At 43.2% G+C, this 52,777-nt stretch carries 57 protein-coding genes, 1 tRNA gene and 10 pseudogenes (1 of these 68 running past the window's edge); 39 read left to right on the top strand and 29 right to left on the bottom strand.

The genetic code is table 11. The features are described from left to right. From REG_RS05400 to REG_RS13270, 5 genes are all read left to right on the top strand, one after another. Positions 1-374: the end of a hypothetical protein gene (locus tag REG_RS05400; RefSeq protein ID WP_006704771.1), read on the top strand. Its footprint begins 2,047 nt before the window's first position; the window shows 374 of its 2,421 coding nt (coding positions 2,048-2,421); the start codon falls outside the window, past its left edge; it ends in the stop codon at positions 372-374. Positions 375-387: 13 nt separating this feature from the next. Then, the gene (locus REG_RS05405) at positions 388-2,751 is read left to right on the top strand and encodes a contractile injection system tape measure protein (RefSeq protein ID WP_006704772.1); all 2,364 of its coding nucleotides are present in this window, start codon (positions 388-390) and stop codon (positions 2,749-2,751) included. A gap of 2 nt (positions 2,752-2,753) precedes the next feature. Then, the gene (locus REG_RS05410) at positions 2,754-4,907 is read left to right on the top strand and encodes an AAA family ATPase (RefSeq protein WP_039907453.1); all 2,154 of its coding nucleotides are present in this window, start codon (positions 2,754-2,756) and stop codon (positions 4,905-4,907) included. Next, positions 4,904-5,491: a DUF4255 domain-containing protein gene (locus REG_RS05415; protein ID WP_039907455.1), complete on the top strand. Its 588-nt coding sequence runs from the start codon at positions 4,904-4,906 to the stop codon at positions 5,489-5,491. Before REG_RS05410 ends, REG_RS05415 begins: the two co-directional genes overlap by 4 nt. A 72-nt stretch (positions 5,492-5,563) precedes the next feature. Beyond that, positions 5,564-7,543, top strand: coding sequence for an eCIS core domain-containing protein (locus REG_RS13270; protein WP_006704775.1), 1,980 nt, complete (start codon positions 5,564-5,566; stop codon positions 7,541-7,543). A 161-nt stretch (positions 7,544-7,704) separates the two neighbouring features. Here the strand turns inward: REG_RS13270 and REG_RS12075 are convergent. Continuing rightward, positions 7,705-8,528 (bottom strand): IS5-like element ISRein1 family transposase gene (locus tag REG_RS12075; RefSeq protein WP_260200023.1). Its coding sequence is split into 2 segments (ribosomal slippage): positions 7,705-8,141 and positions 8,141-8,528, totalling 825 coding nucleotides; the frame shifts between segments, so codons are not numbered across the junction. Between the two features lie 189 nt (positions 8,529-8,717). Here REG_RS12075 and REG_RS13275 point away from each other — a divergent pair. The 3 genes from REG_RS13275 (at position 8,718) to REG_RS05445 (ending at position 9,757) form a co-directional block, all read left to right on the top strand. Continuing rightward, positions 8,718-8,915: a hypothetical protein gene (locus tag REG_RS13275; protein ID WP_039907456.1), complete on the top strand. Its 198-nt coding sequence runs from the start codon at positions 8,718-8,720 to the stop codon at positions 8,913-8,915. A gap of 117 nt (positions 8,916-9,032) precedes the next feature. Next, positions 9,033-9,335 (top strand): type II toxin-antitoxin system HigB family toxin, encoded by a 303-nt coding sequence (locus tag REG_RS14610; RefSeq protein ID WP_407078949.1) that lies wholly within the window; start codon positions 9,033-9,035, stop codon positions 9,333-9,335. Beyond that, positions 9,332-9,757, top strand: a complete 426-nt coding sequence (locus tag REG_RS05445) for a helix-turn-helix domain-containing protein (protein WP_006704777.1) — start codon at positions 9,332-9,334, stop codon at positions 9,755-9,757. The genes REG_RS14610 and REG_RS05445 overlap by 4 nt, the downstream gene beginning before the upstream one ends. 1,326 nt (positions 9,758-11,083) lie before the next feature. Here REG_RS05445 and REG_RS05450 read toward each other — a convergent pair. Next, positions 11,084-11,362, bottom strand: coding sequence for a helix-turn-helix transcriptional regulator (locus REG_RS05450; RefSeq protein WP_006704778.1), 279 nt, complete (start codon positions 11,360-11,362; stop codon positions 11,084-11,086). Positions 11,363-12,067: 705 nt separating this feature from the next. On the opposite strand from REG_RS05450, the pseudogene REG_RS12080 reads away from it, so the two are divergent. Further along, positions 12,068-12,511 (top strand): annotated as a pseudogene (locus REG_RS12080) (DDE-type integrase/transposase/recombinase); the annotation flags it as partial. A 656-nt stretch (positions 12,512-13,167) separates the two neighbouring features. Then, positions 13,168-14,652 (top strand): group II intron reverse transcriptase/maturase, encoded by a 1,485-nt coding sequence (gene ltrA, locus REG_RS05465; protein WP_050749345.1) that lies wholly within the window; start codon positions 13,168-13,170, stop codon positions 14,650-14,652. A 486-nt stretch (positions 14,653-15,138) separates the two neighbouring features. On the opposite strand, the gene REG_RS05470 is transcribed toward ltrA, so the two are convergent. Next, positions 15,139-15,573, bottom strand: a complete 435-nt coding sequence (locus REG_RS05470; protein WP_006704780.1) for a thioesterase domain-containing protein — start codon at positions 15,571-15,573, stop codon at positions 15,139-15,141. Beyond that, positions 15,548-15,685, bottom strand: coding sequence for a hypothetical protein (locus REG_RS14615; protein ID WP_407078950.1), 138 nt, complete (start codon positions 15,683-15,685; stop codon positions 15,548-15,550). The genes REG_RS05470 and REG_RS14615 overlap by 26 nt, the downstream gene beginning before the upstream one ends. Positions 15,686-15,914: 229 nt before the next feature. Here REG_RS14615 and REG_RS05475 point away from each other — a divergent pair, with 229 nt between their 5' ends. The 4 genes and pseudogenes from REG_RS05475 to REG_RS12700 form a co-directional block, all read left to right on the top strand. Beyond that, positions 15,915-17,387 carry an ISL3 family transposase gene (locus REG_RS05475; RefSeq protein ID WP_006704781.1) on the top strand — a complete coding sequence of 491 codons (1,473 nt, stop codon included), beginning with the start codon at positions 15,915-15,917 and terminating at the stop codon, positions 17,385-17,387. A 443-nt stretch (positions 17,388-17,830) separates the two neighbouring features. Then, positions 17,831-18,654, top strand: a protein-coding gene (locus REG_RS12090; protein ID WP_260200023.1) for an IS5-like element ISRein1 family transposase whose coding sequence is annotated in 2 segments (ribosomal slippage) — positions 17,831-18,218 and positions 18,218-18,654 — 825 coding nt in all. Because the reading frame shifts where the segments join, the coding sequence is not laid out codon by codon here. A 319-nt stretch (positions 18,655-18,973) separates the two neighbouring features. Beyond that, on the top strand, positions 18,974-19,618 hold the full coding sequence (locus REG_RS13725; RefSeq protein ID WP_006704782.1) for a lysozyme: 645 nt from the start codon (positions 18,974-18,976) through the stop codon (positions 19,616-19,618). Positions 19,619-19,817: 199 nt separating this feature from the next. Then, positions 19,818-20,078, top strand: a pseudogene (locus tag REG_RS12700) (transposase); the annotation flags it as partial. An 18-nt stretch (positions 20,079-20,096) separates the two neighbouring features. On the opposite strand, the pseudogene REG_RS05495 reads toward REG_RS12700, so the two are convergent. Beyond that, positions 20,097-20,330: pseudogene (locus tag REG_RS05495) on the bottom strand (transposase); the annotation flags it as partial. A gap of 73 nt (positions 20,331-20,403) precedes the next feature. Here REG_RS05495 and REG_RS05500 point away from each other — a divergent pair. Genes REG_RS05500 through REG_RS14195 form a run of 3 tightly spaced genes read left to right on the top strand, consistent with a single transcriptional unit; the run spans position 20,404 to position 21,204 of the window. Then, entirely contained in the window at positions 20,404-20,757 is a 354-nt protein-coding gene (locus tag REG_RS05500; RefSeq protein ID WP_006704235.1) for an IS630 transposase-related protein, read from the top strand. 14 nt (positions 20,758-20,771) lie between these two features. Next, a complete protein-coding gene (locus tag REG_RS14190; RefSeq protein ID WP_260200036.1) occupies positions 20,772-21,020 on the top strand; it encodes a transposase in 249 nt (82 codons plus the stop codon). Then, positions 21,013-21,204, top strand: coding sequence for a transposase (locus REG_RS14195; RefSeq protein ID WP_260200071.1), 192 nt, complete (start codon positions 21,013-21,015; stop codon positions 21,202-21,204). The genes REG_RS14190 and REG_RS14195 overlap by 8 nt, the downstream gene beginning before the upstream one ends. Here the strand turns inward: REG_RS14195 and REG_RS05510 are convergent. From REG_RS05510 to REG_RS12095, 5 genes and pseudogenes are all read right to left on the bottom strand, one after another. Continuing rightward, positions 21,201-21,644 carry a transposase gene (locus REG_RS05510; RefSeq protein ID WP_260200211.1) on the bottom strand — a complete coding sequence of 148 codons (444 nt, stop codon included), beginning with the start codon at positions 21,642-21,644 and terminating at the stop codon, positions 21,201-21,203. The two genes, REG_RS14195 and REG_RS05510, sit on opposite strands and share 4 nt — an antisense overlap. After that, positions 21,644-22,462 (bottom strand): annotated as a pseudogene (locus REG_RS05515) (IS110 family RNA-guided transposase); the annotation flags it as partial. The gene REG_RS05510 and the pseudogene REG_RS05515, both read right to left, overlap by 1 nt. 217 nt (positions 22,463-22,679) lie before the next feature. After that, entirely contained in the window at positions 22,680-23,471 is a 792-nt protein-coding gene (locus REG_RS14200) for a cation:proton antiporter domain-containing protein (protein WP_260200212.1), read from the bottom strand. Continuing rightward, positions 23,413-23,952, bottom strand: coding sequence for a cation:proton antiporter domain-containing protein (locus REG_RS14205; RefSeq protein ID WP_260200213.1), 540 nt, complete (start codon positions 23,950-23,952; stop codon positions 23,413-23,415). The genes REG_RS14200 and REG_RS14205 overlap by 59 nt, the downstream gene beginning before the upstream one ends. Before the next feature lie 100 nt (positions 23,953-24,052). Then, positions 24,053-24,880 (bottom strand): annotated as a pseudogene (locus REG_RS12095) (integrase core domain-containing protein). 205 nt (positions 24,881-25,085) lie between these two features. Between REG_RS12095 and REG_RS12100 the strand changes: the two are divergent. After that, a protein-coding gene (locus tag REG_RS12100; protein WP_260200023.1) for an IS5-like element ISRein1 family transposase occupies positions 25,086-25,909 on the top strand; the annotation gives its coding sequence in 2 pieces (ribosomal slippage) (positions 25,086-25,473 and positions 25,473-25,909; 825 coding nt in all). 120 nt (positions 25,910-26,029) lie between these two features. Here REG_RS12100 and REG_RS05545 read toward each other — a convergent pair. The 4 genes and pseudogenes from REG_RS05545 to REG_RS14620 all read right to left on the bottom strand — a co-directional run bounded on the left by REG_RS05545 (position 26,030) and on the right by REG_RS14620 (position 29,378). Then, on the bottom strand, positions 26,030-26,935 hold the full coding sequence (locus tag REG_RS05545; protein WP_039907466.1) for an Rpn family recombination-promoting nuclease/putative transposase: 906 nt from the start codon (positions 26,933-26,935) through the stop codon (positions 26,030-26,032). Positions 26,936-27,138: 203 nt separating this feature from the next. Then, positions 27,139-27,459, bottom strand: a pseudogene (locus REG_RS05550) (H-NS histone family protein); the annotation flags it as partial. Positions 27,460-27,977: 518 nt separating this feature from the next. Further along, a protein-coding gene (locus REG_RS12105) for an IS5-like element ISRein1 family transposase (RefSeq protein ID WP_260200023.1) occupies positions 27,978-28,801 on the bottom strand; the annotation gives its coding sequence in 2 pieces (ribosomal slippage) (positions 27,978-28,414 and positions 28,414-28,801; 825 coding nt in all). Positions 28,802-28,847: 46 nt separating this feature from the next. Further along, positions 28,848-29,378 (bottom strand): esterase/lipase family protein, encoded by a 531-nt coding sequence (locus REG_RS14620; RefSeq protein ID WP_050749335.1) that lies wholly within the window; start codon positions 29,376-29,378, stop codon positions 28,848-28,850. A 156-nt stretch (positions 29,379-29,534) separates the two neighbouring features. Between REG_RS14620 and REG_RS13285 the strand changes: the two genes are divergently transcribed. Further along, positions 29,535-29,690, top strand: coding sequence for a hypothetical protein (locus tag REG_RS13285; RefSeq protein WP_176603449.1), 156 nt, complete (start codon positions 29,535-29,537; stop codon positions 29,688-29,690). Here the strand turns inward: REG_RS13285 and REG_RS05575 are convergent. Together REG_RS05575 and REG_RS14625 are read right to left on the bottom strand one after the other, a co-directional pair. After that, positions 29,683-29,961 (bottom strand): annotated as a pseudogene (locus tag REG_RS05575) (integrase core domain-containing protein); the annotation flags it as partial. The gene REG_RS13285 and the pseudogene REG_RS05575 overlap by 8 nt on opposite strands. Before the next feature lie 127 nt (positions 29,962-30,088). Further along, positions 30,089-30,463 carry a group II intron maturase-specific domain-containing protein gene (locus REG_RS14625; protein WP_087943389.1) on the bottom strand — a complete coding sequence of 125 codons (375 nt, stop codon included), beginning with the start codon at positions 30,461-30,463 and terminating at the stop codon, positions 30,089-30,091. Positions 30,464-31,181: 718 nt separating this feature from the next. On the opposite strand from REG_RS14625, the gene REG_RS05585 reads away from it, so the two are divergent. Then, positions 31,182-31,580, top strand: a complete 399-nt coding sequence (locus tag REG_RS05585; RefSeq protein ID WP_006704785.1) for a hypothetical protein — start codon at positions 31,182-31,184, stop codon at positions 31,578-31,580. Then, a complete protein-coding gene (gene lysC / locus REG_RS11230) occupies positions 31,552-31,734 on the top strand; it encodes an Rz1-like lysis system protein LysC (protein WP_043913686.1) in 183 nt (60 codons plus the stop codon). Before REG_RS05585 ends, lysC begins: the two co-directional genes overlap by 29 nt. Positions 31,735-32,013: 279 nt before the next feature. Here lysC and REG_RS10750 read toward each other — a convergent pair whose 3' ends face one another. The 3 genes from REG_RS10750 to REG_RS14210 form a co-directional block, all read right to left on the bottom strand. Then, a complete protein-coding gene (locus REG_RS10750) occupies positions 32,014-32,337 on the bottom strand; it encodes an IS200/IS605 family accessory protein TnpB-related protein (RefSeq protein ID WP_050749336.1) in 324 nt (107 codons plus the stop codon). 569 nt (positions 32,338-32,906) lie between these two features. Then, positions 32,907-33,683 carry an IS110 family RNA-guided transposase gene (locus tag REG_RS05595; RefSeq protein WP_006704786.1) on the bottom strand — a complete coding sequence of 259 codons (777 nt, stop codon included), beginning with the start codon at positions 33,681-33,683 and terminating at the stop codon, positions 32,907-32,909. After that, complete coding sequence (locus REG_RS14210; RefSeq protein WP_260200214.1) at positions 33,674-33,799, bottom strand: hypothetical protein; 126 nt, start codon at positions 33,797-33,799, stop codon at positions 33,674-33,676. The genes REG_RS05595 and REG_RS14210 overlap by 10 nt, the downstream gene beginning before the upstream one ends. Positions 33,800-33,996: 197 nt before the next feature. Between REG_RS14210 and tnpA the strand changes: the two are divergent. Both tnpA and REG_RS14635 read left to right on the top strand, forming a co-directional pair. Beyond that, a pseudogene (tnpA, locus tag REG_RS14630) lies at positions 33,997-34,221 on the top strand (IS200/IS605 family transposase). Next, a complete protein-coding gene (locus REG_RS14635) occupies positions 34,214-34,357 on the top strand; it encodes a transposase (protein ID WP_407078951.1) in 144 nt (47 codons plus the stop codon). The pseudogene tnpA and the gene REG_RS14635 overlap by 8 nt, the downstream one beginning before the upstream one ends. Before the next feature lie 397 nt (positions 34,358-34,754). Here the strand turns inward: REG_RS14635 and REG_RS11240 are convergent. The 4 genes and pseudogenes from REG_RS11240 to REG_RS10755 all read right to left on the bottom strand — a co-directional run bounded on the left by REG_RS11240 (position 34,755) and on the right by REG_RS10755 (position 38,403). Beyond that, positions 34,755-35,633 (bottom strand): annotated as a pseudogene (locus tag REG_RS11240) (IS5 family transposase). 89 nt (positions 35,634-35,722) lie between these two features. After that, the gene (locus tag REG_RS05610) at positions 35,723-35,974 is read right to left on the bottom strand and encodes a hypothetical protein (protein ID WP_039907470.1); all 252 of its coding nucleotides are present in this window, start codon (positions 35,972-35,974) and stop codon (positions 35,723-35,725) included. A gap of 768 nt (positions 35,975-36,742) precedes the next feature. After that, on the bottom strand, positions 36,743-37,591 hold the full coding sequence (locus REG_RS05615; protein ID WP_039907472.1) for an ATP-binding protein: 849 nt from the start codon (positions 37,589-37,591) through the stop codon (positions 36,743-36,745). Positions 37,592-37,596: 5 nt separating this feature from the next. Next, complete coding sequence (locus REG_RS10755; protein WP_006704788.1) at positions 37,597-38,403, bottom strand: replication protein; 807 nt, start codon at positions 38,401-38,403, stop codon at positions 37,597-37,599. A 163-nt stretch (positions 38,404-38,566) separates the two neighbouring features. Here REG_RS10755 and REG_RS13880 point away from each other — a divergent pair, with 163 nt between their 5' ends. Further along, positions 38,567-38,905 (top strand): hypothetical protein, encoded by a 339-nt coding sequence (locus REG_RS13880; RefSeq protein WP_006704789.1) that lies wholly within the window; start codon positions 38,567-38,569, stop codon positions 38,903-38,905. 44 nt (positions 38,906-38,949) lie between these two features. On the opposite strand, the gene REG_RS11250 is transcribed toward REG_RS13880, so the two are convergent. Both REG_RS11250 and REG_RS05625 read right to left on the bottom strand, forming a co-directional pair. After that, positions 38,950-39,327 (bottom strand): transposase, encoded by a 378-nt coding sequence (locus REG_RS11250; RefSeq protein ID WP_071985180.1) that lies wholly within the window; start codon positions 39,325-39,327, stop codon positions 38,950-38,952. Positions 39,328-39,619: 292 nt separating this feature from the next. Then, positions 39,620-39,865: a helix-turn-helix domain-containing protein gene (locus REG_RS05625; RefSeq protein WP_006706107.1), complete on the bottom strand. Its 246-nt coding sequence runs from the start codon at positions 39,863-39,865 to the stop codon at positions 39,620-39,622. Positions 39,866-39,982: 117 nt separating this feature from the next. Between REG_RS05625 and REG_RS05630 the strand changes: the two genes are divergently transcribed. After that, positions 39,983-40,630, top strand: coding sequence for a LexA family protein (locus REG_RS05630; RefSeq protein ID WP_006704790.1), 648 nt, complete (start codon positions 39,983-39,985; stop codon positions 40,628-40,630). A gap of 365 nt (positions 40,631-40,995) precedes the next feature. Continuing rightward, entirely contained in the window at positions 40,996-41,235 is a 240-nt protein-coding gene (locus REG_RS05635; RefSeq protein ID WP_039907475.1) for an IS200/IS605 family accessory protein TnpB-related protein, read from the top strand. Positions 41,236-41,518: 283 nt separating this feature from the next. Here the strand turns inward: REG_RS05635 and REG_RS12115 are convergent. Continuing rightward, a protein-coding gene (locus REG_RS12115; RefSeq protein ID WP_407078952.1) for an IS5 family transposase occupies positions 41,519-42,282 on the bottom strand; the annotation gives its coding sequence in 2 pieces (ribosomal slippage) (positions 41,519-41,922 and positions 41,922-42,282; 765 coding nt in all). A gap of 449 nt (positions 42,283-42,731) precedes the next feature. On the opposite strand from REG_RS12115, the gene REG_RS05650 reads away from it, so the two are divergent. From REG_RS05650 to REG_RS14640, 5 genes and pseudogenes are all read left to right on the top strand, one after another. Continuing rightward, positions 42,732-42,923, top strand: coding sequence for a hypothetical protein (locus tag REG_RS05650; protein WP_039907477.1), 192 nt, complete (start codon positions 42,732-42,734; stop codon positions 42,921-42,923). Positions 42,924-43,394: 471 nt separating this feature from the next. Then, positions 43,395-43,541, top strand: a complete 147-nt coding sequence (locus REG_RS13290; RefSeq protein WP_176603451.1) for a hypothetical protein — start codon at positions 43,395-43,397, stop codon at positions 43,539-43,541. Positions 43,542-43,837: 296 nt separating this feature from the next. After that, entirely contained in the window at positions 43,838-44,560 is a 723-nt protein-coding gene (locus REG_RS05655; protein ID WP_006704792.1) for a helix-turn-helix transcriptional regulator, read from the top strand. Positions 44,561-44,929: 369 nt separating this feature from the next. Further along, a complete protein-coding gene (locus REG_RS05660) occupies positions 44,930-45,184 on the top strand; it encodes a helix-turn-helix transcriptional regulator (protein WP_006704793.1) in 255 nt (84 codons plus the stop codon). A 715-nt stretch (positions 45,185-45,899) separates the two neighbouring features. After that, positions 45,900-46,217: pseudogene (locus REG_RS14640) on the top strand (reverse transcriptase domain-containing protein); the annotation flags it as partial. A gap of 118 nt (positions 46,218-46,335) precedes the next feature. Here REG_RS14640 and REG_RS14215 read toward each other — a convergent pair. Both REG_RS14215 and REG_RS14220 read right to left on the bottom strand, forming a co-directional pair. Continuing rightward, entirely contained in the window at positions 46,336-46,461 is a 126-nt protein-coding gene (locus tag REG_RS14215) for a hypothetical protein (protein WP_260200215.1), read from the bottom strand. Beyond that, positions 46,454-46,822: a hypothetical protein gene (locus REG_RS14220; protein ID WP_050749341.1), complete on the bottom strand. Its 369-nt coding sequence runs from the start codon at positions 46,820-46,822 to the stop codon at positions 46,454-46,456. The genes REG_RS14215 and REG_RS14220 overlap by 8 nt, the downstream gene beginning before the upstream one ends. Before the next feature lie 609 nt (positions 46,823-47,431). Between REG_RS14220 and REG_RS14225 the strand changes: the two genes are divergently transcribed. From REG_RS14225 to REG_RS05685, 5 genes are all read left to right on the top strand, one after another. Next, positions 47,432-47,554 (top strand): hypothetical protein, encoded by a 123-nt coding sequence (locus REG_RS14225; RefSeq protein WP_006706507.1) that lies wholly within the window; start codon positions 47,432-47,434, stop codon positions 47,552-47,554. A gap of 36 nt (positions 47,555-47,590) precedes the next feature. Further along, positions 47,591-47,785 carry a KilA-N domain-containing protein gene (locus REG_RS14230; protein WP_050749342.1) on the top strand — a complete coding sequence of 65 codons (195 nt, stop codon included), beginning with the start codon at positions 47,591-47,593 and terminating at the stop codon, positions 47,783-47,785. 282 nt (positions 47,786-48,067) lie between these two features. Beyond that, the gene (locus REG_RS10775) at positions 48,068-48,262 is read left to right on the top strand and encodes a hypothetical protein (RefSeq protein ID WP_141553625.1); all 195 of its coding nucleotides are present in this window, start codon (positions 48,068-48,070) and stop codon (positions 48,260-48,262) included. Between the two features lie 41 nt (positions 48,263-48,303). Further along, positions 48,304-48,435: a hypothetical protein gene (locus REG_RS14235; RefSeq protein ID WP_260200216.1), complete on the top strand. Its 132-nt coding sequence runs from the start codon at positions 48,304-48,306 to the stop codon at positions 48,433-48,435. Positions 48,436-48,887: 452 nt separating this feature from the next. After that, positions 48,888-50,030, top strand: a complete 1,143-nt coding sequence (locus REG_RS05685; RefSeq protein ID WP_006704794.1) for a tyrosine-type recombinase/integrase — start codon at positions 48,888-48,890, stop codon at positions 50,028-50,030. A 35-nt stretch (positions 50,031-50,065) separates the two neighbouring features. Here the strand turns inward: REG_RS05685 and REG_RS05690 are convergent. Further along, positions 50,066-50,142, bottom strand: a tRNA-Arg gene (locus REG_RS05690). A gap of 178 nt (positions 50,143-50,320) precedes the next feature. Between REG_RS05690 and folD the strand changes: the two genes are divergently transcribed. The 3 genes from folD (at position 50,321) to REG_RS12125 (ending at position 52,624) form a co-directional block, all read left to right on the top strand. Continuing rightward, the gene (gene folD, locus REG_RS05695) at positions 50,321-51,196 is read left to right on the top strand and encodes a bifunctional methylenetetrahydrofolate dehydrogenase/methenyltetrahydrofolate cyclohydrolase FolD (RefSeq protein ID WP_006704795.1); all 876 of its coding nucleotides are present in this window, start codon (positions 50,321-50,323) and stop codon (positions 51,194-51,196) included. Between the two features lie 48 nt (positions 51,197-51,244). Next, positions 51,245-51,376, top strand: a complete 132-nt coding sequence (locus REG_RS14240) for a hypothetical protein (protein WP_260200217.1) — start codon at positions 51,245-51,247, stop codon at positions 51,374-51,376. A 391-nt stretch (positions 51,377-51,767) separates the two neighbouring features. Beyond that, positions 51,768-52,624 (top strand): IS5-like element ISRein1 family transposase gene (locus tag REG_RS12125; protein ID WP_087943391.1). Its coding sequence is split into 2 segments (ribosomal slippage): positions 51,768-52,155 and positions 52,155-52,624, totalling 858 coding nucleotides; the frame shifts between segments, so codons are not numbered across the junction. Positions 52,625-52,777 lie beyond the last annotated feature (153 nt).

Here is a 52,777-nt window from a genome sequence, read left to right on the forward strand (position 1 = left end):
AAGAAGTCGCATGGGCGGATAAAAATGACTTTTACATCAAAAAAACCTTTGTGAAGGAAAAAGAGAATAAAGGGCAATGGTCCATGAACATTCATGGGAAAGATCCTTATTCACTCCAACTGAGTTTTGTTTTTCCTGATTGGCCTGCGCGTTTCCAAGAAAAGAATTTTAAAAAACTCCTCTACGACACCTTAATCAGCGAGGTGCCTGCACATCTGGTGATTAAGGTGCATTGGTTTAATCAGAGCGCTATGCGGGATTTTGAAAAAATTTATCAGCTGTGGTTAGCGAAAACGGCAACAGATCCTAGCTCTACTTGGCAAGAATCGTTGCAATTACTGGCATTGCTCCGCATGGGCAAAGCGTTAACGTAGCAGTCTACAGACGATGCCAACGCACCTTATACAATGCCAAACCTGGATAGTGCACTTGTCCTCACAGCAGCCAAGCTGGGCGATAAAAAATACCCTCAGTCAATGGGCGCGCATACAGCTGCCGCCGATCTTGGCAAAGATTTGTGATGAGCAGATTGAAGCTAATCAATGGTATTCACTGGATAAAGTGGAACTGGATTTAGGGGTCATTACATTACCTGCTGAGCCACAACAGGTTATTGAGCAGATCGCTACGGCCTTTTCCCAGGCATTAGCTGAGCAATTACAGAACCTTAGGCCAGCGGCGATCATGAAGCGCGATGAAAATGCACAAGCGCTCCGTACGTTAGATTATTTTATTAAAACGGGCACGCGACCTTGGTGGGTTTCCAAAGACACCGTGGCACTGACTCAATGCCTGCTTTGGTTAATTGACCGTACCCCCGCACGGCTTAGAGAAAAATTATGTCACTACCTCGCGCAAGCCGCCACTTTACAGCGCCTCATTGCACAGTGTTCTGATGATCAGCTATTAGCTCTCAGTCGACTATTAGCCCAAAACGATCATGTGGGGCTGTGGTGTCAACAAATCAGTGCCCCTTTACACCGTGCTTTTACCCGAGAACAGTTTGCTGCCATGGCATTAAGAAGCGCTTATTGGCAAGCCATATTAATCACCAGTGAGATGATGAACCGTGTAAAAATCGATAAGACAGCTTTTTATAAGCATGTCCTGCTACACCTGGCCACCCATTGTCAGCTCAATTATCATTACCTTTTGGTGAGGCTGTTCACCACACTCAAGGCGCAAGAAAAAATTGCCGCCCCCTGGCCGACACTGTTACCTGAGCAGCATGGCAGTCCATCAACACGGGAAAAAAATGATGTAAACGCTTTTATAAATGAGGCTATTTATGAACAACTGCTCACCCAATTACAAATACTGAGAGCTTTTTGTACAGCCAAAAACAAGCAACCATTTCTCTCTTATACTCACACGCCAGTGCTTGATATTGCTCGCCAAACAGGGCTGATAAGCAAGGTGGATCGCCTTGTCGACATCATCATGGCGAATAAAAAAAGATTTTCTGAACATCCTCAGACGCGAGAAGTGGAACTCAATCGCTTTAGGGCGTATTTAAACAAAATAATCCCTCAATTAGGGATCCCTTCATCTGAAACGTTGGCGCATCTGCCTTATCACCGCCTGGTGACGTTGCAACAAACGCTGAAGGAACTTGACACTTTTTCACTCATGCGAAAACATCACGTTTTTATTCGTAGCATCATGGAACAGATAAAGCCAAATGTGTCAAATCAAATCACACTCAGGCATCAAGAGGGTAAAATCGCGGCGCTTATCCCGCTGTTAAGGCAATTATTAAGCCGATTACAGCAAGAAATCACGAAAGCCGAACACCAATCCACGTCGAGTAAACGCGTTGACAAGGTTCAGCATGAACGCCTGTTACAGGGAACACGGCCAACCCCGTCGATAACAGTCGCCGATTGTGGAATCGGTCAATCTGAGCAATGCCAAAAGAGTCAGATAGCCTCATTGATCCCTCACAGCGAGAAAGCGTCGTTAAATGATTTAAAAGAGAAAGTGACAAAGTTGCGTAAACACTATGGACGCTTATATCGGCAATACCAAGCACTATTAACATTGACGGGGCAAACCGCTACAGTGAAAGCGGCTAAGCACGACGTTGCCAACCTTATTTTGAGTACGCCGTCCTTGCAACCTGTCACGGCAATGATCAATACGCTCTCTGTGGTGCTAAAAAAACAGCAGCAAGCACATCAAGCGGCGTTAATGCTCACGAAAACAAGGCACCCGCCACCTTTATTGGCAAGAGAAGCGGATACTGATCAACAGGAAGCTATTTACGTTGATAATGCAGGGCTAGCGCTTTTAGCGATTTATTTAAAACCCTTTTTCACCACGGCGTATTTACTGCAAGGCGATCATTTTATTGATCACCTTGCGGCGCGGCGAGCCGCGTTGCTATTACAATACCTGATGACCTCACAGTCGATATGCTTTGAAGAAACCTTGACGTTTAATAAACTCCTGTGTGGTCTGGATTTACAAGTGCCGATTGAGCGCACCATTGAAGTCAATGTCGCGGAACAGGCGGCATGTGATCAGCTCTTTGCGCAGGTTAAAGCTCAATGGCCGGTGATGACACGCCTATCAAACTCCTATTTGATTCAGCATTTTCTTATGCGCCAGGGGGTGATACGAAATCACCCCTATCACTGGCAATTACAAATAGCGCGTACGTCCCACGATGTGTTGATGAAAGGGATCACCTGGCCTATCAACCTCATTCAATTACCCTGGCTTGACAAACCGATACAAGTGGATTGGTAAAAATGCCCCTCTCATTCTTTTCAAGCTCGTTTGAGCATTTGCTCGCCGAGCTTAAGCGCATGGACGCTTTGATAAAAGCGTATGTAAAACAAGCAATCACAACACAAACGCATGATAATCCCTACCCCGGTTTGCAAGTGACGGCCCAAGAAGCGCAGGCGTTACTTAATGACACTGTGGGGCTGCCTTTTTGGCATACAGCGTATGCCGACATCGATTCTCCTTTGAGTCAATTCGCTCATGAGCGCCAGGCGATTGACCAGGCGGTTGAGCAGAGTATTAAAAAGCAGATCTCGCTACAGTTAATCGCTTTGCAGCAACGCTTTCAGTTAACGCCTCAGGAGATTGACATTTTACTTATCTGTTTAACGGTAGAATGGGATGCCCGCTACGCGGTATTTTTCGCTTATCTGCACGATAATGTTAATCAAAAACGACCCACGATGGATCTGATTTTAAACCTATTAAGCCAAAGTTGGAGCGAAAAAGGGGCTATGAGACGGTGGCTTTCCCCTACTGCAACGCTGAGGCGTTACGCACTGATTGAAATCAACGAGCAAAACGGGGCGTCTTCTCTCAGCCGACCGGTCAATATCAGTGAGCGGATCACTCACTTTCTGCTAGGGCAAGAAGATTTAACGGCGGCACTCAGCACAATAGTGTCGATTATGACACCCGATAAATCCTTATCGGCGTTAATATTGCCCGCTGCCTTGCGTGATCGCCTCGATAACCTGCTCACACAGCACCGTGCTGAGCTTGCGCAGGCAGTGATTTATTTGCAAGGGGGCACTGGCGCGGGTAAACGAACGCTGGCGCAAGCCCTGTGCCATGCGTTAAAGATAACGCTATTGGTGGTTGATTTACCGGCATTGATAAAAAGTCAATCGCAGGAGCGAGTAGCATTGATCTTACGTGAAGCCTATTTGCACAATGCCGCGATTTACTGGCGTGGCATGCCATCAGTCTTGCAGGCTGATCAACAAGACTGGCGCCAGCCAATCATGGCGGCTTCTAAGGCGTATCGTGGGCTTGTCTTTATGGACGGTGAGGCCAACTGGCCCTGGGCACAAACGAGGGTCCCCGAGAAGAGAATACTGACGATAAGCCTGCCGCCCTTAACCACACTGCAAAGGCAGGACTTATGGCAACGCGCGTTACCCCACCTTGATCAAAACACGGTCATAGACGTAGCGACGCGCTTTCGCTTTTCGCCTCGCCAAATTTTTTCAGCCGCACAGCTGGCTAAACAAGTTAGCCACGGGGATAATCCCCGCGATCTGAGCGCTGATGACGTCTTTTATGCCTGCAAGTTACAAACCACGCAGACACTTTCAACGTTGGCGCGCTCCTGTCAACCCAGCGCTCAGTATCCCGAGATCATCTTGCCTCTGTCTTGCCAGCAACAACTTGATGAATTGCTCCATCATGTTCAGTACGCCACCACCGTGTATGAACATTGGGGATTTGCTCGTCAGCTCACACGTGGGAAAGGATTAAGTGCGTTATTTTCCGGCTCCCCGGGAACAGGCAAAACCCTGGCGGCCGAAGTTGTCGCCGCTCGCTTGAAATTAACACTGTATAAAATAGATCTCTCCTCGATAGTCAGCAAGTACATTGGTGAAACCGAAAAAAATTTAGAGCAACTCTTTTTAGAAGCCGAAACTCATCAGGGGATCCTCTTTTTTGATGAAGCAGACGCATTATTTGGCAAGCGTAGTGAAGTGCAAAACGCGCATGACCGCTATGCGAATATGGAAACCAGTTATCTCTTGCAGAAAATCGAAGCGTATCCGGGGATCATTATTTTAGCGAGCAACTTTCGACACAATATCGATGACGCCTTTGTGCGCCGGTTGCAATTTTGTATCGATTTTCCTTTTCCGACTGCCGAGGAACGCTTGCGGATTTGGCAAGGGATTTGGCCCAAAGAAACCCCGCTTAGCACCGACATTAATTTCTCTACCTTGGCGACCCTTGAGATTGCGGGCGGTCATATTAAAAATATCGCCTTGGCGGCCGCATTTAAAGCCGCGAGTACTCCCTCCACGCCAAAAGGCGCTCAGGTGACCCTGGCGCATATTAAAGCGGCCGCGCAAAGTGAGTTTAAAAAAATGGGCAAAATCATCCATCCAGAACAATGGGCTTTCTTATGATAAATGACCTCAATGACACACTCGCTGCCTTACTCGAACAAGAACTCGCGTTGAAAGAGGCAGGGATTAACGTTGTCTTTGCCGCGCCTGATACACGCTTTTTTCAAAAAATCACCCCACCACTGATTGCTATCTTTCTTTATGATATTCGAGAAAATCTGACGTTAAGGGTGAGTGAGCCTTTTGCCCAGCAAAAAACGGCGGGGGCTGATACCACCTCTCTCACCCGTTCACCGGCTCCTATCGATTATTCGTATCTGATTACGGCCTGGGGCAGCAGCGGCAGTGAGATCGCGCCGGATAAAGACCAGCATGACATGCTGAGCCGGGTACTTCATGCCTTATTACGTCACCCCATCTGGCCGGCCGCACTATTAAAAGGGCAGTTAGCAGCGCATCCTCTGCCGCGTGCCTTTGTCGCCCAACCTGGCCATTTACATAATATGGCGGAATTTTGGAGTGCCATGGGGGGACATCCACGGGCAGTACTGCACTACACGGTAACCGCTCCTTTACGCGCATACGACCCGATAGAAAACATCCCCGTGGTGAAGTCCGTTGCTCATCAAGCAGGCAATAAATGATGAGGCAGCTCGGTTGATGACACAAACAGAACATCTGCTTAACAATGACATTTTTATCTGAAGGAACACATTATGGCTACAAGTGGTCACAACACTTTTCAACCTGCTACATCTCATAAACAGCAGCACTTCCCGCGAGCAGCCAATCGGACGCGGCATGCCTCCTCCCCTGCGTTCCATCCCGTTATTCCCTTACAATTTCAACGGAACCCACAGCACGTATTAGCGGCACAAAGCCTGATAGGTAATCGTGCTGTTGTACAATTATTGAATCAAACGCATAACCGGGAAACCCAATCTGTCAATAAAACCGGTTTGCCGACCCCACTCAAAACGGGCATAGAATCCCTGTCGGGGATAGACTTAAGTGACGTGCGTGTCCATTACTATTCAGAAAAACCCGCACAACTCCAGGCGTTAGCTTATGCGCAAGGCGAGCACATCTATTTAGGCGCTGGCCAAGAACGGCATTTGCCGCATGAAGCCTGGCATGTGGTGCAGCAAAAGCAAGGGAGAGTGAAACCGACACTACAGATGAAAACAGGGATTGGCATTAACGATGATGCTACTTTGGAACAAGAAGCAACGCAGTGGGGAGAGAAAGCAGAGCACTATACACCGAATGAGGATTTATCGTTACTTCGCAGAGAAGCGGTAGATGATCCCCAGGTGGTGCAACGTAAGGTAGAAAATCTGACACTGGAAAGTGGTGATAATCTGAATACTATTGTAGGTGTATTGAAGCAAGGCACTATCATCGTAAACGGTACTCCCTGGTATCTAAATGAAATATACCAGGCTAATGTGGACGGACTAAAGAAAAAAGAGGGTTTAATTAACCTACACCGTGCCAAGTTCGCTAAAGCAACAATTGTTCCTGAGATAGATGGTAAACGAGGAGAAAACACTTCAGAATACCGTCATGTAAAAGCGTTAGGAGAGTGGGAACATTTAGCGTCTACTCATACTAAAGAGAGAGATTTAGATACGGGTCACCTTATTGCTGATGTCTTTTTCGCTCCAGAACAGAAGCAAGAATCCTATGTAGCAAAAAATTTAGCACCTCAAGATACTCATATAAATGTTTCGGATTACAAACGAAAAGAGAATGATATAAAAAAAATCGTCAAGGACGATATATCAGTTGAAATGCACGTGAAATTAAACTACGGCGACTCGCCAAAGTATTCATTAAAAACACTAGTTGAAAGAGGTGCGTTAAAAAATGTGTACAAACCGAAAAAGGACAAAACGGATCCCAATTTCTTAAAAGAATTAGAGGATCAGGAAAAGAAAACCAGCATAGAAGTACCAAGACGTATCCCTTCGCAATGGACTCTTGATATACAGAAGCTAAAAGGAGAAAAGGAGGGTGATACCATAAAATATAAAAATGAGGGCGATCCAGAACGTAATAGTGGTTTTACTAAAGAACTTGCATTTTACGACCCTAAGGGTCTGTTAAATCCTACGGAAGTTTTTAAACATAAAGATAATAGTTATCGGTATACAGAAACTCAGTTAGAAGAGGGAGGAAAAACTATTAAGTATGCCGAAAAAGCTAAAAAATATGAGGAATTGTTAAAAACGATAGAAACAGAATATGTAAACATTGAAAAGCCAAAAGGATTGAATGAAAATGACTATTGGATCCTATTTCAGCAAACTTTAATTAATACTTTAAAGTATGCCGAAAAAGCTAAAAAATATGAGGAAGTGTTAAAAACGATAGAAACAGAATATGTAAACATTGAAAAGCCAAAAGGATTGAATGAAAATCACTATTGGATCCTATTTCAGCAAGCTTTAATTAATACTTTAAAGAAAAATAAAGAAGCATTCCAAAATGAATTGAATTTATTAATTAAGAAAATAATAGACGAGATGGTTAAGATGGACGAGTCCGTTAAGATGGACGAGTCCGTTAAGATGGACGAGTCCGTTGAGATGGACGAGTCCTTTAAGATGGACGAGTCCGTTGAGATGGACGAGTCCTTTAAGATGGACGAGTCCGTTGAGATGGACGAGTCCGTTAAGATGGACGAGTCCTAAATGAAAATGAATTGGATTTATTAATTGAGAAAATGGACGAGTCCGTTAAGATGGACGAGTCCTAAATGAAAATGAATTGGATTTATTAATTGAGAAAATGGACGAGTCCTTATAAGATGGACGAGTCCTTTAAAACAATAGACCTCTTCGGAAACTATCATTTATCTAATTTCCATGTTATAAATTGCAGCAATCAGATTAAATCTTAATCCAAAACGTTTTCGCCTGTTTCGATAACGGTCTGATACAATTTTAAATCTTTTAATCATACCAATGACATGTTCGTTTAATACACGCTGGCTTGATAACGCACGATTGTTGCGTTTATCTTCTTTTGTTAAGGGATTTTTCTTTGTCTTTTTCTTAGGCAACGCCGAGTTTGAATGAATCTTGCCAAGCCCTTGGTAACCTGTATCGGTAACTGTTTTGATGTCAGGATGTATTCGCACACCAGACTCCTTAAACAACCTAAAATCATGGCGCCTCCCATTCGTAAAGCTTGTACAGATGACTGCTTTACTTTTTTTATCAACGAGCACTTGTGTTTTTAAGGTGTGTCGTTTCTTTTTTCCTGAGTAAAACGGCTTTTGTTTTTTTGGGGACGTTCAATCGGCGTTTCTGTGGCATCAATAAGAACCAGCTCATACTCCCTATCCCTTTTTAATACAGCTTTGCGTCCAGGTAGGGCAAAATCAGGATGCTTTATTAGCGTATTCTCTATCCATTTAATCGTTTCATAGCATGTGCTCTCACTCACGCCATAGCTTTGGCTGACATGAAAATAAGTGCGATATTCTCGTATATACTCCAGTGCCATTAATAAGCGCTCTTCTAAACCCCGCTTGGGTTTCCGACCTCCCTTCCCTTGCTTACTCTTATCTGCTTCATTCAATATCTTTATCATCTTTTCAAATGTACTGCGTTTAACACCCGTTAAGCGACGAAATTTTTCCTCTTCCAGTACTTTTATTACTTCATATTTCATGGCGGCTCCTTGTTCAGGAGTGTTTTACCAAAATTCTTATATGAATGCTAGTTTCCGAAGAGGTCTAATGAAAGATGATTCGGGAATGAATTTAGCCCATCGCCGCCACGATATATCCGAGTGCGCTGGTGAAGCGAATAGAAATTTATCGTGATGAAATTGTGGTGGTTTTTCGGGTAAATCCCGGGAATGATACCAGCCTGGAAACAGGATCAGACAAAACATCTGGCAGAAGTTTGCCAGATTGTTTGCGGAGTACTAATGGCCCCCCTAGGGATGGAAGAAGTAGGTGATTTCCGCATTTCATTGGCAGGGACTCAGGAGAAAACGGCACTGTTCAGGTATCAAGACCGTTGGCAAAGGCCACAAAGCAGTACCCACGACTAGCCACACCTCGACTCTACCCCTTTCGTCAAACGACCCCTACTGGCTTTCTTGTATTCCCGCGTTTTTTAGGGTGGTGTTGTTATTGCGCAATATAGCAATATGCTATATTATCTTCCTATGCATATTCTTTCTAAGAAAGCGCTTGAAACCTTCTGGTTAAAGCATTCTGTCGCTAAATCGCCTTTAGAAGTTTGGTACCGGCTGGTTAGTACGTCCAGATTTGATACGTTTACTGATGTAAAAAAAACTTTTAATTCAGCTGATTACTTTTGTCCCTATACAATATTTGATGTAGGTGGAAATAATTTTCGGGTCATTACTATTATTCATTACAATCGGCAAAAACTTTATATTCGTGAAGTCTTTACTCATGCTGAATATAACCGTTGGAATAAGACACACAGGAGGAATAAATTATGAGCGCAGCCACGATTAATCCCACTGTTATTGGGTCTGCTTGGAAAGCTTTTCAAGATTTGTTACCTGTGAAACTAGGTACGATCCAGAGTAATACACAATATAAACAGGTTATCAGCTTAATGAACAGTCTGCTTGATGTTGTTGGCAACAATGAAAACCATGCACTGGCAGATTTTCTCGATCTTGTCAGTCAGCTTGTGGAGGACTATGAGAGTACTTTGCATTTGATCCCTGATGCATCCTCACATGAAGTGCTACGTTTTGTTATGGAACAAAATGGTCTGAATCAGACTGATTTAGCGGAAGAAATAGGGGGGCAGTCTGTGGTTAGCGACATCCTTAACGAGAAGAGGCGTATCAATGTGCGGCAGGCTAAATTGCTTGCGGTTCGGTTCGGTGTATCGCCTGCCGCTTTTCTGTAATTTGGTGAGCTAATCACTAGCGATTTCTATTTCTCCGTTATTGCGTACCCAATCAACATTGAATTCAGAATAAAATTCAACCATTTGATATAACGTTTTTCATTCGTTAGCGTTGATAATGGGTATTATCCAAATAGCATTTGGTTTCAATAGCAATTTAACAAAAATTGTTAATCTAAACGAAAATAGAGTGAAATTTACTCTTTATTCATGTACAGTACATCTTCTTTTTCTGCTTAAAGTTATCGCAGGGCTGCAAAGAAGACCACTTGACACTTAAGTATGTCTTAAGCAGACAGCAAGTATTGAATATAGCGACTCGGGTAATGTGAATGACGTTTCCTACAGGAGCTAATGTACTTGTCTTATTGACGAAAGAAATCATTGTGGACTATATTCATCGTGCTAGAAAATTAGTCGTATATTAATATGATGGCTCAGGTAGGATAGCCGTAAGGCTCACCGGTTTATCAACTCGGTCTTTCAAATCTGCTTGGGCTATCACCCAGGGCGGGATCCAACTCATTAATTAATCAATTTTAGATTATAAAACACACAATTTGTGTATATTAATTAAACATATGAGAAAATTTCGCCTGCGAAATGCTTAAATATTGATCTTATTGATGACAAAAAATACAAAGTGGAATCCCGCCCTGGGCTATCACCCAAGATTGATTGTAACGATAGGGATTAAAAGAGTATTTTGCATACATCGGCTATTTTTATGGTTATAAAAATGCAGCCAGCAGTCAATATAGACCCAAGATAATTATTATTTTGGGCACGCAGATAACCGGGATGGTGAGTTTCTATCTCACCCTGCACTTTCTATTGTGGGTTTGCCCTACCACTTTTCAGTTTTAGATACCATTTTCTTTTGTGTAAACCGTTTCAGCAAATTAATTGTTGCCGAATAAAGGGGTTAATGGGTTTCTCCGGTTAGTCAATTTGGGGGATGGAGTGAGCGCATCGCTTCCCTGGTGTTGCTTTATTGTTGATAGCACATCACCCCATCTCCCAAATTGACTGTGTTGGAGATATCTTTGCACTTGACGTTGGTGATTCAAGAACGACTATCGTGGATAACCCATGCCATCAACATTAAATAAAAGAGTAAGCCGGCAGCCCATAGCAGTACGTCAACAACAATGGATTCATTCATCACAATGACCTCCCATTTCAGAAATGTTAAATCTGCAATATGATTTCTTGAATAATGAATATTAAGGATTGATGTTATTTTTACACTCTCCATTATGGAGATAGATATTGTTGTTGAAATGTGTTAGGGCTCAAATGATATTGAGCCCATTATTTGATTGCTTACTTTGTTCTGTGTTCGATAGTGCATCTTGTGAGAACGAAAATAAACAAACGAATTTTGAAATACTGCCAGTAAGTTATTGATTGAATAAAATCTAACTTAACTTTGATGTCTTCTAGTGTTTGTTTTATCGTTGAATAGCTAACAGAACGTAAATGAGCAATTTCACCTTGAGATAAACCAAGACAAAACAACATTGCTGTTTCAAATTGTGCTTGTGTTAATTCAGGGAACACCTGATGAAATTCAGAGACGTTAGTTAAGTCAAAAATTCTCATATTGCGCTCTCCATTACAGGCTTACGTCCTGCCCAAACAAGGCGTTTGTCCTTGAATATCACGTTGAAGGTTTTTCGTTTGTTGAACGTAAATGAAATTTTGCAGGAAGGCGTATCGGAGTTTCTGGAGATAATCCAGTAGGTATCGATGAATTTAGAGCGAGGTTTAATGGTAGCCATAGTTTCGGCCTCTTTCGTTAGTTTTAAAACCGCACCAAACCGCTACTAAACGGGGTGGTGCGACGTAACAAGGTTGGTAGACCGGCACGAAAGAAACCGGCGAACCTTTCGGTTCCCCCGCTACGCCACACCATGATGCAGACGTAACTATGGTTTGCAACGGACATAAAAAAACCGCATTAAGCGGTAGTCCGCTTTCGTATTCAGGCTACTAAACCTTATTGCCCTTTGGGGCAACGGATGAAGTATAATGTTTTTTATTAGATTGATTTCAATGAAGATGACATGATGAGGATAGAGGGGTAAGGTAATGCAAAAAAGTAAAGTCCCAAATATCATGCATATCTTGGCAAAAAATCATGATTATTTAGAGTTGACTCGTAAAATATAAATTCTTCTTGGAAAAAGATTACCAGATGTTCATTTCAACACAATGAATCTGTTAAATACCCGTGCGCATCTTGCCTAACTTTTTTCCACGCTTGCCGTCGTTATTGATTTTTTCACCGCCTAACGTTGTTCATTTGATAGCACAGGTAAGACCGTTGATTTCTTGCTGACAGCCAAGCGTGATAAAGCAGCGGCCCTGCGTTTTTTCAAAAAAGTCATGAGTCAGCACGGTGAACCCAAAGTTGTCACCATTGATAAAAGTGGTGCTAACACAGCAGCAATGTCGGAAGTTAATTAAGCAAAATGCAAAGAAGAAGCTATTGTTGTTCGTCAGAATAATTATTTGAATAACTTGATAGAGCAAGACCATCGCGTGATTAAACGTCGAGTGCGACCGATGCTGGGGTTTAAATCATTTTGGCGAGCGCGCGTGATATTGGCAGGAATTGAACTGATGCACATGTTGAAAAAAGGGCAATACGGAGAGCATAAAAAAGTGTGGGGCAATCCTATGCAGCTAATCCAGTGCCTTTCATCGGTCTTTTCTCCGATATGCCCATTGATTTTTAGATCCGAATAACTCTCTTAGCTCACCATGAAACTGTGTTTGGAGTAGAGCAAGAGCATCTTGAGATGCATTAAAATAGTGTGTGCGACATGAAGCTGCATAACTCGTTGTTATCAAATATTTTTTTAGATAACCACCTGTATCACCAAGTGACCCTAGGATCCTGAATAAAGAAGCGGATCTGACAATGTAACAAAGCGCAATTAAAGCGTGGGATACAAATCGTGAGAGGCGTATCTTCCTGATAACCACAAATCGGGTAAGTGCTAGGGAGTCGGTAAGGTGAAAATAAGTGAATCTACGTAGGATGCGTGATCTAATAAACAGCGGAAGTGGTTTACACGCTGTAGCCAAAAGGCTCCGAGAGTAGGCAGAGGAGCGCACTATATCTTCTCGTGATCGAAAACCTCTCCGCATTAAAGTAGGCACCTAACCCGACAGTCGAGTTATACGGAACATGGTAAGCCCGTAGGGTTCCTCTGAAAGGGAAAGCAAGCCGTAAGGCGAGCCGACAACCCTGCGGGTAAAGGAGGTTGGAAAAAGCGAAAGCTGGACTGTAACGGTTCAGATAGGGATTTCAACGTTATCCCACGCGAAAGCGTCGCCCACTTCCAACTGGTCTCTCCTTGCAAGAGAGTTTTCAGAACCTTATCAATGGGGCAAAGCAAATGACAGGCACGGTTAAACGCGCTGGTGCAGCCTCAACCCCTGTGAAATGGCAAGCTATCAACTGGCCTGCTGTGAAACATCAGGTATTAAGGCTGCAAATGCGTATTGCAAAGGCGATGCGGGAAGGCCGTCACGGCAAGGTGAAAGCCCTGCAATGGCTGCTAACCCACTCACATTCCGCAAAGCTACTGGCGGTAAAGCGAGTCTCTCAGAACAAAGGCAGTAAAACGGCAGGGACAGACGACGGTATCACGTGGCGAACGGACAACCACAAATGGGCTGCTGTCGAACAACTCAGAAGGCGTGGATACCGTGCCAAACCACTGAGGCGCGTTTATATCCCCAAAAAGAACGGCAAACTACGTCCGCTGGGCATCCCTTGTATGATTGATAAAGCCCAGCAAGCGCTACATCTGCTGGCTTTAGAGCCGGTATCTGAAACAATAGCGGACAAGAATGCCTACGGGTTCCGCCCAAAACGCGGTGCCGCCGACGCCATCGAGCAATGTTTTAAAGCACTATGCAGAAAAACATCGGCGCAATGGATACTTGAAGGCGATATCAAAGCGTGTTTCGACGAAATCGGGCACTCATGGTTAATAGATAATGTCCTGATGGACAAATCGATGTTACGTCAGTGGTTGTCTGCGGGTTATATTGATAAAGGGCTGTTTTATCATACTGATGCAGGGACGCCACAAGGCGGTATTATCTCTCCAACTTTAACGTTGCTAACATTAGCGAGACTAGAGCAACGCATTAAACAAGCGGTGCCCAAAACAACTGATAAAGTGCATTTTATCTCCTATGCCGATGACTTTGTTGTCACCTGTGCATCAAGAGAAGTTCTGGAGAATACGATAAAACCGTTAATATCGATGTTCCTGAAAGAGCGTGGTTTGTCACTCTCAATAGAGAAGACGACGATTACGCACATCAGTAAAGGGTTTGACTTTTTGGGGTTCAATATTCGTAAATACAAGGAAAAACTACTAATTAAACCCAGTAAATCCAATGTGTTAACGTTTGTTCGTAACATCAAAGAACTAATCAAATCTCTCCCGAACAGGGTTACCGGTGAATTAATCAGGATCCTCAATCCCCAATTGCGGGGATGGGGAAACTATTACAAGCACAGTGTAGCCAAACAGATCTTTAACTTTGTAGACAGCGAGATATTCAAAGCATTACTCCGCTGGTCAACGCGAAGACATCCGAAGAAAGGTACTAGATGGGTAGCCAAAAAGTACTTTTTGGCGGAACACGCGTGCCGTTGGCGTTTTCAGGGTAAACGCGCCAGCAATGGTACCATTCACCAAGAATATCTCTGCCATCTGAAAGAAATCCCGATAAGGCGACATATTAAAATCAAAAGCGAAGCGACCCCTTATGACCCCAATTTTGCTCAGTATTGGCAATTACGGAAAGAGAACAAGGGTAAGAGTCGTAATACGTGGCATAGGTTACCGCAAACTGCATTGTGAGAGACATCACCGGGTAACAAATAACGCCTTTGAGAGGCTTGAGCGTAGTGCGGTGAAAGTCGCAAGCTGCGTTCTTAGAGGGCGAACATGCAGTAATGTGTGTTTTCGCTACTCGACCAGTGATTTTATCGTCAATGGGAATGATTTGGATGATTGCCCCACACTTTTTTATGCTCTCTGTGTGAATGCTGAGCAGCGGAGAATAATTTATTTCAGTCAACACTAAAGGTGACGGAGGGGGCTGGTTAATTGACTGAGTGACAGCTTGACCAAGGGATGACACATGCACATCCATCATAGACAGATGGTCGCCAGGGACAGGAATAACATGTATTTTTTCAATCGGTAAAACCTTATCCCAATTTAGTAAAGGACTACTGGACTCTATATCACCTTCCTTATTTATCGGTTTATCTTGTGCGATAAAAAGATGGATCGGGATGGGTAGTGGAAAAACTGAATAATGTGTCAGTGCTTCTTCATGTGCTAACAAACGCGCATATATTGCTGAATTTCTGTATCAGAACGATCAACAAAATACCAGGGCAATAAGCTTAATTCGCGACACTTTTTAAGCAGTGCATCGAAATTGAGCTGGTCAATCTTTTCTTTCAATTCGTTAATGCTTTCATATTTTTGTTTGGAAGGTGCTCCATCTGACAAGCCAGCCTGCTTACTGTTTGTGTTTTGTCGTCTTTCATAAAACTCTTCGCATGACGCAAGTAGACAATCGTTTAGTAATGTATGCTTTGAGCGCCATTGATGTTTTCTAAGCGTATTATGATTAGGACAAAAGGTATCAAGTAAGGCAAGAAACTCAACATACTGGAGTTGCATGGCAATTTCATAAGCCACAACACCACCCAAAGACCAACCGACGAGCCGATAAGGCCCTTCAGACTGAACAGCGAATGGGAGCAATAGACTTCGTTGTCCATTGTAAAGTATTGACTTTAATACATTGAGCTAATGACATCACGGTGGAATGCTTAAACAAATCAGTCATTGTGATATCAATTCCGGCTTGTTTCAGTAATCCGAGAAGCTTTTGTCAGTGCTAATGATAAAAGGGCTCTTCCGCAAATAATGTTGTTGCTGAACGCTGTAGCTAACTGAGATATAAATCATTTTCTGACTTTTTATCTATTGAAAATGATCATGCTCAAAAAATTACTCGCTCTCCCTCGAAAGTGGGGGATCGCCGATTATTCTTTCAGTGATCGGCGGGTTGAACTGTTGCTTCAACATCGCAAATATTCTGCGTGTTGCCCCAATGCAATATGAAAAGCCGCTGTCGTTACGGCTTTACTCACCGACGACTTCAGCATTTACCCTGTGGAGGAAAGACCCTGATACTCTGCTTTCGTCTTCAGCGATTTTGTTGCACCAACAGCAGATGTCCGCAACGAACGTTTCAGGAATCAATATCGACACTGGCACCCCGATGGCAACGAAGTTCCAGGCAATTGGTAGAAATGACAACCCGTCTGGCTTATTCATTCGGGGTTAGAGTCAGTGGAGATACACTCATACGCAGAATAATGCGACTTCCGCTCTCGGAGCCTGAGCAACTTACCCATATTGGTGTGGATGACTGGGCATGGAGGAAAGGACATCACTATGGAACGATTATTGTTGATCAGAGCACGCACCGGCCAGTCGCGTTACTTTCTGGTCGTTCTGCTACCTCTCTGGCGGAATGGCTGAAAACAAGACCGGAAATAAAAATAATTACTCGTGACAGGGCGGGCGCTTACGCTGATGTCGCCAAAACCGGTGCTTCACAGGCGATACAGATTGCTGATCGCTGGCATCTTATCCGCAATGCGGGCGATCATTTTGAACGTTTTCTGAAACGTCACTGGGTCGCTGTGAAGGAAACCTACCACGCCATAAAAACCCAGGAGCTGTCTGCTTTGCAATCAGAGCCTATCATCACGGTTTCTCCACAGCAGGAGACAGTCACCCAGCAACAACGCCGTCTCTTGTTTGAGCATATCAGCGTACTAAAAAATAAAGGCATGGCACAAACAGAAATTGCGTTAACAGCCGGTATCAGTGACAAGACGGTTCGCCGATGGCTACAGACAGGCGGCCCTCCATTATGCGGTAAACGACCTCGTCCACGTCAAGTCATTGGCTTCAATGAGCAAACCTGGCTCAGAGAACAAGGGAATAGCGGTTGTCATAATGCTGCGTTACTGTTCCGCAAACTGAAAACACGAGGCTATGTTGGGGGAAGCGCAACAGTCCGCTCCCTGGTAAGTCAGTGGCGGTATACTTCGGCAGAAGTACTCCAGTATCCGCCTATGCCAAGGCTAAAACAGGTTATGCAATGGCTGACCTCTCCTTTAAATCTTGACAAGAGCGGAGCGGCGACATGGATTAAACGATTTGTCCAGCAGTTACTGACTTTGTGCCCAGGGCTTAATGTGGGCTGCAAACTGACACAAGGTTTCATCAGTCTGTTTTCTCCCAGCACTAAGATAAAAGAACGGAGCCGATTATTACGCCAGTGGCTGCATGAGGCTACCCATTGCAAGTTGAGTGAGTACCAAAAAATGGCCAGCAGCCTTGAAATGGAGCTGGATGCCGTTGAAAATGCGCTGACTCATCGCTGGAGCAATGGTGTGGTTGAAGGGCATGTGAACCGCCTAAAAATGCTAAAACGGCAGATGTATGGCCGAGCGGGGTTTGAACTACTGAGTCGACGGGTAATGAACACGCTTTGCTGATTTACCAACATTATTTGCGGAAGAGCCCAATCTAAAGTAGCGTTGACATCCCTTAACACCAGTAAAGCTGCGGTCTCCGCAAGCGCCTTTTCTTTTCTGGCGAGTTCTTTTTCAAGTTCACGGATCCTTTGTCTGTATTCTTTGACGATTTTATCAACTTTATGATTATTTGAGGTTTTCAGCTCATGTGCCTGGAGCGAAACTGTTCGCCATTCCTTAACCTGTTCAACAAACAATCCTTTATGCCGACAGTATTCGGCCAGCTCAATTTCAGACATCACTGCGCTTTCAATGACCACCGCAAAGCGCTGCTCGGGGGACCAACCTTCGTTATTCTTTAAAAACCGCTCATCTTCACATAATAGGCCATCATTCATTAGACCTCTTCGGAAACTAGCATTCATGAGGAATTTTGGTAAAACACTCCTGAACAAGGAGCCGCCATGAAATATGAAGTAATAAAAGTACTGGAAGAGGAAAAATTTCGTCGCTTAACGGGTGTTAAACGCAGTACATTTGAAAAGATGATAAAGATATTGAATGAAGCAGATAAGAGTAAGCAAGGGAAGGGAGGTCGGAAACCCAAGCGGGGTTTAGAAGAGCGCTTATTAATGGCACTGGAGTATATACGAGAATATCGCACTTATTTTCATGTCAGCCAAAGCTATGGCGTGAGTGAGAGCACATGCTATGAAACGATTAAATGGATAGAGAATACACTAATAAAGCATCCTGATTTTGCCCTACCTGGACGCAAAGCTGTATTAAAAAGGGATAGGGAGTATGAGCTGGTTCTTATTGATGCCACAGAAACGCCGATTGAACGTCCCCAAAAAAACAAAAGCCGTTTTACTCAGGAAAAAAGAAACGACACACCTTAAAAACACAAGTGCTCGTTGATAAAAAAAGTAAAGCAGTCATCTGTACAAGCTTTACGAATGGGAGGCGCCATGATTTTAGGTTGTTTAAGGAGTCTGGTGTGCGAATACATCCTGACATCAAAACAGTTACCGATACAGGTTACCAAGGGCTTGGCAAGATTCATTCAAACTCGGCGTTGCCTAAGAAAAAGACAAAGAAAAATCCCTTAACAAAAGAAGATAAACGCAACAATCGTGCGTTATCAAGCCAGCGTGTATTAAACGAACATGTCATTGGTATGATTAAAAGATTTAAAATTGTATCAGACCGTTATCGAAACAGGCGAAAACGTTTTGGATTAAGATTTAATCTGATTGCTGCAATTTATAACATGGAAATTAGATAAATGATAGTTTCCGAAGAGGTCTATTAACTCGTTTCTCCATCTTGAAACAACCGAAGGGCTCACGTCTAGCTTCTTCGCTATTTGCCGGTGAGACCAATTATACGGAGGCTGAAGCCAGAGCAACCCTTTTTGCTTGATATTGATAGGCACAGGATTTGCGGGCATAGTGTTCTCCTTAATATTAATAGGCGACAACTATGCTGACACTGGGGGTTATTGAGTGATCTTCTTGATGATAATATGCAATAGAGAGGAAATATAATCATGATGGCGCCTTATCCGCTAAAAATAAGCGTTTTTAAATGCCAAAGGGGAATCGATGAACCTGACCTTTAGTTGGCGAACCCTGGTGGGACCGCTGTTACTTATTACCCTGATCACCCTCGCGATGACGATCCAATCTCAGTACCAGGAAAACCGGCAACTGAAACGATCTAATCAAGCACTGCGTATTGAAAGGGACGCCGCGTGGGCGCAGCTAACCCACCATGAAAAGACAGGTGGCGCCGTGACCCTGGCCGCTAGAATGATAAATCACTTTGAAGGAGTGAGATATAAGCCCTATTTTGACGGTGGTGGCGTACTTTCTGTCTGTTATGGGCACACGGGAAACGATATTGCACTCAATAAAACTTACACCCAAGCAGAATGCAACAAATGGCTTGATGAAGATTTACTGAAAGTAAAAAAACACGTTGATCCCCTTATTAAGGTAAAAATCTCTGCGCTGACTCAGGCGGCGATTTACTCTTTTGTTTATAACGTCGGCATTGGAAATTTTCGTCATTCAACGTTTTTAGAGAAGTTAAATGCCGGCGACAAAAAAGGCGCCTGTGAAGAGATGAAGAGGTGGGTTTATGCTAATGGTAAAAGATGGAAAGGGTTAATATTCCGTCGGGAAGTGGAGCGGATCCTCTGTTATGGCGACCTTATCGGTTTTGTTGCATCAGAGGTTGCAGTCTGAGCCTTAGATAGTTTCTTGTTCTGGCTTAATGAACCCTACACAAAGCCAAAAAGAACAGTTTCAGGCGACAACTATGCTGACACAGGGGGATCGTCAAAATGTTATTGAGCGATCTCCATGAATATTATTAGTTCAGCTTGTCCTCTGTAGGTGTGTTTTTACCGTTATCCTGTCGTTTTATTGACGAGCAGGTAACCCCATGTCGGCACTCCCTATATCGATGAGAAAACTAAAAGAACTACTTCGACTAAAATACCGTTGTCAACTCAGCCATCGTCAGATAGCAAAGAGTTTATCTATCTCACCCTCAGTGGTGTCTCGTTACCTCAATCAATCTGCCCAACTTGGTATCACCGATTATCCGCTGGCGCCGGAGTGGAATGAGTCAAATTTACAGGCCGCTTTCAGACAAACCCCGATAAAAAAGAAAGAAAGCTCGCTGCCTGACTGGACACTCATTTGTCAGATACCGTCTTGCTTACATTTTGGCAAGGGCTATTTTTGCGTCAAAAGGAATGCCTGATTTCAACACACCATACGCCAATTGGAGCAATTTTCGCATTGCTGCACAGACACCGACTTTTCCCCCTTTATTCCGTTTTACCAATCGTTCCCATTGAGATTTTATTATTGGATTGTGAGTGATTGAGGTAAGGGCAGGCATGTATAGCGCTTTTCTGAGTTCTGTACACCCGACTTTTGAGAGGCGGCTTCGCCCTTTATGGCTTAGGTGTTATAAATTGACGTACAATATCGAAATGATTTATTGACCTATAAATACCAAAATGACTTATCCCTTAAAATTTCGTCAACATGTATTGGCTTTCAAAAAGAAAGAAGCCCTCACTTATGCTGAAACCGCCGACCGTTTTGGTGTAGGAAGTGCCAGTTTGATGCGATGGGCGAAACGCCTGGAGCCTTGTTTGACGCGTAATAAACCCGCTACCAAAATAAACAGAGCGGCGTTGATTCTGGATGTGGAAACCTACCCTGACGCGTCTCAGCACGAGCGGGCGCAACGGATGGGTGTGAGTGCCAGGGGTATCTGTGATGCCTTAAAGCGGGCGGGTTTTAGCTATAAAAAAAACATTTTATCCCCCCAAAGCCGACGTCCAAGCTCGAAAAGATTTTCAGACTAAGCTCCAGGGCTAACGTGGATGAAAGCGGTTTTGCTCATGATATGCCGCGTCTTTATGGTTATTCAGTGAAAGGGAAGCGCTGTTACGGCCAACACGATTGCCATGCCAAAGCACGTACTAATGTCATTGGTGCACAGCTTAACGGAAAATTAACTACGGTTTGTACCTTCGACTGCCATATCAACAGCGATATTTTTTATGCCTGGGTCACCCAAAGATTTACTGCCAAAATCCCCTCCAGGGGCAGTCCTTGTGATGGATAATGTGCGCTTCCATAAACGCCAAGACATCCAGGCTGCTATACAGAAAGCTGGCTTTATTCTCGAATATCTCCCCACGTATTCTCCTGACATGAATCCCATTGAGCACAAATGGGCTCAAGCTAAAGCCCTTCGCAGAAAGCGACTATGTGATATCGATACCTTGTTTTCTGACCCTTTATTTTAAATCAATTTATACCGCATAAGCCATATGTCACCAACAAACGCCAGTAAAGTAGCACTTAATATTTCACCAATCCCGGGGATACTTTCCAATAACTGTTTGTTCTTTTTTAGCTCAGACGTCTCATTGATATGATTTTTAATCTTCTGTTTTATCTTGATTATTTGTTTTTCTAATGCGCTAATACTTTCTGTCAGAGAAGGTTTGACTATTTCATCAGCAACCATTTTTCGATTACATTCCATCCGTTTCATTTCTTCTAAATGATTCAGACGGCGCACTAGAGCCGTAAGCTGGCGTTCACTCAACGGAGCAGGGAACCAAAGTTTTGGCGTATGGAGCGCACAATAACGCGATATCATCTTTGCATCCCCTTGGTTCGTTTTATTCCGATTCTTGCCAGCAACGCCGCGGCGCGGGCACCATGGATAAATAGCATTCACAGATAGGTATCCCCGCGTTTGCTTATCCCCAGTAACCGGATTTTTCCACCCGTTCGGGTCTGTTTCGGTACTAGGCCTACATAGGCAGCGAACTCACACCCTGATTTAAAGGCGGAGACCTCACCCATCGTGGCCATGGCCGCGGTAGCAATAATCGGCTCCACACCGGGGATTTCTAGCAACCTTTTACAGGTTTCATTCTGTTTCGCCATAGCTAACAGCTGTTTTTCAATACCCTCGATCTGAGCATCCAGGTCACCTGGTCGCTGGTGTTGTTCTTCCAGCATGGTCATAAGGTATGGAGTCAGTCGTGCCTTCAGGTGCTCCAGCGCCCATGGCAGAGATTTATCCAGTGAAGCCCGACCCTTACTTATTGTTTCGCCGAATTCCAGCAACATGCCATGCAGAGCATTAATCTGGGCGGTTCTAAATTTTACTAATTGGCGGCGTATTCTGTGCAGTGCCAGTACTGCCTGCTGTTCTTCGGTTTTTACTGCAATTGCCTCGCCGGGTTGTTGCACTGCGAGCCATATAGCACGGGCATCCATCACATCATTCTTGTTACCTATCAGAAAGACTTTTACAAAACGAGCCTGAAGCAGGCGAACTTTATGCCCCTGCTTTTCCAGTTCATGGGCTCAGTGCTGGGAACCACCACACGCTTCCATCCCTATCAGGCAGGGCGCCCGGTTACTGAAAAACGCTAAAAAGGCCTGGCGACGGAGCGGCTTGTCAACTACCTCACCATTGTGCTCGTCGATAAAGTGGAGCTGAATCACATGTTTTGCGATATCTACGCCAACCGGTGTATATTTCATTTTGTGGATCCTCCAGTTTCTGAGAGCACTGTGCATCCCGTATGGGCACAATGATGCCGAAAATCTGTGAGGAGCCACACCTCACTTTTCAGTCTCGAGCCCTTGGTTAAGTGGTTGGGATGCGTTCATATAAACGCCCTGGGAACAGTCACTATTAGCAATATCCCTTCAGCATTGAGCCTTGTCCCCAGCAAACTGCCCACGCGGCCATAACCCACTAATACAGCCTGGTTGCATAAGTTAAGGGAAATCTGTTTTTTTTTTCTTCAACGGTCTCTTCTAAAATTTGGTCTTTCGTTGTTTCCGTATTACGCAAATAGCGCTCAAATAGACTAAAGAGTAGTGGATTGAGCATAATGGAAAGGATCGAACTGGCCAGTACCAGATTTCGACCATATTCAGACAATAAACCGAGAGAGCCCCCTAATCCTGCTAAAATAAATGCGAACTCACCAATTTGCGCTAAACTCGCCGAAATCGTTAGGGCTGTGCGTTTTGAGTGACCAAATAAACGAACAAGTATAAATGCTACAATTGATTTTCCAAATACGATAATACTCAACGCAGCAATAATCGCTAAGGGTTCACGCACTAAGATTACCGGGTCAAGTAGCATGCCAACCGAGACAAAAAATAATACGGCGAAGGCATCACGTAGCGGTAAGGTGTCCTGAGCGGCTCGGTGGCTAAGTTCAGATTCATTCAATACCATACCAGCAAAGAAGGCACCCAACGCGAAGGAGACATCAAACAGGCCTACTGCGCCATAGGCAATGCCTAGCGCAAGCACCAACACAGCCAGTGGTGAACAGTTCACGTGAGCCGGTGCACGCAGTTTTTTAGCCAAGATCCAAGGAACCAGGCGGCGGCCAACAACTATCATTAATGTGATAAAAGCGATGACCTTACCGATGGTAATAGCCAATTCGGTAAGTAATTGCTGGGTACTGCTATTTTCGTTCCCTAAGACACCTGAAAAAGCAGGCAGTAGTACTAACGTTAGCACCATAACCAAAATCTTCTACGATTAACCAACCAATAGCTATTTGCCCACGTTGGCTATCAATCAGTTGCCGTTCTTCCAAAGCGCGTAATAAGACTACTGTGCTGGCCGTCGATAAACATAAGCCGAATACCAGCCCGGTCACATGATCCCAACCTAATAAATGCGACAGACCGATCCCCAACAGGGTAGCGACAATAATTTGAGCGATGGCGCCGGGAATGGCGATAGATTTTACTGCCAGGAGATCGTTAAGAGAAAAATGGAGCCCAACGCCAAACATTAACAAAATCACACCAATATCTGCCAGTTCTGGCGCTAACGAGAGATCAGCAATGAAACCTGGCGTGAAAGGTCCAACCAAGACCCCTGCGGTAAGGTACCCTACCAGGGGTGAAATGCGCAGGCGATGAGCCAGTGTTCCTAAGAAAAAGGCGACCACCAGGCCGCCAACTATCGTGGTGATTAATGGGGTTGAGTTGTGCATCCAGATTCCTCTGCCTTGTCATGACCAGGTACCGAAAGTGTCTCCAGCTAGATAGGTCACATAAGCTTTGATATGAAGTGAAGTTGTCAGGTTGTGTGATTCATAGACATCGTTTCACTTTTTGAAGAGCAAGATCGAGCTTGTAATTTTGCTCCTGAATGCGTTCCTGTTCTGGACAGTAATTAGCAATAACCTCGTCTGAGAACGGAGTCTGATCAGAGAGTTCAAAATAGCGCTCCATCGGCGTTTTTCCGTTATGGGCGCTATGAGAACGTTGTCAGTTATAATAATGCTGCCATTCTGCTAACAGGTCATCCAAGTTGCTGGCTGTAAGATCCACCGTGGCGTAGAACTCTGCTTTGTCTGTTTTTTGGGAACGCTCAACTTTGCCATTAAGGTGCGGGGATGCCGGTTTGTTCGGACGGAATTTAATCCCATATTTTTTTAGTTTTTCCTGTGCTTTAATGGCAAAAAATTCTCTTCCCCTATCAGTTTGAATACGTTGTATTGGGAAAGGCATTTCCTCTACAACGCAATCTATAAAATCCAGCGGGTTTACCGCAGTACGACGGTGATAAAGCCTTAAAACTCTGTAACGAGTACAGTCATCAATGGCCGTGTACTAGTATAAACCAGAACCGATTTCGTAGGTACCCACCTGGAACCCCATCACCTAGAACAGGACGTTCATCGCGAATGAAGTCAGCTTTACGTCGAAATTTCACGACAGGTTTAACTTGATTTGTAGTAGCTCAAACTTAACCCACCCTCCCCCGCTCCTGATATCTACGCCACCATTTGCGTAATGTGGTGGGGCGCGAAATTCCGCAACGACGTCATAGTAGCATTTATACTTGTCTACCCCCGCATCACCTAATGTCTCATAGTGTTCTATCCACTGCAGTCGTTGCGGAATTTCTCTGTTCATAACGATTATTATAGTGAAACGATGTCCATGAATCACACAGATAATGTCGTGATTTGATCACCTCGCCATTGTTCGACCCTACCTGTGAGAGGGATGAGGCGTTAACGCCTCGCCCTACTCGATATGTGAATATTACATTAGACCTCTTCGGAAACTAGCATTCATATAAGAATTTTGGTAAAACACTCCTGAACAAGGAGCCGCCATGAAATATGAAGTAATAAAAGTACTGGAAGAGGAAAAATTTCGTCGCTTAACGGGTGTTAAACGCAGTACATTTGAAAAGATGATAAAGATATTGAATGAAGCAGATAAGAGTAAGCAAGGGAAGGGAGGTCGGAAACCCAAGCGGGGTTTAGAAGAGCGCTTATTAATGGCACTGGAGTATATACGAGAATATCGCACTTATTTTCATGTCAGCCAAAGCTATGGCGTGAGTGAGAGCACATGCTATGAAACGATTAAATGGATAGAGAATACGCTAATAAAGCATCCTGATTTTGCCCTACCTGGACGCAAAGCTGTATTAAAAAGGGATAGGGAGTATGAGCTGGTTCTTATTGATGCCACAGAAACGCCGATTGAACGTCCCCAAAAAAACAAAAGCCGTTTTACTCAGGAAAAAAGAAACGACACACCTTAAAAACACAAGTGCTCGTTGATAAAAAAAGTAAAGCAGTCATCTGTACAAGCTTTACGAATGGGAGGCGCCATGATTTTAGGTTGTTTAAGGAGTCTGGTGTGCGAATACATCCTGACATCAAAACAGTTACCGATACAGGTTACCAAGGGCTTGGCAAGATTCATTCAAACTCGGCGTTGCCTAAGAAAAAGACAAAGAAAAATCCCTTAACAAAAGAAGATAAACGCAACAATCGTGCGTTATCAAGCCAGCGTGTATTAAACGAACATGTCATTGGTATGATTAAAAGATTTAAAATTGTATCAGACCGTTATCGAAACAGGCGAAAACGTTTTGGATTAAGATTTAATCTGATTGCTGCAATTTATAATATGGAAATTAGATAAATGATAGTTTCCGAAGAGGTCTATTGTCTGTACTTGTAAAAAAGTTAACCCAGCTTCCGCTAATAAGCGACTTTTATTGGCTTGCCCATGTCAATGGGTCATGCCGTCTCAGCTCCCTGCCTAGGCCAAGCTGTCAAGTTCTTCGTCAGACAGTCCAGTGCATCTTTTAATGACAGCCCGATCTAGTCCGTCACCGAGAAGCTGTCTGGCAATTTCAAATTTAGTTTCCTTGCTTCCCTGTTGTATGCCCTGTTGTATACCTTGTTGTATGCCCTGTTGTATACCTTTTTCAGTTGCGTCGTCTATTTTTTGTGCAAGTATGGCTGCTTCATCACGAACTCGCTTAAGCTCTCGTTCGTAATTCATCAGCTCAGATTCTGTCCAATAAAAACGGTCTAATTGCTCATAGGCATCTTCTATGATAGTGTCTTTGCCGATCAAGTGTTTAAGGCATTCAGGTTCTGTCTCCGCCGCATATTTGAAAAAGTAACACCACTTTTCTGTTATTGATTCAAGATCTTTCGGGTTGCTCTTCTTAAACTTAGGTAATTCTATAAACGTGAAGGAAAAATCTTTTAAATCATGCTCGCCACTGTCACGATCAAGAATAATGTGATCTGATTTATACTGAGTCTTCTCCGGAAACAAGGTACAATCTGCAATAGCAATAAAGATAATCTCTTTCAGGTTCTGATATTCGTCACCCCTGTTTGCCTGTTGAGAGTAGGCTTTCGCCGCATAATATTGCGCCCGTTTTTCAAATCCTTTCGTCTTGGCAACCTGCATTTCGATAATGTATCGTACCCCCTCATCATCTTGGCAGAGTACATCAACGATGCTTTGCTTTTTAGCGGCGATATCGGGGTCTTGTATCGTACTTAAAAAAGTAACAGAGGTTATCTGTTTGCTACCGGAAAACCCTAAAATATCATTTAAGAAATGCATAAGAATATCTTTGTTCTTTTCGGTGCCGAAAATTTTTCGGAAGGCTACATCATTCTTGGGGTCAAGGTATTTGGATAACATAGTTAAATTTCTCCTAAAGTGCACCCGCGTTCTATCATATTGAAGATGATTGGGCTTAGCGTACGTTTTCGTTCCATTGGACAGTGAATCCCTGCTTTGCCTTCTCTTTACTTGCTCTGAGGGCAGAGTATTCAGAAAATCTTCTTATTCTTGCTTTTTTAGCCATCGAATACCAGTCTATGCCGGATCCTTCTCTTTTTTGTTCAATCAATTCTTGCAGAAATCAAAAACGCATCAAGGCTGCGTCCGGCTTTCAGGGCTTCTTCAATAAGCTTTGGCTGGCGCCCTTGCCCTGTCTATGTTTTTGTTTCACCATTCTCGACAAATTCGTATTTGGCGGGAGCTGCTAGTTTTTTTCTGCGCTTCTTGTTGATTGTTACCGCTGAGCCTAACAGATCTTCAGCGGTGAAACCTTCTTTTTCGATAAGCTGCAAAAGCTTCTGGCGTTTTTCCTCTCGCGCCGCACGTTCTGCCGCTTCTTTTTCTGCATCGGCGCGGCTCTCTTCAATCACTGCGCCCAGCTTTAGTAGCACGATAGAGCCACCGACCCAACGCGATCAGCACCTGGAAATGATCCAGAACAAGGGGCGACTCGCCTGGCAAACAGCCCTAAACTACGGTCAACGAGTCTTGGTTGAGACCATGATGGGGTGTTACAAAACACTGATTGAACCTCGTCTTCGGGCTCGCGGATTGGCTGCACAGAAGACGGAAGCATCGATAGGTGTTGCCGTTCTTAATCGGCTTTTGGCCGCAGCAAGCACTCATTCCGCCTGTAAGGAAGTGACAGAGTCATAACCCCTTGGGGGAAGTAACAACCTTCACACCTCTATGCACCAACGCCCCCTTTATCAACAAATTCGAGTCACGACCTACATTTTCTATCAGTTTTAGGCATCACAGCCAAGAACGTTAAGCACATGGGAAAAGACTCGCTCATCACGGATCAAAGCGTTATGCCCCAAATTTTCATCATGAATGACGATGTTGTTTGCTCCAGTCAATTTGGTACTAGATATTAGACCTCTTCGGAAACTATCATTTATCTAATTTCCATATTATAAATTGCAGCAATCAGATTAAATCTTAATCCAAAACGTTTTCGCCTGTTTCGATAACGGTCTGATACAATTTTAAATCTTTTAATCATACCAATGACATGTTCGTTTAATACACGCTGGCTTGATAACGCACGATTGTTGCGTTTATCTTCTTTTGTTAAGGGATTTTTCTTTGTCTTTTTCTTAGGCAACGCCGAGTTTGAATGAATCTTGCCAAGCCCTTGGTAACCTGTATCGGTAACTGTTTTGATGTCAGGATGTATTCGCACACCAGACTCCTTAAACAACCTAAAATCATGGCGCCTCCCATTCGTAAAGCTTGTACAGATGACTGCTTTACTTTTTTTATCAACGAGCACTTGTGTTTTTAAGGTGTGTCGTTTCTTTTTTCCTGAGTAAAACGGCTTTTGTTTTTTTGGGGACGTTCAATCGGCGTTTCTGTGGCATCAATAAGAACCAGCTCATACTCCCTATCCCTTTTTAATACAGCTTTGCGTCCAGGTAGGGCAAAATCAGGATGCTTTATTAGCGTATTCTCTATCCATTTAATCGTTTCATAGCATGTGCTCTCACTCACGCCATAGCTTTGGCTGACATGAAAATAAGTGCGATATTCTCGTATATACTCCAGTGCCATTAATAAGCGCTCTTCTAAACCCCGCTTGGGTTTCCGACCTCCTTTCCCTTGCTTACTCTTATCTGCTTCATTCAATATCTTTATCATCTTTTCAAATGTACTGCGTTTAACACCCGTTAAGCGACGAAATTTTTCCTCTTCCAGTACTTTTATTACTTCATATTTCATGGCGGCTCCTTGTTCAGGAGTGTTTTACCAAAATTCCTCATGAATGCTAGTTTCCGAAGAGGTCTATTGAAACAACTTTGTCTGAAGAATTACTAGAACTACTCCCTAACATATCAAAAAATGATCGATCATCTCCGGTTGAGCTAATTGTTGTGTATTTTGTTGGCTCGGGGGTTTCTGTTCCTTCGTTGAGCTTTCTTATTACATAGGAACTCGATTGCATATCGGCGCCTCCTTGGTCGGAAGTGAATAAGTTATTAATCGTTAAACCGATCCCTCTTATGCGATCTAAACCGTGGTTGGGGCCAGCTATAGATATCCAATTACGTACCTTTGTTGAACCTCCCCCAAATTTGATAAACCACCTTGTTGGCAAGCTACCAAACGAATGAGCTACAATATCGACTTTGCTCGCTCCCGTTTCGTTCAACACACTATTGATATAATTATCGAAAAGCGGGCTAAGCTGTTCATTGGTAGATTTATGAGTATCATTACGATAATCCCAGGCAAATAAATGAGAATTTTGGTACCCAGCTTGATAGAGCTCCAGACACCAGGGTCTGCACCACCCCATGTACGAAAACAACAGGAATTGAATTACAATTATAAGTCATCTTAGACCTCCGCAAGAAAATAAATTAAAATAAAGTCAGTGTATAAATAAAGATTAGATTTTTTCATCTGACAAACCTATCAGATGTGGGCTGCATAACATCAGATAATAAGGGTATTGGGTGAGCTTCTTGATGGTAATATGCATGCCGCAGGCAATCGAAATGAATCTCCGTTGTTGCGTAAAGCATTACTGTCAACGCTACTTTTTTTTATCTTAGCACTGACATTACCGATATTATCAGGCATTGCACAGGGTGTAGTGGTCAAGTAAAATTGGCTAGTATCTTGTGTTTCTCCCAGTACAGCCGCTCGGATTCATTTGGTGTTAATCCGCCGTTGTATTGATGAGGGCGAGTTTGACTGTAGTAGCCGATGATATAATCAATAAGATCTCGTTTTGCTTCTTGCCCAGTTGGATAGCCTGCTTTGGGTACCCATTCGGTTTTGAGGCTTCTGAATAGGCGCTCCATAGGAGCGTTGTCCCAACAATTCCCTTTGCGGCTTAGACTTTGGGTCATACGGTAGGGTCGAACAATGGCGCGGTGATCAAATCACGATATTATCTTGATTGCTCCCGTTTCCATCGCCCGCCTCGTCAAACGCAGCAGGCGGTTTTCCCGCACTACGCACTACGCTTACCTGACAACTTCATACCAAAGCTTATGTGACCTATCTAGCTGGCGACACTTTCGGTACTTGGTAATATCTAATCTTATAGTCTGAATATAAACCTAATTTTTGATAAAACCCTTCCCTACTCCATCTCCCCCAGCCGAAGCCTTGCCGTCGACGCGACTTCATTAAATGACGCCTCGCTTTCTTTTCTACCCAATCTTTAACGTAGTTAAAACATCGACTTGAATTACCGATCCTATAATAATTCACCCAGCCTCTGAGTATCGGATTGATGAGATAAATGACCCGATCAATCGGTTGCGGTCGTTGCCATCGGGGTGCCAGTGTCGATATTGATTCCTGAAACGTTCGTTGTGGACATCTGCTGTTGGTGCAACAAAATCGCTGAAGACGAAAGCATAGTATCAGGGTCTTTCCTCCACAGGTTAAATACTGAAGTCGTCGGTGAGTAAAGCCCTAACGACAGCGGCTTTTCATATTGCATTGGGGACAATACGCAGAATGTTTGCGATGTTGAAGCAACAGTTCAAACCGCCGAGCACTGAAAGAATAATCGGCGATCCCCCACTTTCGAGGGAGAGCGAGTAATTTTTTGAGTATGATCATTTTCAATAGATAAAAAGTCAGAAAATGATTTATATCTCAGTTAGCTACGGCGTTCAGCACCAACATTATTTGCGGAAGAGCCCAATCTAAAGTAGCGTTGACAAAAACAGTTTCAGGCGACAACTACATTGACAAACACCGATCCGGAAGTCAGAAATGCTGGCCGCGAAAAAAAGTAAAAAATACTGATGCGATCCGCAAAAAGTTTGTTAATGTGATAAATAAACGCGATTACGTAGGTGGATGATCCCGGGCACCCCCGCGATCATCTCCCCCCGCAGCGTATGACCTGTACTGAAATTCCCTTCGTCACAGAAAAAACGCGTCATCCCGGTCGACGCTCAAAAAATCGCTTGAGGTGCCCCACCGCACGCCCGCGGGCGGTTCGCGTCATATCCATCCAACGGTATTATGGCACCGCGCTCCGCCTTCAGCGAGGGATACCGATAGAGAGGAAATGTAATCATGATGGCACCTTATCCGCTAAAAATAAGCGTTTTTAAATGCCAAAGGGGGATCGATGAACCTGACCTTTAGTTGGCGAACCCTGGTGGGAACGCTGTTACTTATTACCCTGATCACCCTCGCGATGACGATCCAATCTCAGTACCAGGAAAACCGGCAACTGAAACGATCTAATCAAGCACTGCGCATTGAAAGGGACGCCGCGTGGGCGCAGGTGACTCACTATGAAAAGATTGTTGAGGTTTTTAATAAAATAGTCGGAGCGACACAGGATGCACACCAAAAGGCCGTTCGGGATTCTTCCCCTCGCATTATCACGATACGGAAGATTATTACGTCGGCGCATTGTGCACATTTGCCTGTGCCTGCTGCCGCTGTTAACCGGTTGCGTGCCCACGCAGACCAAATACCTGCCCGCCCCGCGCGTGCTCATCCCCGCCACGTTGCTGGGTGACTGTCAGGTGCCGGTCATCCCTGAGCACATGACGTGGGGCGATAGTGTGCTACTGAATGAGCAACTGCTGCTGGCTCTGGAGCAGTGCAATCAAGATAAGGCGGCGTTAAGGCAGATTGAGACAATGAACAATCCCCGACACACTGCTAAATGAGGTAAAAACAGGGCGATTGACGGAATAGAGATATACCGTGCACCGATGGCTAATGCTTAAAGCGAGTTTATTTAAAAACCCGTGATTCTTCCGCCGGATATTACCAGTATTAAGTATTCCAACGTGAACGACTCGACCCAACAACAAGTACATTGACTCGCTTGGGCAGGTACACGCAGCCCTTATCAGCTAAACCTTTTACAAAGTCATTACCGATTTCTTTCCGCAGGATATTGATTGCCCCATTCACATCCGCGTTTAGCAAGCGTCCGTTTGATGTCACGTATAATCCGCATTACGTTTACCTGAAAATACCTTTTCCCCAACATCGTCGTAATTTGGTATAGAGTCACAATCCAAAGCGCTCGCTTTGCTGGTGTAACTTTCCTCTCTTACAATCACAGTGAGCCCGGTTTCATCGGCTTTATAGTGAATCATCTCGATAAGCCTGGCATGAGGAATGCTGACAAATTTTTGGTTATTCAGCTTGCCGATGTTAATGGATTTTTTCCATTCGGCGTTGTGACCAATAACAAGGGTTCCTGCGTCGGCCATCAAAGCGTAATTGATAATGAAACGACTCACCTTGTAGGAGATAATCATTTATCCAGCATAATCGTTTAACTGATTTAATCATCTTCCCGTTAACCAGAACAGGTTGAACAGCTGGCTGGTTTGAAATAAGGGTGGCAAGATTATTGATGCCTAAAGCATTGCTCTTATTCAGCAAGACGTTAGGCATTGACTTGAACTTATAAACCAACTCAACGAAGAAGGCATTGCCTGTTGGCACGAATCTAACATCCTGAACAATTGTGTCGTCACCCGCTTTACTGTTTACAATTTGATTGCCACAACAGGTAACAATTATAGGTTTCATTCTTAACAATGAGGCGAATAGCCGTAGAGAGACTGCATTGGCTATTAGGTAATCAGCTAGGTCTTTTGGTTTGCCATGAAATGCACAATATCATAAAGTATTATATGAACGCATCCCGTTTGCCAAGGCTTCCGGTTGTTTTGACTAAAAAAGGTTCGGTTGCAGCTTTATATTCGGCCTTATTGCAATTGCAGCAAATAGCACTGCTGCGGGCCCCGATGAAATCCGCTGACTCACACCTCATTTCCTCAACGAGCTTTAAGCTCAGGACCTTATTCAGATACCGTCTTGCTTATGTCTTGGCAAGGGCTATTTTTGCATCAAAAGGAATACATGATTTCAGCACGCCATACGCTAGTTGGAGTAATTTACGCATTGCTGCACAGACACCAACTTTGCCCCCTTTATTCCGTTTTACCAATCTTTCCCATTGAGACTTTATTATTGGGTTGTGAGTGATTGAGGTAAGGGCTGGCATGTACAGCGCTTTTCTGAGTTCTGTACACCCGACTTTTGAAAGGCGGCTTCGCCCTTTAAATACGCCAGATTCGCACAGTTTCGGATTAAGGCCTGCGTAGGCGACGATTTGCTTGCTGCTCGTGAATTGTGATACATCACCGATAAACGCCAATAAAGTGGCACTCAATATTTCGCCTATACCGGGAATACTTTTCAATAACTGCTTGTTCTTTTTTAGCTCAGGAGTCTCATCGATATGCTTTTTAATCTTCTGTTTTATCTCGATTATTTGTTTTTCTAATGCGCTAATACTGTCTGTCAGAGAAGGGTGAACTATTTCATCAGCCACCATTTTTCGGTTAGATTCCATCCGTTTCATTTCTTCTAAATGATTAAGACGACGCATCAAAGCCATAAGCTGGCGTTCACTCAACGGAGCAGAGAACCAGAGTTTTGGCGTATGAAGCGCACAATAACGTGCAATCATCTTTGCATCCCCTTTATCCGTCTTATTACGGTTCAGCTCGCTCTGAGAAAACGCATGAATACGGGCCGGATTTTCCACACTGACGTCAATACGATTATCAACCAAAAAAGTGGCTAACGGCACACTGTAATTACTGGTTGCTTCCAGACAAATGTGGCACTCACCGTAAGGAGCTCGTCGATAAAGTGGATCTGAATCACATGTTTTGCGATATCTACGCCAACCGGTGTATATTTCATTTTGCGGGTCCTCCAGTTTTTGGGAGCACTAGGCATCCCGTATGGGCACAATGATGCCGAAAATCTGTGAGGATCCACACCTCACTTTTCAGTCTCGAGCCCTTGATTAAGTGGTTGGGATGCGTTCATTACATTTACTCATTTTAGTGTTGAGAATCAACGTGGTTATTAGATCTCATTATTACTGTGTCTATAAGATGAACTACCACTTAGTGTTAGTTACAAAATACCGAAATAAGTGCTTCACGGGTGAGTTACTGGAGGAAATGTTCAGGGAACAGTGCAAAAAGTGATATGTCAGTGTTTTAGAGTTTGGTGGCAAAGCTGACCACGTTCACCTTATGTTGGAGATGCACCCAAATATCGAACCAGCAAGGCTCATTAATAGCCTGAAGACGGTGAGCAGCCGACTTTATTCGTAAGGAGTTTTCAAAGCACCTTGCAGTGTACTACTGGAAACCTGTTTTATGGGCGAGGACTCACTGCTTGATAACCGCAGGGGGTGCTCCACTTAGCATTCTGAAAGACTACATACAGAATCAAGATAAACCAAAGTGATTAGCGGGCGCTATCCATCTCACACTAAACTAACTCGCTAGCTATGGACGGAGAATTTCGCGCAAACTGTTAAATAAGTTTTTATTTTGTCCAACTTTTTGGGGTCAGTACATTCTTAGAAAGATTGAATCACTGGATTACTCAACCAATTTGATTGGGAGCAATTTTACGCTCAGTGATTATGGTAGTCTCGGATTACACATGTACTAAAATGACTTCACCTTTCTGGTTATGGGATTCACTGGCAATAGGGAAACCCTGAAGAACCTCCCATAAAAGTTTATATTTGGCGCTAGTAGCACTAATTTTTAAAGTCATTGGATAGAAAAGGAGGTCAATGCGCTCTTTTTTACGGTATACAGATACTAGCTACACTTTTTTCAGTATCAAGGGTCAATTAGGGGCGACAAAACAAAATTTTTCTAGCGAGAAAGAGATGGGTCAAAGCAAATAAGCTAAATAATTGCGCCGTATTTTTAGCTAAACCTTTGTAACGCACTTTTCTAAAGTTCAACTGGCATTTTAATACACGGAAGGGGTGTTCTACTTTAGCCCGGATTTTCGCGTTGAGACTTTGCTGATGCCGATGTTTTTCCCATACCTGCTGCTCCTGCCCGGGCAAGGCCAATACCCTCCGTCGGGGGATGTGCCAGGTGACCACGCGATGTTGATGTTCGCGGCGTCGCGTCACGCCTATTATAACCGACATTACCATGAACAATCTCTTCTTGGCCGTGAAGAAGGTGATGAACTTGCGTCACATCGGCTACATTCGCCGAAGTTCCCACCAGGGAATGCACCAGCCCCGTCTGTGCATCCACGCCGATATGCGCTTTCATGCCAAAGTAGCACTGATTGCCTTTACGGGTGGCTTTCATGTCTGGGTCACGAGTATTTTGCCGGTTTTTAGTTGAACTGGGTGCATGAATAATCGTAGCATCGACAATGCTACCCCGTTTGATAAGTAGCTGAAGCGAAGCTAAATGCGTATTAACTTCTTCAAACAGCGCTTCGCTTAAATGATGTTTTTCCAGCAAATTGACGTAATAAGGGGATGTCGGTCGTATAACACTTCTTCCATCGATAAATCAGCATAATTAAACCCATTTTGTAAAAAATAAATCCGCAACATCATCTCTAAAGGTTTCGCTGGTCTACCGCCTTTAGGGTTTGCCTTGGGATAATGGCGACTGAGTTTGGCCAGAATTTTTTCCCAGGGAACTATCGTATTCATTTGCGCTAAAAAGTCGGCTCTTCTCGTCGATTTCGTTTTCATTTCACTATTAACCTAAAAAAATTATTGGTAATAGAATAGACTACTTTTATCGGTTCTTCAGGGTTTCCCTAAGACTTTAGTATTCAAAGTTACATTTCGCGTTTTAATTGCATGGAAGCTGCAAGGAAAGGAGGAGTTGGCATCGATTCGTAGGTCACACTGTTTTCTGGTCTGGATGGTTTAGCTTTCTGTACAGTAAGCTTTTGTGGTGTGCAAGCTTTAATGGGAAAAGGTCTACCCGGCCATACTTTACAAACTGGCGTTTCTTTTTGAGCAGCTAAGACAGGTATGGACGATAGTAGAATAGGCAATATCTTTAAATAAGTCTTTATTTTGTTCATGTAATACCCCCACAATCGATCTTGATGTGACCATACCCCAGCGGTTTATTAATCATAGTTACAATAGAATTGCTTGCCAATATTATTTAACACTGATTGCCCATAAAAAAGCCCTCGCTCAATCCCTAACGCAGACGCCAGTTCGGCGGCGGATGGGTTACAGCTAGCTCCTCTTTACTTTTTCAGAGATGTAGCCTTACCCAATTTGTCGTTATCAGGAGGACACGCTTCTCACGATTTGTTATCCCGCGTATACCCAGTGTGAGGTTCTTCCGCAAATAATGTTGGTGCTAAAGACAGTTCAACGCGCCGGTCACTGAAGAAATAACAGGCGATCCCCTATCCTTGGGGTAGAACGAGTAATTTTTTAGCATGATCATTTTCACGGATAAAAAGTCAGAAAATGATTTATATAGCTCTGTTAATAAAGTTTATTTATTGAATTATAATGCTTTTAATGAAAATGTCACGGTGCTTTAAAACGGTTATGAGAAAAAAATAGTGTTGTCTGTTATCGCCAGAATCACTGATAAAGCTCAAATTGTTTCGCTAGCAAAAAATGGTTACCCTGTTTTTTAAATAAGCTCCTTTTACTCATAATCTTTTAAAATTATATTAATTTCAATAAATTGATTAATATTACTTTGTTAACAGTGCATTATCTGTTAGGTTTCTTGACGCAATTGGCCATTAGTTAACGGTTGTTGTTGACATGGGTTGTATTCACTCTCTGCCGATACGCTCTGCATCCGTGTTTAATGGCCGTCACTAAGTCACCCTCGATCGATAACTGTCCCAGGTAAACGCCAGTGTGCAGCCCCCGCCCTCGTTCATCCGATCCATCACACGTTCCCCCATAAACTGCGCTAAGGCCTCTTTTGGCAGATTACTGAGCAAAATGGTCGGTTTCATCCCTTCGTACCGATTGTTGATGATGTCAAACAAGATAATTTTCTCTGTGTCAGAGCCAAATTGAACGCCTATTTCATCAATGATTAACAACTCTGGTGAGATGTGCATCCGCAGCACCTCGGCCTCTGTCATCTGCGTCGGCTTAGTCCAGGTTGATTTATATAATCGCACCAAGTGCAGGGCTGAGGTGAACAGTGCCGATGCCTGGTAGGTAGTGATAACATGCTGAGCAATGGCCAGCGCTAAGTGGTTTTTGCCTGTGCCGGGTTTGCCACACATCACTATCCCCCCGCCTTGTTTGAGTCGTTCAGGCCACTGATTGGCGTAGGCTTGACACACTTTCAGGCAGTGCGCAGCCTCTTTATTGATGGGCTCAAAATTATTCAACGTCGCTGATTGAAAACGTGGGGGCAAATTCAAACCCTGCATCAAGCGGATAATCTGTTGCTCAGAGAGACGTTTATCGTTTTCCTGTTGAGCTTGCCGAAGCGCCGCAATTTTATCTCGAATACAGTCTGGGCAGGCTGAATGGCTGGCGACACAGCTAATCACATTGAATTCTCGAATACGCTGTTCATAAGACCCATGTTTTTTACAGTAGGCATTTTGGGTAAACACGGCGGTGTTGGGAATAGCCATCGGTGGCTGCGCAAGGGCAAGGAGATGCTTTTCCAGACACGTGATTTCTTCCTGATAATCAAGCATGGTTATCACTCCATCCAGACCGGTATATCCGAAACGCCATAGTGTTTTTCATTAAAATTTTCAGTCATCCGGTGGGAGGCAGACTGTGGTTTAATACCAAACTTCACCGCATTTCTGAGCCAGGTATTTAAGGCGGCATCCCAATTTTTGAACTTTGACCCTTTGGAAGCGTGATAATCCACAAACACAGCAAATTCACTGAGCAGGTTGACGCCCAGTTCATTGGCCAATGCGGTGTGTTTTTCAGAAGGGGTAAATCCTGAGGGTTGTTGCGTGGCTTTGTTAATTTTTTGGGCAACGCTTTTTGGTATTATAGGCACAATCTTTATATTGTCTTTTTTGTCTTTTGTAATAGTGTCTTTTGTGGTTAACAGATTCTGTAAAGGACGATTTACCGTTTCCGTAAAGGTTTTCTTTACAGATACCGTCAATGTTTTACTGATTGTGTTAACCTTGGTTTTCCAGCTTAAAATCGCCTTGTTTATGCCTACCGATCTGCCTGCTGAAATCAATATGCCTAATTTAATCAGCTCGTTTTTAACGGTGCTGCATCGAGTTTCTGGCAGTCCCGTCAGGGCTGAAAGTTGAGCATTACTAACCCAATCCCGTTTTTTATTGAACCCGTATGTTTTACGTATCACCGCCAGCGCGATCAATAGCTGATTCTGTGTTAATCCCGCCCGTAAAATTGCCTCAAGCAATTCATTAGCCAAACGGGTATAACCGTTATCGGTATCAACCACATGACGTTCTTCACCCTTTGTATGCGGACCAAAATTTACATAAGCGATATTACTCATAGTGATCTCCATAAAGTTTCTGGAATGTTTGTAATGCTTGCGTAAAGCCAGTCTGTGTTATTGGTAGAGAGCCATTAAAATTCACAATTGCCTTCATGATTATACAGACAGCTATGAAATTTACTTTTTGACATGGCACTGTTAACAAAGTAATTTAAAGACCTTAAGACAAGCGATGGCGAAAAAAGAAAAGAAGGTGATATCAAGCTTATCAAAGCGCAAAGCGAGTCTTTTATGTTCTTTTATTTTGCCGAAGAAACGTTCAATGGCATTACGTGTTTTATATTTTTCTTTATCTTTTGGCTGGATACTGGATACCGGAATAAATCGCGCCTTGGCGGCGAGGGATCAGCGGGTATTTTCCGCTATCACGAATAAACTTTTTGACATCATAAAAATCGTAACCTTTATCCGCGATGACATCGCTTATCTGTCTCCAGTCTCCTTTTGCCCACAAGGTAGAAAAGACTTTTATATCAGTACGTTGTCTCTAAGAATAAACAGACACTCCTGAGACAATCGCCTGAAAGACCAACATGAATTTTAGTGCTCATTCCTTTACGACCGCGCCCTATCGACTGAACTCCTTTTTTTTAAACTCCCTGAGCCAGGGCGGTGTAGGCTCACTGTGGTACTGTCTATCCAGACGCAGTCAAGGCTGATTTTCTTTTTTTTCTGCAAGAGGTAAAGCAAATGCCAGAATAACCCATTCTCACTCCAGCGTTTAAAACGCGTGTAAATCGTATGCCAGTGGCCATAAAAAGTAGGCACGTCACGCCAAGGGATACCGGTTCTCAATACGTATAACACTGCCGAGAAAAAGTGATAATGGCTGATACCCGTGGGTCTGCCTGTACGCTTATAATATTTAAGAATATGAGGCTCGATTTCTTTTATAAAATCGGACGCTTTGATTGGATAATGTCTGTTTTTCATCCTTAATAACCCCACAAAAAGCGGATATTATCTCAACACTCACTTTGTTAACAGTGCTATATCCAAGCACATCAAAACAACACTATGACCGCTTTCGATAGACCCACCTATGATCAATTAAATTTTTCATTTATAATCAGTATGTTATACAATAATAATATAACATACGGGTTATAAAATGCTTCATCGTAGTAGTGGATGATAGGTAATGATGGTATCCATTAAACAGTCTTTCCTTTGTAGATTAAATTCATTAAACTTTACTATTCAGAGAAAGGAGCGATCTAGGTTGTTAAAATGTAAGTGAAGGTGGGTTCCGTGAGCTTAGACGACTTGACTTTTCTTCCCCATACATCAACCAATGAGGGTTGCACTGGAGTGCTTTGGCAAGTTCCAATAGATAACGCGGCCGTTTGGTGATTCCAGCCTCAATTTGCTGAATGGATTGCTGTTTAACACCCGTTTTTTTGGCAAGTTCGACCTGAGTTATTTTCAGTGCTGAACGTCGTTGTCTAATCCGTTCAGATAGGTTTTTCATAGTCTCTCCAAAACAAATTTATTTGCATTTAATAACAATTTAATTTGTTTGTCAAATACAGTTTTTCTTGTGAATATGTGAATATATTAAGGAGAGTTATTTTTTAGGGATGACTTCATGAGTATTGCGGATAGAGTTCGAAGCAGACGAACAGAATTGGGCCTTACTCAAAAAGATTTAGCCAAACGAGTCGATACTTCTCAACAAGCTATTGAACAATTGGAAAATGGTAAAACAAAAAGACCACGCTATCTTCCTGAGCTTGCTAACGCCCTGAATTGTCAACTTTATTGGTTATTAAACGGGGGCGAGCATAAAGACAAACCTAACAACGTTGCCTATATCACCCCTCATAAGCGAACAAAAGTTTATCCATTGATCAGATGGGCACAAGCTCGTAATTGGAGTGAATCTATTGAACCTTATTATAATCTTTCTGAAATTGAAGAATGGCCAGAATCAGCGGCTCATGTCATGGGAGAAGCTTTTTGGCTACGTGTCAAAGGAGATTCTATGACATCACTTATCGGTGTGAGTGTGTCAGAAAATACACTTATTCTTGTCGATACAGGCCGTGAGGTTAAAGATGGAAATTTAGTTATTGCAAAGTTAACTGATGCCAATGAAGCAACGTTCAAGAAATACATCATTGACGCAGGAAAAAATTACCTAAAACCATTAAACCCAAGCTATCCACTCATCCCCATCAATGGTAATTGTCAGATCATCGGCGTAGTAATCGAGGCAAAAATGCGACTTATTTAACAGTTTGCGCGAAATTCTCCGTCCATAGCTAGCTGATTACCTAATAGCCAATGCAGTCTCTCTACGGCTATTCGCCTCATTGTTAAGAATGAAACCTATAATTGTTACCTGTTGTGGCAATCAAATTGTAAACAGTAAAGCGGGTGACGACACAATTGTTCAGGATGTTAGATTCGTGCCAACAGGCAATGCCTTCTTCGTTGAGTTGGTTTATAAGTTCAAGTCAATGCCTAACGTCTTGCTGAATAAGAGCAATGCTTTAGGCATCAATAATCTTGCCACCCTTATTTCAAACCAGCCAGCTGTTCAACCTGTTCTGGTTAACGGGAAGATGATTAAATCAGTTAAACGATTATGCTGGATAAATGATTATCTCCTACAAGGTGAGTCGTTTCATTATCAATTACGCTTTGATGGCCGACGCAGGAACCCTTGTTATTGGTCACAACGCCGAATGGAAAAAATCCATTAACATCGGCAAGCTGAATAACCAAAAATTTGTCAGCATTCCTCATGCCAGGCTTATCGAGATGATTCACTATAAAGCCGATGAAACCGGGCTCACTGTGATTATAAGAGAGGAAAGTTACAACGAGCAAAGATAGCCACAGCTCAGATTAGGTTATGAGCCCGTCACGCTAAAGAAAAAATTCTAGGCTGTAGCAGTTTAATTTGATCCTGCGTTGTAGTCGCTTGCCGTACTATTTGTACTGTCTTCGCTCCCACGCCTTGAATCAAATTAAACTGCTACAGCCATATGGTCAATAAACTTCTGGCTTGGTTTAATTAAAATTTCAATGTCATAGCCTAACCGATTTAGGCATTGCATCAGACTTTTCTGACATGTTAGAGAGTTTGCTATTTCCTGCTTCAATCTATATAGTGTCGTCATGAAATTTTGAGCCATAGAGCAAGGCATCGTATTTGTACAGCAGCGAGAAAAGAGGAGGTATTTTTTGCATAACGAGTAGCAATACCTCGCCAGCGCTTTAGGTGCAGAAAAGCATTTTCCACGAGATGTCGATGCTTGTAGAGCGCTTTATCGTACTCACGTTGAATTTTACGATTCTTTTTAGGTGGTATTACGATTTGCATGCCGGCTTCTTCTGCTTTTTTAATGATGTTATCACTGTCATAGCCCTTGTCAGCCAACAGATATTCTGCTGCAATACCTTTGGTTAAATTCGTTGCTTGCTGACAATCTGCTGTGGTACCTGATGTAATAAAAATTCTGACCGGCATACCATGCGCATCCACGGCCAGATGTATCTTACTGTTGAGCCCCCTTTTGTGCGCTCCATATCCTGATTACCGCCTTTTGCGCCTGCTGCATGAGGGTGAACTTTGCTATGAGTGGCATCAATCATCAGCCATTCAAAATCTGGCTCCACAATCAGCGCTTCGAGCAGAGACTCCCATAGCCCCTTGTCACGCCAGCGGCAAAACCGGCGATGAGTATTTTTCCAACCGCCATAATCAGGCGGTAAATCACGCCAGGGAGCGCCGGTTCTCAATATCCAGAAAACAGCATTAATAAACTGCCTGTTATCTCTGGCTATGCCACCCCAAGTGCCTTTTCTCCCCGGGATATGAGCTTCCAATAGGCTCCAAACATGATCGGATATATCGTGGCGGCGATGGGCTAAATTCATTCCCGAATCATCTTTCATTATTGAATCATCTCAACAGTTGTCGTTATTTGTTACATGATAATATATTTTTTATTACGTGACGTACACTACTTAGGATCTAGCCCTAATTTTTCAATAGAGCAAATAATCTGTTTTAATATCCTCCTTCAGCTTATATCAGTTTTTTGTGTCTGAAGATTTCCACTGAGTTCACCTTCCCACAAAATTTTTTTCAATTGAATTTTCTTTCAAATACAAAAAATAAGTTTTTAATTTTACTTTAAACAAAATTAATTGTTTACTAATGTACAATATTGTTTGTATATTATTTCTGCGACTTATTTAAGATTACAACTAACGCCACCAGGCAAGACAGCCCAAGAAGTAGCAGCCTGACCCGGCGCCCCTGTGAAAACGGGGACAAGTCGTGAATTAGATTTAGGCAGGAGCCACTAAGCAGCACGCATTGGGTGAGCGATGTAATCACCCCCAGCCTCGATGAGAGACCGACTGGCAAAGAGTTCTTTAGGAAGGAAGTCATCTTTTACTTTATCGTCGTTGCATTAGCAACGACTTTAACAATGTTTGTTAATGTCCATGCAAAAATCACCGGGATACCCATTCAAACCAGCCCGAAGCCTGGCGACCATGAAAGTAATTGAGAAAATTAAATAATTTGAGGAAAAAGTGAAATGCAAGTAGAACAGAAAAATAGAGTCGAAAAAAAGAGTATTCTGGCATCGGGTTAAAACAGAGCCAGTGCGACTGCTCTAGATATTACAAGTATGTTAGGAGATGACTATCAAATACCGTATGCGGCGGCATGTATCCAGTCTTGCATCGCTTCTGTCAAGGCAAGTCGCCTCGGACAGGGATAAGTGATTGGCAATGGAAAATGTTCTCTCCTTAATTTTTTCATTAAATATATAGAGTTATTGCCTAATAGTAAAATAAGCGGCCTGTTATAGTAATAAATTGAATTTCAAGCCATTCTGACACGAGTTTCGCACGATAAATAACGGAGAAAAAATATGGCCTAACAATCCAATATTAATTAATTTTAGATAGCGCTAACAGAGATGGTCGTGAGCCACCCCTGTCAGCTAACCACCACAACCTTACAGGAGGCTGCTATGGCTATAGTCGATATTACTCAATTTTCTGAATTTCGGGAAGTCTTTCCTGAATTAACCCCTGTCCAATTTGAAACCGCGATGCTTTTTGCGTTACGGGGATGTGTTCTACAAAGAAAGAATGAGAGGAAGATAACCGGCCGTTAAAATAGATAACACAAAATGGTATACCAGAAGACCCAAGGTCACCCTTCAAGCTTTGGGTCTTCTCAAAACACACTCCGCGCCTTATCACAAAAATAAAAAATAAGATACCTTGTATATTTCAGGTAACGCCCTTCTTTTTTTTGATTAATAATTCACGCTCACTAAGTAATTCACCCTCTTTATTTGAGGAAATCATTGTGATAAATAAATCTATTGTTGTTGATATAATGTTATGGGCAACCGAACTTTATTTAATCTTGATAGCGTTGATTACCCACAAAAGTCGTTCCTAAAAAATGAAAACGGATAATAACGCACAGTATACGGCGGATGAGATATCAAAACAGCTGATATTGCTGTGCGAAAGTAGCACGGATCCCTGGGGCATTAAGGATAATGAATCACGCTACTTGTATGCGAATAAAGCCTGGTTTGAACTGTTGAATCTTCCCGCTAATTTTAGGCTCAAGGGTCGATTGGACAGCGATATTCCGCATCCTAGCGCAAAGTTTGCCTGTTATTTTCAGGAGCATGACCGCCAAGTCCGTGAAACGCAACAAAGTCTCTCTTCACTGAATATTTATCCCTATGGGCGTAAGCAAATAGTTCAACCTTATATTTGTGAAAAATTCCCGCTTTATAATGAAGAGGGGAAATGTATAGGGATTATTTTTCACAGCAGAAAATGCGCCTTCTTTTCTGCGCTGCAATGTATTAATGGAGAACTACCTAATTTACCGGTTTTTCATTCAACAAAGAAATTGTTTTCTAAAAAAGAACTTGAGGTGATATTTTTTGCTTTATATTCTCTGAGTGCTAAAGATATAGCCAAAAAACTACATCTTTCTCACCGAACCATAGAAAACACATTACAAAAAATATATCGAAAAGCAGGAATAAATTGTCTAAATCAATTAATAACATTTTGCAAAACAAAAGGATTAGATAACTACATCCCACCTCAACGTCTCCCTATAGGCAGTCAACTGATTGACGTGGGTGTTAAATTTCTATCCTAAAGGTGGGTACGGGATATTCTCGATAAAGAAGTGGGTAACCCCAATTCCAACCTGAAGCCGAACTACTCAGCAACAACGGTGTGAGCAATCTCTCGAGGATGAGTAACAGCTTCAAAAATACCTTAATCGCCTATACACATTTGATTTTACCGACCAAGAAAAGCGGCCAATCAAAAAAAACCGTTGGGACGACAGATTACCCATGAAAAAACCGCTGTATCACATCATAACTCAATGGAGAAATGAGCTGAGAATAGCTCAATGAGCAGTGGTGACACAACCTCAGCCTGTGTGGATATCAATAAATGTTAATTAGCACTACAAACCACCCCTATCAGCTAACTACCATAACCTTCACGGGAGGCTGCCATGGCTGCTTTCGATATGACTCAATTTTCTGAATTCCGGGAAATCTTTCCTGAACTCACCCCCGCCCAGTTTGAAACCGCGATGCTTTTTGCTTTGGGAATATCCCAGAAAGACATTGCAGCGTTGCGGTCAGTGTCATACTCGGCAGTAAAAAAGACGCTTTTTCAGGCAAAGAATAAATTTGAGCCGCATTCGCTCTATCGTCTTTCTACTGTGTTCCATGTACGTTTTGTACTTTTCGTATTACAGGGGTAAGACCGCGCCAATAGGAACGACAGCACCTTTATCACGAAATACACATCACTCACTTTGGGAGACATTGTGATGAATGAATCCATTGTTGTTGATATAATATTATGGGTAGTTGACTTATTGTTTTATTTAGTTATGGTGATATGGGTTATCCACGATAATCGCCCCTGAAGCACCTCAAGTCAAAGGGACGTTCAACAGAGTCAGTTTCTGTATCAGCGCTAATGATTAAAAGGGCTCTTCCGTAAATAATGACTGAACACTGTAGCTAACTGAGATATAAATCATTTTCTGACTTTTTATCTATTGAAAATGATCATTCTCAAAAATTACTTGCTCTACCTCGAAGATCGCCCATTATTTTTCAGTGACCGGCGAGTTGAACTGTTTCTTTAATCCAACATTATTTGCGGAAGAGCCCTTTTAATCATTAGCACTGACAACATCCCAACCATGGAAACGAAACTATAGAGATAGCAGCAAAAGCTAGGTGCAACACAGAACTTAGATTTACGTCGCTCTGTCACCACATAACACGTGAAAGGGTGTGGGGAAGTCTAAAACACACCGCTAAGAATAGCACGGCGGGAGTATAGATGGTGTAAATGTAAAAGAAGCGAGGGAGACTTTTCAAGACTGGATAGGGTGCATGCTTCAAGCAGTACATCGTAAAGGCTACAAGGCTCCGCCTGTCAGGCGAGTTTGAGTCCCTAAACCGGGAAAACCTGAAAAGCGTCCGATAGGGGTTCCCTGTATTGCTGATCGCGCCTTGCAAAGGAGTGTTGTTGAAGTTCTATCAGCGATTTATGAGCAAGATTTCTTACCTTGTTCATACGGTGGTAGAGCAAGACTAAGCGCGCATCATGCCCTATCAAAACTTAATGAAATCATAGCAGGGAAGAAAGTAAGATGGGTTTTAGAAGCCGATCTGAAGAGCTTTTTTTGTAGTTTATACCACGGATGGATACTAAGATTCGTGAAACAGCTGCTAGGGTATCTATTCGGTATGAAAGAGAAATATCAGTTTACGCTATGAGATAACACAAAAGAACACCATAAAATTGAAAGGAGGTGAGTCATACGGGACTCGAGCCCACAACCAAAGGTTTATAACACAACTGCCTCTGCCAACTGAGCTAACAACCCACACAAGATTAAAAGGGGATTTTAAGGACGGCAAGAATCACACCAACAGCAACCACTAGCATACCACCGAGCTTGATGGTTGTTTGCATGCCGCTCTTTTCGATATCCTTACGCATTAGGGACATTTCAGTCATGAAATCTTTGCGTACATCGGCTATCTTGGCATCGGTCTTCTCGAAACGTGCCGTCATATGCCGTCATATCTTTACGAACATCGGCTATCTCAGCAGACAACTCTTTATGGACTGAGACTATTTTAGCGTCAGTTTTTTCAAAGTTATCATCAACTTTTTCGAATCGAGTTTCCATGTCTTTGTGAACACAGGCTATCTGAGCATCGGTCTTCTCGAAACGGGCTTCCATGTCTTTACGGATACCAACAATTTCAGCCGATAGGTTTCTGTGGCTATCGGTTATATGGATAGTCAAGTCCTTACGAAGGTCTTCAAGATCACGTTTAGTGGCCACATCAGCAACTTCGTGAGATTTACGCACGGCTAAAGAAAGCGCTTTCGCCTGCTCTGTACGAAAACCAGCATTTTCAAGCGTTTCGACAAATTCTTGTGTATCAAATGCGACCTGAGCAATTACGACGTTCTCCTCAATGCGTTTGGCTTAGTTTAACCGATAAGTCCGTTAACCTGCAAAGGTTCAATGATTAACCAGGCCTGCATCATTATTCACAACAAAACATCATTTCACTACGGAGAGTTAAAGTAAACCTGCCCGTTGTTGCTGGCGTTGAAGTCACCACTGACGAATTTAACCTTATATTTGAATACCATTCATAAAGAGAATGGTGAAGGAAACTATAAACGTCCTTTAATAAAAGCTTGTGACAACACAAACTCAATAATTATTGATGGCAGAATTTAGAGATTAACTTATTGAAAAATCATCAAAGCCCGAAATTATAGCTTAAGTGTTATAAATTGATTTAAAATAGAGGTTCAGAGAAGACATCAACCCTCTGACACTAACAGGAAGCTAAGGAAAACGTGCTGATTTAGTGCAAAGATTGACGATCACCCAATCCTAGGTCAAGCCCCCTATTCTCAATGTGCTGGGACTCCATTTATCGCTATCATTTGAGAAGGTTTTCTCATGCTAAATAATGTAGTCATTATCGATAATATCATTGTTCGCCAGGATGTTTTCGAGCGTTATTGCCTGAGTGATTTGCACAAAGCCGCGGATAAGCAAGACAGACACCAACCTGCTTTCTAACTCCACAATGAGCAAACCGTTTAATTAATAAGCGATTTGCAAAAATACAACTCGACCAGAATTGAACTCACCGATGTTATCCGTGGTGGCTCTGAACAGGAAACTTTTGCCTATAAAGAACTGATTTACGCCTATGCGATGTGGATCAGTGCTGCTTTCAACCTCAAGGTTATCCGCACGTTTGATAAGGCAGTCATCGGGAACGTTCAGCCTCTCATCGATCAGGTTTAGGTCGGACTGGATTTCATCAATTTTGCTAAACAAGCATTCCGTCTGACACCATCTGCTGTACTGGGGTCACTCAAGCAGCTTCAAACGGCATGTGGTTTACCTAATAGGCTTCCTGCGTATGCGATTGATGCACCAGATGGCAAAAACTCCAGCGAAGATACTGGCTTATTGAAATACTGGCGCTGAACCACCAGAGTCCGGTTACAAGCGTCTGCAGCTCCTTGACATCGTTGAAAGAGCGTCACGCCCCAGTACCAAAACCTCAGACGAGGAGAAATGCTATTGGTCGATGACGGAAAGGGGTTTGCGATTTGGCAAGAATCTGAACGATCCGGTCAACCTTCAGCAAACCATTCTGATCAACCCAAGGAATACATCCATGATAACTCTTTCATTACGGGCGGAATCGTCATGGCGGTTGCTCACGTGAAAGACGTACTGTTAGACAGCATCGTCTCCGGCCTTCGCACCCGTTAGCATAATTTTATCAATACATTACGTCAGAAAGGTGATCCAACATGCGTTATCACATCGAGAGCAACGTCCTACTCATCCGTATTCAAGGCAAGACCCTGCGCTTTACCAACACCGATGAAGGTTATCGCCAGATGATTCAAGTATTTTATCAAAGTAAAGCTGTATCAACATGATAGACCAGAATATCCGTGAAGCAAGAAAGATCATTCACGTTTTCTATGACAGAAAGGCGGAACTGCAGAGCATAACAGAGACGGTGTAATCAACGTTAACTGCATGCCTTAATAAGATCCCATCTCCAAGCAAACAGGCTACCTCACGGCAATTCGTCCTGCACATGCACACGGCGAGACTGAGGCTTTGCCATATTTGATCGGCTCACAATAAGCAGAGGTAATCCAGTGAAAAAACAATCACTCACACGGCATGAAGCCGCTTTAATTGTCGGCGTATCCCGCCCCACGTTATCGCAGTGGGTTAAATCGGGAAGAATTCAAGCAACACGTAAAGATCCAACCAAAAAGAAGTCTCCCTACCTGTTCACCCTGCAAACCTGTCTTGCTGCATTGAACAATCCGATCCACACTGTCGCCGTGAGCGACGGCAGGTTGCACGAGGAGAAATTATGTCAATCTTCCGCAGAGGAAAAATATGGTACGCGAGCTACTCGTTACCGGAAGGCAAGCGAATTAAAGAATCTCTTGGCACAGAGGACAAGCGGCAAGCTCAGGAATTGCACGATAAACGAAAAGCTGAATTGTGGAGAATAGACAAGCTGGATAATCTCCCTGAGGTGACTCTTGAAGAAGCTTGCTTACGCTGGTTAGAGGAAAAGGCCGACAAAAAATCGCTTGATGATGACAAAAGCCGGATGGGATTTTGGCTGTTGCATTTTGAAGGTGTAAAGCTTAAGGAGTTGACTGAAGCCAGGATCTACGCGGCAATAAGCAAAATGACGAACCGTCGCTATGCTGAAAACTGGCGACTACAATCTGAGGCAATGGTAAGAAAAGGTCAGAAGGCACCGGAATATCAGGAAAAAGCAGTCACCCTCTCGACTAAAGCTAAACATCTTGCATTAATGAAGTCACTGCTGCGTACTGCCGAACGAGACTGGAAGTGGCTTGAAAAAGCGCCCGTTATCAAAGTGCCACAAGTGAAAAATAAACGTATTCGATGGCTTAAACCCGCAGAAGCGCAACGACTGATTGATGAATGCCCAGAGCCGTTAAAGTCGGTGGTCAAATTTGCACTGGCTACAGGTCTTCGCCGTTCCAATATCATTAACCTGGAATGGAAGCAGATTGACATGCCACGCCGCGTGGCATGGATTAATCCTGAAGACAGCAAATCTGGTCAGGCTATTGGGGTAGCCCTCAATGAGACGTCCTGCAAAATTCTCCGCGATCAAATAGGAAAACACCACACATGGGTATTTGTGTATACGGAAGCGAAAACCCGCACGGATGGCACACTAACGCCCTCCGTGCGGAAGATGCGTGTCGATGCTAACTCGGCGTGGAAGCAGGCATTGAAGCGAGCAGGGATAGAAGCATTCCGTTTTCATGATTTGAGACACACTTGGGCAAGCTGGCTGATACAGGCGGGCGTTCCCCTGTCTGTTTTACAAGAAATGGGGGGATGGGAGTCAATCGACATGGTACGGAGGTATGCCCACCTTTCCCCTCGTCATTTGACTGAACACGCCAAGCACATTGACGCTATTTTTGATAATGATGTCCCAAATCTGTCCCATACCTGTAAATAAGCGGGGAGGAAGAAAACCTAAGTCTTTGATATTATTGGTGCGCCCTGCAGGATTCGAACCTGCGGCCTACGGCTTAGAAGGCCGTTGCTCTATCCAGCTGAGCTAAGGGCGCGTGTGACCTTGGGGCAGGATTATACGGGCAGCGCTTCTTGAGTCAATGTTTTTCATCTTACAATTTAGCCTCTGTCTATTTTTTCTTAAATTAATTACTATTCTAAACCTGACAGCACAGCTTGCTTCTGACAAAATAGATTTATTCTCGCTTTTTTAATTAATGGATCCCTCAGTCGATGTCAGCAAAAATTATTGACGGTAAAATGATTTCTCAAGAAATAAAAAATAATATCGCCAAATCGGTAAAACAGCGCGTAGCTGAAGCTAAACGCCGTCCAGGCTTGGCAGTGGTATTGGTTGGCGCAAATCCAGCGTCACAAATTTATGTCGGTAGTAAAGTAAAAGCCTGTGAGGAAGTCGATTTTTTTTCTTCTCTGTACGATTTACCTGAAAGTACCACTGAGGCTGAACTATTAGCGAAGATTGATGAACTGAATCAAGATGATAAAATTGATGGTATCTTGATTCAGTTGCCCCTCCCTGCCCGCATTGATAATGCTACCATCTTAGAACGTATTCACCCCGCTAAAGACGTTGATGGTTTTCATCCTTATAATATTGGTAGTTTATGTCAAAGAAAGCCTAAACTACGCCCCTGCACACCTCGTGGCATCATGACGTTATTAGAAAAAAGTAAAATTGATATAAAAGGCATGCATGCCGTAGTGGTTGGTGCATCGAATATCGTCGGTCGCCCTATGAGTTTAGAACTTTTGCTTGCCGGTTGTACCACTACCGTCACGCATAGACACACGACTAATCTTAGACAACATGTTGAAACTGCTGATTTGTTAATTGTCGCTGTGGGTAATCCTGGCATTATCTTAAGTGAATGGATCAAGCCAGGCGCCATCGTGATTGACGTTGGGATCAATCGTGTTAATGATAAAATCGTCGGTGATGTTGAATTTGCGACCGCACAACAGCGAGCAGGTTGGATCACCCCAGTGCCGGGGGGAGTTGGGCCAATGACAGTTGCCACACTGATGCAAAATACTTTACAAGCCTGTGAGCAATACTACGATATCAATAATCAAGCATTAATTAGATAACGTGGCCACATAGCCGAATCAAATTAAACTGACTTGGCTATATACCCAATGAATTTCGAGTTACGGCAAGGCGGCAAGGGGGTGAGACCGATGAGCGTAGACATACTACGTGATTCGGCGAGCGCCCGCAGTCAACGCCGCCGTAACTTGAAAGGCGAAGGGTATAAGCTTTTAAGCTAGGCGGAATCGTCTATATTTAGCAGCAAATCATTCACTTCGAGGTACCTTATATCTTTAGAGCCTATTCGAAATCTTCTTTAAGCGGTGCTTAGACGAGGAAAAAACGAGCGAAAAAGCGCAGTTTACATTACAGTAAATGAGCATTTTGAGCTCGTTTTTGACAAAAGACTTCTTGCAAAACCAGAGCGAGAGGTGCGAAGTCAAAACACCCGAAGCACAGCAACCGCGGTGTATATCCACCGTCTTTCAAGTTAAAGGGGGCGCGTGAGCCGATGACGCAGAACAACGCGGCGGGGGCTTCAAAGGTGAAGTGTATACACAACAATAGACCTCTTCGGAAACTAGCATTCATGAGGAATTTTGGTAAAACACTCCTGAACAAGGAGCCGCCATGAAATATGAAGTAATAAAAGTACTGGAAGAGGAAAAATTTCGTCGCTTAACGGGTGTTAAACGCAGTACATTTGAAAAGATGATAAAGATATTGAATGAAGCAGATAAGAGTAAGCAAGGGAAAGGAGGTCGGAAACCCAAGCGGGGTTTAGAAGAGCGCTTATTAATGGCACTGGAGTATATACGAGAATATCGCACTTATTTTCATGTCAGCCAAAGCTATGGCGTGAGTGAGAGCACATGCTATGAAACGATTAAATGGATAGAGAATACGCTAATAAAGCATCCTGATTTTGCCCTACCTGGACGCAAAGCTGTATTAAAAAGGGATAGGGAGTATGAGCTGGTTCTTATTGATGCCACAGAAACGCCGATTGAACGTCCCCAAAAAAACAAAAGCCGTTTTACTCAGGAAAAAAGAAACGACACACCTTAAAAACACAAGTGCTCGTTGATAAAAAAAGTAAAGCAGTCATCTGTACAAGCTTTACGAATGGGAGGCGCCATGATTTTAGGTTGTTTAAGGAGTCTGGTGTGCGAATACATCCTGACATCAAAACAGTTACCGATACAGGTTACCAAGGGCTTGGCAAGATTCATTCAAACTCGGCGTTGCCTAAGAAAAAGACAAAGAAAAATCCCTTAACAAAAGAAGATAAACGCAACAATCGTGCGTTATCAAGCCAGCGTGTATTAAACGAACATGTCATTGGTATGATTAAAAGATTTAAAATTGTATCAGACCGTTATCGAAACAGGCGAAAACGTTTTGGATTAAGATTTAATCTGATTGCTGCAATTTATAATATGGAAATTACCCCGACAATGCCAATAGCGAACCTTTTTTGCCGTTGAAACCCAAGGCTCCGCGTGATTTGCTGGAAGCAATCAAAGCCTATTTAAGCCAGTATATTTCCCCTTTCGTTGATTTGGAAGTGAAAAATCCAAGCTATGAACAAATAAAATACTCTGTCACTGTTTGCTTTAAAAAGCCGATGAACCCGGTAA

The sequence above is a fragment of the Candidatus Regiella insecticola LSR1 genome (assembly GCF_000143625.1).
GTDB lineage: Bacteria > Pseudomonadota > Gammaproteobacteria > Enterobacterales > Enterobacteriaceae > Regiella > Regiella insecticola.

Excerpts from the sequence above, each read along its gene's own strand:
- ltrA (WP_050749345.1), top strand. The coding sequence starts at position 13,168 with ATGACAGGCACGGTTAAACGCGCTGGTGCAGCCTCAACCCCTGTGAAA.
- REG_RS10755 (WP_006704788.1), bottom strand. The coding sequence starts at position 38,403 with ATGGAGATCACTATGAGTAATATCGCTTATGTAAATTTTGGTCCGCAT.
- REG_RS11250 (WP_071985180.1), bottom strand. The coding sequence starts at position 39,327 with ATGAAAAACAGACATTATCCAATCAAAGCGTCCGATTTTATAAAAGAA.
- REG_RS14195 (WP_260200071.1), top strand. The coding sequence starts at position 21,013 with ATGGATAATGTGCGCTTCCATAAACGCCAAGACATCCAGGCTGCTATA.
- REG_RS14225 (WP_006706507.1), top strand. The coding sequence starts at position 47,432 with ATGCTAAATAATGTAGTCATTATCGATAATATCATTGTTCGCCAGGAT.
- REG_RS05415 (WP_039907455.1), top strand. The coding sequence starts at position 4,904 with ATGATAAATGACCTCAATGACACACTCGCTGCCTTACTCGAACAAGAA.
- REG_RS10750 (WP_050749336.1), bottom strand. The coding sequence starts at position 32,337 with ATGATTATCTCCTACAAGGTGAGTCGTTTCATTATCAATTACGCTTTG.
- REG_RS14215 (WP_260200215.1), bottom strand. The coding sequence starts at position 46,461 with ATGACTGAAATGTCCCTAATGCGTAAGGATATCGAAAAGAGCGGCATG.
- REG_RS05410 (WP_039907453.1), top strand. The coding sequence starts at position 2,754 with ATGCCCCTCTCATTCTTTTCAAGCTCGTTTGAGCATTTGCTCGCCGAG.
- REG_RS13270 (WP_006704775.1), top strand. The coding sequence starts at position 5,564 with ATGGCTACAAGTGGTCACAACACTTTTCAACCTGCTACATCTCATAAA.
- REG_RS05660 (WP_006704793.1), top strand. The coding sequence starts at position 44,930 with ATGGCTGCTTTCGATATGACTCAATTTTCTGAATTCCGGGAAATCTTT.
- REG_RS13880 (WP_006704789.1), top strand. The coding sequence starts at position 38,567 with ATGGCGAAAAAAGAAAAGAAGGTGATATCAAGCTTATCAAAGCGCAAA.
- REG_RS13290 (WP_176603451.1), top strand. The coding sequence starts at position 43,395 with ATGGCTATAGTCGATATTACTCAATTTTCTGAATTTCGGGAAGTCTTT.
- REG_RS14610 (WP_407078949.1), top strand. The coding sequence starts at position 9,033 with ATGCATATTCTTTCTAAGAAAGCGCTTGAAACCTTCTGGTTAAAGCAT.
- REG_RS05685 (WP_006704794.1), top strand. The coding sequence starts at position 48,888 with ATGTCAATCTTCCGCAGAGGAAAAATATGGTACGCGAGCTACTCGTTA.
- REG_RS05635 (WP_039907475.1), top strand. The coding sequence starts at position 40,996 with ATGATTATCTCCTACAAGGTGAGTCGTTTCATTATCAATTACGCTTTG.
- REG_RS14210 (WP_260200214.1), bottom strand. The coding sequence starts at position 33,799 with ATGAAATATACACCGGTTGGCGTAGATATCGCAAAACATGTGATTCAG.
- REG_RS05610 (WP_039907470.1), bottom strand. The coding sequence starts at position 35,974 with ATGAACAAAATAAAGACTTATTTAAAGATATTGCCTATTCTACTATCG.
- REG_RS05445 (WP_006704777.1), top strand. The coding sequence starts at position 9,332 with ATGAGCGCAGCCACGATTAATCCCACTGTTATTGGGTCTGCTTGGAAA.
- REG_RS05630 (WP_006704790.1), top strand. The coding sequence starts at position 39,983 with ATGAGTATTGCGGATAGAGTTCGAAGCAGACGAACAGAATTGGGCCTT.
- REG_RS14240 (WP_260200217.1), top strand. The coding sequence starts at position 51,245 with ATGAATTTCGAGTTACGGCAAGGCGGCAAGGGGGTGAGACCGATGAGC.
- REG_RS05615 (WP_039907472.1), bottom strand. The coding sequence starts at position 37,591 with ATGCTTGATTATCAGGAAGAAATCACGTGTCTGGAAAAGCATCTCCTT.
- REG_RS13275 (WP_039907456.1), top strand. The coding sequence starts at position 8,718 with ATGATACCAGCCTGGAAACAGGATCAGACAAAACATCTGGCAGAAGTT.
- REG_RS14200 (WP_260200212.1), bottom strand. The coding sequence starts at position 23,471 with ATGGTGCTAACGTTAGTACTACTGCCTGCTTTTTCAGGTGTCTTAGGG.
- REG_RS05655 (WP_006704792.1), top strand. The coding sequence starts at position 43,838 with ATGAAAACGGATAATAACGCACAGTATACGGCGGATGAGATATCAAAA.
- REG_RS13725 (WP_006704782.1), top strand. The coding sequence starts at position 18,974 with ATGAACCTGACCTTTAGTTGGCGAACCCTGGTGGGACCGCTGTTACTT.
- folD (WP_006704795.1), top strand. The coding sequence starts at position 50,321 with ATGTCAGCAAAAATTATTGACGGTAAAATGATTTCTCAAGAAATAAAA.
- REG_RS05625 (WP_006706107.1), bottom strand. The coding sequence starts at position 39,865 with ATGAAAAACCTATCTGAACGGATTAGACAACGACGTTCAGCACTGAAA.
- REG_RS05500 (WP_006704235.1), top strand. The coding sequence starts at position 20,404 with ATGACTTATCCCTTAAAATTTCGTCAACATGTATTGGCTTTCAAAAAG.
- REG_RS05405 (WP_006704772.1), top strand. The coding sequence starts at position 388 with ATGCCAACGCACCTTATACAATGCCAAACCTGGATAGTGCACTTGTCC.
- REG_RS14235 (WP_260200216.1), top strand. The coding sequence starts at position 48,304 with ATGCGTTATCACATCGAGAGCAACGTCCTACTCATCCGTATTCAAGGC.
- REG_RS05545 (WP_039907466.1), bottom strand. The coding sequence starts at position 26,935 with ATGTTATCCAAATACCTTGACCCCAAGAATGATGTAGCCTTCCGAAAA.
- REG_RS14620 (WP_050749335.1), bottom strand. The coding sequence starts at position 29,378 with ATGGGGTGGTGCAGACCCTGGTGTCTGGAGCTCTATCAAGCTGGGTAC.
- REG_RS05585 (WP_006704785.1), top strand. The coding sequence starts at position 31,182 with ATGAACCTGACCTTTAGTTGGCGAACCCTGGTGGGAACGCTGTTACTT.
- REG_RS05450 (WP_006704778.1), bottom strand. The coding sequence starts at position 11,362 with ATGAGAATTTTTGACTTAACTAACGTCTCTGAATTTCATCAGGTGTTC.
- REG_RS14205 (WP_260200213.1), bottom strand. The coding sequence starts at position 23,952 with ATGCACAACTCAACCCCATTAATCACCACGATAGTTGGCGGCCTGGTG.